General features: G+C 68.2%; 56 protein-coding genes and 1 pseudogene (1 of these 57 only partly in view). 22 read left to right on the top strand and 35 right to left on the bottom strand.

Annotation, left to right across the window (positions count from 1 at the left end; genetic code table 11):
- Positions 1-645 carry the 5' portion of an RluA family pseudouridine synthase gene (locus tag LJE69_RS02365; protein WP_296921108.1) on the bottom strand. 351 nt of this gene lie to the left of the window's left edge, so only the first 645 of its 996 coding nucleotides appear in the window; the start codon lies at positions 643-645; the stop codon falls past the left edge of the window.
- A 728-nt stretch (positions 646-1373) separates the two neighbouring features.
- Here LJE69_RS02365 and rne point away from each other — a divergent pair.
- From rne to LJE69_RS02345, 4 genes are all read left to right on the top strand, one after another.
- Entirely contained in the window at positions 1374-4505 is a 3132-nt protein-coding gene (gene rne / locus LJE69_RS02360) for a ribonuclease E (protein WP_367114616.1), read from the top strand.
- A gap of 309 nt (positions 4506-4814) precedes the next feature.
- Entirely contained in the window at positions 4815-6092 is a 1278-nt protein-coding gene (locus tag LJE69_RS02355) for a sulfotransferase (protein ID WP_296921104.1), read from the top strand.
- Positions 6086-7267: a glycosyltransferase gene (locus LJE69_RS02350; protein WP_296921102.1), complete on the top strand. Its 1182-nt coding sequence runs from the start codon at positions 6086-6088 to the stop codon at positions 7265-7267. Before LJE69_RS02355 ends, LJE69_RS02350 begins: the two co-directional genes overlap by 7 nt.
- The gene (locus tag LJE69_RS02345) at positions 7236-8048 is read left to right on the top strand and encodes a polysaccharide deacetylase family protein (RefSeq protein ID WP_296921092.1); all 813 of its coding nucleotides are present in this window, start codon (positions 7236-7238) and stop codon (positions 8046-8048) included. The genes LJE69_RS02350 and LJE69_RS02345 overlap by 32 nt, the downstream gene beginning before the upstream one ends.
- 126 nt (positions 8049-8174) lie before the next feature.
- On the opposite strand, the gene LJE69_RS02340 is transcribed toward LJE69_RS02345, so the two are convergent.
- From LJE69_RS02340 to LJE69_RS02330, 3 genes are all read right to left on the bottom strand, one after another.
- Positions 8175-8669 carry a low molecular weight protein-tyrosine-phosphatase gene (locus LJE69_RS02340; RefSeq protein WP_296921089.1) on the bottom strand — a complete coding sequence of 165 codons (495 nt, stop codon included), beginning with the start codon at positions 8667-8669 and terminating at the stop codon, positions 8175-8177.
- Positions 8670-8744: 75 nt separating this feature from the next.
- Entirely contained in the window at positions 8745-9200 is a 456-nt protein-coding gene (locus tag LJE69_RS02335) for a hypothetical protein (protein ID WP_296921087.1), read from the bottom strand.
- 342 nt (positions 9201-9542) lie between these two features.
- Entirely contained in the window at positions 9543-9947 is a 405-nt protein-coding gene (locus LJE69_RS02330; RefSeq protein WP_296921084.1) for an OsmC family protein, read from the bottom strand.
- Between the two features lie 180 nt (positions 9948-10127).
- On the opposite strand from LJE69_RS02330, the gene LJE69_RS02325 reads away from it, so the two are divergent.
- The gene (locus tag LJE69_RS02325) at positions 10128-10427 is read left to right on the top strand and encodes a hypothetical protein (protein WP_296921081.1); all 300 of its coding nucleotides are present in this window, start codon (positions 10128-10130) and stop codon (positions 10425-10427) included.
- A gap of 152 nt (positions 10428-10579) precedes the next feature.
- Here the strand turns inward: LJE69_RS02325 and kdsB are convergent, their stop codons facing one another.
- The 6 genes from kdsB to LJE69_RS02295 all read right to left on the bottom strand — a co-directional run bounded on the left by kdsB (position 10580) and on the right by LJE69_RS02295 (position 17920).
- Positions 10580-11359: a 3-deoxy-manno-octulosonate cytidylyltransferase gene (kdsB, locus tag LJE69_RS02320; protein ID WP_296921077.1), complete on the bottom strand. Its 780-nt coding sequence runs from the start codon at positions 11357-11359 to the stop codon at positions 10580-10582.
- 73 nt (positions 11360-11432) lie between these two features.
- Positions 11433-12473: a tetraacyldisaccharide 4'-kinase gene (lpxK, locus tag LJE69_RS02315; protein WP_296921074.1), complete on the bottom strand. Its 1041-nt coding sequence runs from the start codon at positions 12471-12473 to the stop codon at positions 11433-11435.
- Positions 12474-12579: 106 nt separating this feature from the next.
- Positions 12580-14376, bottom strand: a complete 1797-nt coding sequence (gene msbA / locus LJE69_RS02310; protein ID WP_296921072.1) for a lipid A export permease/ATP-binding protein MsbA — start codon at positions 14374-14376, stop codon at positions 12580-12582.
- Positions 14373-14801 (bottom strand): biopolymer transporter ExbD, encoded by a 429-nt coding sequence (locus tag LJE69_RS02305; protein ID WP_296921069.1) that lies wholly within the window; start codon positions 14799-14801, stop codon positions 14373-14375. Before LJE69_RS02305 ends, msbA begins: the two co-directional genes overlap by 4 nt.
- Positions 14798-15427, bottom strand: coding sequence for a MotA/TolQ/ExbB proton channel family protein (locus LJE69_RS02300; protein ID WP_296921068.1), 630 nt, complete (start codon positions 15425-15427; stop codon positions 14798-14800). Before LJE69_RS02300 ends, LJE69_RS02305 begins: the two co-directional genes overlap by 4 nt.
- Positions 15428-15556: 129 nt before the next feature.
- Complete coding sequence (locus LJE69_RS02295) at positions 15557-17920, bottom strand: DNA internalization-related competence protein ComEC/Rec2 (protein WP_296921065.1); 2364 nt, start codon at positions 17918-17920, stop codon at positions 15557-15559.
- A gap of 186 nt (positions 17921-18106) precedes the next feature.
- On the opposite strand from LJE69_RS02295, the gene LJE69_RS02290 reads away from it, so the two are divergent.
- Positions 18107-18652 carry a DUF2062 domain-containing protein gene (locus LJE69_RS02290; RefSeq protein ID WP_296921064.1) on the top strand — a complete coding sequence of 182 codons (546 nt, stop codon included), beginning with the start codon at positions 18107-18109 and terminating at the stop codon, positions 18650-18652.
- On the opposite strand, the gene lolD is transcribed toward LJE69_RS02290, so the two are convergent.
- From lolD to fur, 10 genes are all read right to left on the bottom strand, one after another.
- The gene (gene lolD, locus LJE69_RS02285) at positions 18604-19311 is read right to left on the bottom strand and encodes a lipoprotein-releasing ABC transporter ATP-binding protein LolD (protein ID WP_296921159.1); all 708 of its coding nucleotides are present in this window, start codon (positions 19309-19311) and stop codon (positions 18604-18606) included. The genes LJE69_RS02290 and lolD overlap by 49 nt on opposite strands.
- Positions 19312-19354: 43 nt before the next feature.
- Positions 19355-20635: a lipoprotein-releasing ABC transporter permease subunit gene (locus LJE69_RS02280; RefSeq protein WP_296921061.1), complete on the bottom strand. Its 1281-nt coding sequence runs from the start codon at positions 20633-20635 to the stop codon at positions 19355-19357.
- 262 nt (positions 20636-20897) lie between these two features.
- Entirely contained in the window at positions 20898-21716 is an 819-nt protein-coding gene (locus LJE69_RS02275; RefSeq protein WP_296921058.1) for a hypothetical protein, read from the bottom strand.
- A gap of 96 nt (positions 21717-21812) precedes the next feature.
- Positions 21813-22553 (bottom strand): S-methyl-5'-thioinosine phosphorylase, encoded by a 741-nt coding sequence (locus LJE69_RS02270; protein WP_296921054.1) that lies wholly within the window; start codon positions 22551-22553, stop codon positions 21813-21815.
- Between the two features lie 305 nt (positions 22554-22858).
- Positions 22859-23323: a hemerythrin domain-containing protein gene (locus LJE69_RS02265; protein ID WP_296921051.1), complete on the bottom strand. Its 465-nt coding sequence runs from the start codon at positions 23321-23323 to the stop codon at positions 22859-22861.
- 256 nt (positions 23324-23579) lie between these two features.
- Positions 23580-24140, bottom strand: coding sequence for a hypoxanthine-guanine phosphoribosyltransferase (locus LJE69_RS02260; protein WP_296921048.1), 561 nt, complete (start codon positions 24138-24140; stop codon positions 23580-23582).
- Between the two features lie 81 nt (positions 24141-24221).
- Positions 24222-24974, bottom strand: a complete 753-nt coding sequence (locus LJE69_RS02255; protein ID WP_296921157.1) for an ABC transporter permease — start codon at positions 24972-24974, stop codon at positions 24222-24224.
- 73 nt (positions 24975-25047) lie between these two features.
- Positions 25048-25968, bottom strand: coding sequence for a nickel ABC transporter permease (gene nikB / locus LJE69_RS02250; protein ID WP_296921045.1), 921 nt, complete (start codon positions 25966-25968; stop codon positions 25048-25050).
- 5 nt (positions 25969-25973) lie between these two features.
- The gene (locus LJE69_RS02245) at positions 25974-26462 is read right to left on the bottom strand and encodes a L,D-transpeptidase (RefSeq protein WP_296921042.1); all 489 of its coding nucleotides are present in this window, start codon (positions 26460-26462) and stop codon (positions 25974-25976) included.
- A gap of 55 nt (positions 26463-26517) precedes the next feature.
- The gene (gene fur / locus LJE69_RS02240) at positions 26518-26934 is read right to left on the bottom strand and encodes a ferric iron uptake transcriptional regulator (RefSeq protein WP_296921155.1); all 417 of its coding nucleotides are present in this window, start codon (positions 26932-26934) and stop codon (positions 26518-26520) included.
- A gap of 313 nt (positions 26935-27247) precedes the next feature.
- Between fur and LJE69_RS02235 the strand changes: the two genes are divergently transcribed.
- Positions 27248-27610 (top strand): outer membrane protein assembly factor BamE, encoded by a 363-nt coding sequence (locus tag LJE69_RS02235; protein ID WP_296921039.1) that lies wholly within the window; start codon positions 27248-27250, stop codon positions 27608-27610.
- Between the two features lie 176 nt (positions 27611-27786).
- On the opposite strand, the gene LJE69_RS02230 is transcribed toward LJE69_RS02235, so the two are convergent.
- The 10 genes from LJE69_RS02230 to LJE69_RS02185 all read right to left on the bottom strand — a co-directional run bounded on the left by LJE69_RS02230 (position 27787) and on the right by LJE69_RS02185 (position 37932).
- On the bottom strand, positions 27787-28122 hold the full coding sequence (locus tag LJE69_RS02230) for an RnfH family protein (RefSeq protein WP_296921035.1): 336 nt from the start codon (positions 28120-28122) through the stop codon (positions 27787-27789).
- A complete protein-coding gene (locus LJE69_RS02225; protein ID WP_296921032.1) occupies positions 28112-28546 on the bottom strand; it encodes a type II toxin-antitoxin system RatA family toxin in 435 nt (144 codons plus the stop codon). The genes LJE69_RS02230 and LJE69_RS02225 overlap by 11 nt, the downstream gene beginning before the upstream one ends.
- 1 nt (position 28547) lies before the next feature.
- Entirely contained in the window at positions 28548-29918 is a 1371-nt protein-coding gene (locus LJE69_RS02220) for a sodium-dependent transporter (protein WP_296921030.1), read from the bottom strand.
- Between the two features lie 306 nt (positions 29919-30224).
- Positions 30225-31565, bottom strand: coding sequence for a phosphoglucosamine mutase (glmM, locus tag LJE69_RS02215; protein ID WP_296921027.1), 1341 nt, complete (start codon positions 31563-31565; stop codon positions 30225-30227).
- Positions 31562-32386, bottom strand: coding sequence for a dihydropteroate synthase (folP, locus tag LJE69_RS02210; RefSeq protein ID WP_296921153.1), 825 nt, complete (start codon positions 32384-32386; stop codon positions 31562-31564). Before folP ends, glmM begins: the two co-directional genes overlap by 4 nt.
- A 149-nt stretch (positions 32387-32535) precedes the next feature.
- Complete coding sequence (gene ftsH, locus LJE69_RS02205; RefSeq protein ID WP_296921150.1) at positions 32536-34473, bottom strand: ATP-dependent zinc metalloprotease FtsH; 1938 nt, start codon at positions 34471-34473, stop codon at positions 32536-32538.
- A gap of 110 nt (positions 34474-34583) precedes the next feature.
- On the bottom strand, positions 34584-35207 hold the full coding sequence (rlmE, locus tag LJE69_RS02200) for a 23S rRNA (uridine(2552)-2'-O)-methyltransferase RlmE (RefSeq protein WP_296921024.1): 624 nt from the start codon (positions 35205-35207) through the stop codon (positions 34584-34586).
- A gap of 122 nt (positions 35208-35329) precedes the next feature.
- Positions 35330-36097 (bottom strand): hypothetical protein, encoded by a 768-nt coding sequence (locus LJE69_RS02195; RefSeq protein WP_296921022.1) that lies wholly within the window; start codon positions 36095-36097, stop codon positions 35330-35332.
- Between the two features lie 466 nt (positions 36098-36563).
- Positions 36564-36923, bottom strand: a complete 360-nt coding sequence (locus LJE69_RS02190) for a high-potential iron-sulfur protein (protein ID WP_296921019.1) — start codon at positions 36921-36923, stop codon at positions 36564-36566.
- A gap of 502 nt (positions 36924-37425) precedes the next feature.
- Positions 37426-37932, bottom strand: coding sequence for a C40 family peptidase (locus LJE69_RS02185; protein WP_296921018.1), 507 nt, complete (start codon positions 37930-37932; stop codon positions 37426-37428).
- A gap of 557 nt (positions 37933-38489) precedes the next feature.
- On the opposite strand from LJE69_RS02185, the gene LJE69_RS02180 reads away from it, so the two are divergent.
- From LJE69_RS02180 to LJE69_RS02140, 9 genes are all read left to right on the top strand, one after another.
- Positions 38490-38921 (top strand): hypothetical protein, encoded by a 432-nt coding sequence (locus LJE69_RS02180; RefSeq protein WP_296921015.1) that lies wholly within the window; start codon positions 38490-38492, stop codon positions 38919-38921.
- 145 nt (positions 38922-39066) lie between these two features.
- Positions 39067-40392 carry a sodium:proton antiporter gene (locus LJE69_RS02175; protein WP_296921012.1) on the top strand — a complete coding sequence of 442 codons (1326 nt, stop codon included), beginning with the start codon at positions 39067-39069 and terminating at the stop codon, positions 40390-40392.
- Complete coding sequence (locus tag LJE69_RS02170; protein WP_296921009.1) at positions 40389-42218, top strand: glycerophosphodiester phosphodiesterase family protein; 1830 nt, start codon at positions 40389-40391, stop codon at positions 42216-42218. The genes LJE69_RS02175 and LJE69_RS02170 overlap by 4 nt, the downstream gene beginning before the upstream one ends.
- A gap of 24 nt (positions 42219-42242) precedes the next feature.
- Positions 42243-43253, top strand: coding sequence for a serine/threonine protein kinase (locus LJE69_RS02165; protein ID WP_296921005.1), 1011 nt, complete (start codon positions 42243-42245; stop codon positions 43251-43253).
- 59 nt (positions 43254-43312) lie between these two features.
- Positions 43313-43771: a YchJ family metal-binding protein gene (locus LJE69_RS02160; RefSeq protein WP_296921001.1), complete on the top strand. Its 459-nt coding sequence runs from the start codon at positions 43313-43315 to the stop codon at positions 43769-43771.
- A gap of 49 nt (positions 43772-43820) precedes the next feature.
- Positions 43821-44654: an alpha/beta hydrolase gene (locus LJE69_RS02155; protein WP_296920998.1), complete on the top strand. Its 834-nt coding sequence runs from the start codon at positions 43821-43823 to the stop codon at positions 44652-44654.
- Positions 44651-45721: an alpha/beta fold hydrolase gene (locus tag LJE69_RS02150; protein WP_296920995.1), complete on the top strand. Its 1071-nt coding sequence runs from the start codon at positions 44651-44653 to the stop codon at positions 45719-45721. The genes LJE69_RS02155 and LJE69_RS02150 overlap by 4 nt, the downstream gene beginning before the upstream one ends.
- A gap of 163 nt (positions 45722-45884) precedes the next feature.
- On the top strand, positions 45885-46220 hold the full coding sequence (locus tag LJE69_RS02145; protein WP_296920992.1) for a DUF4342 domain-containing protein: 336 nt from the start codon (positions 45885-45887) through the stop codon (positions 46218-46220).
- Positions 46221-46340: 120 nt separating this feature from the next.
- Complete coding sequence (locus LJE69_RS02140) at positions 46341-46553, top strand: hypothetical protein (protein WP_296920989.1); 213 nt, start codon at positions 46341-46343, stop codon at positions 46551-46553.
- Between the two features lie 84 nt (positions 46554-46637).
- Here the strand turns inward: LJE69_RS02140 and LJE69_RS02135 are convergent, their stop codons facing one another.
- Entirely contained in the window at positions 46638-47123 is a 486-nt protein-coding gene (locus LJE69_RS02135) for a cyclic nucleotide-binding domain-containing protein (RefSeq protein ID WP_296920985.1), read from the bottom strand.
- 154 nt (positions 47124-47277) lie between these two features.
- Positions 47278-47976, bottom strand: a complete 699-nt coding sequence (locus LJE69_RS02130) for a pirin family protein (RefSeq protein ID WP_296920982.1) — start codon at positions 47974-47976, stop codon at positions 47278-47280.
- A 263-nt stretch (positions 47977-48239) separates the two neighbouring features.
- Here LJE69_RS02130 and LJE69_RS02125 point away from each other — a divergent pair, with 263 nt between their 5' ends.
- Positions 48240-49778 carry a YdiU family protein gene (locus LJE69_RS02125; RefSeq protein ID WP_296920979.1) on the top strand — a complete coding sequence of 513 codons (1539 nt, stop codon included), beginning with the start codon at positions 48240-48242 and terminating at the stop codon, positions 49776-49778.
- Positions 49779-49981: 203 nt separating this feature from the next.
- On the opposite strand, the pseudogene LJE69_RS02120 reads toward LJE69_RS02125, so the two are convergent.
- A pseudogene (locus LJE69_RS02120) lies at positions 49982-50524 on the bottom strand (hypothetical protein); the annotation flags it as partial.
- Between the two features lie 116 nt (positions 50525-50640).
- On the opposite strand from LJE69_RS02120, the gene LJE69_RS20930 reads away from it, so the two are divergent.
- The 3 genes from LJE69_RS20930 to LJE69_RS20925 are packed head-to-tail and all read left to right on the top strand — an operon-like array spanning position 50641 to position 51530.
- On the top strand, positions 50641-50772 hold the full coding sequence (locus LJE69_RS20930; RefSeq protein WP_367114614.1) for a hypothetical protein: 132 nt from the start codon (positions 50641-50643) through the stop codon (positions 50770-50772).
- Positions 50727-51335: a hypothetical protein gene (locus LJE69_RS02115; protein ID WP_367114613.1), complete on the top strand. Its 609-nt coding sequence runs from the start codon at positions 50727-50729 to the stop codon at positions 51333-51335. The genes LJE69_RS20930 and LJE69_RS02115 overlap by 46 nt, the downstream gene beginning before the upstream one ends.
- A 51-nt stretch (positions 51336-51386) precedes the next feature.
- Entirely contained in the window at positions 51387-51530 is a 144-nt protein-coding gene (locus LJE69_RS20925; protein WP_367114612.1) for a hypothetical protein, read from the top strand.
- Between the two features lie 435 nt (positions 51531-51965).
- Here LJE69_RS20925 and LJE69_RS02110 read toward each other — a convergent pair whose 3' ends face one another.
- On the bottom strand, positions 51966-52685 hold the full coding sequence (locus LJE69_RS02110) for a hypothetical protein (RefSeq protein WP_296920975.1): 720 nt from the start codon (positions 52683-52685) through the stop codon (positions 51966-51968).
- A gap of 256 nt (positions 52686-52941) precedes the next feature.
- A complete protein-coding gene (locus LJE69_RS02105) occupies positions 52942-53907 on the bottom strand; it encodes an AraC family transcriptional regulator (RefSeq protein WP_296920972.1) in 966 nt (321 codons plus the stop codon).
- 332 nt (positions 53908-54239) lie between these two features.
- Here LJE69_RS02105 and LJE69_RS02100 point away from each other — a divergent pair, with 332 nt between their 5' ends.
- Both LJE69_RS02100 and LJE69_RS02095 read left to right on the top strand, forming a co-directional pair.
- Positions 54240-55052 carry a hypothetical protein gene (locus tag LJE69_RS02100; protein WP_296920969.1) on the top strand — a complete coding sequence of 271 codons (813 nt, stop codon included), beginning with the start codon at positions 54240-54242 and terminating at the stop codon, positions 55050-55052.
- A 297-nt stretch (positions 55053-55349) separates the two neighbouring features.
- The coding region (locus tag LJE69_RS02095) for a DUF1254 domain-containing protein (protein ID WP_296920966.1) at positions 55350-56097 on the top strand (748 nt) is incomplete at its 3' end.

The following is a 56097-nucleotide window of genomic DNA, read 5'->3' as shown; positions in this document are numbered from 1 at the left end:
GCGCTCGCCACCCTGGAGCAGATTCTTGCGCAGGGGCAGCTCCACCCGTTGCACGCGCGCGGCGAGCGGCCCAAGCAGCAACGCCTGGTAGCGCTTGTACACCGCGTCGCCGCGCAGCTGCGCGTGCAGAAACCGCAGCGCACTGCGCCGCTTGGCGATGATCAGGCAGCCGGAGGTGTCGCGGTCGAGCCGATGGACTAGCTCCAACTCGGCGCCGGGGCGCGCCGCGCGCAGCGCCTCGATGACACCGTGCGTGATGCCACTGCCACCGTGCACCGCCACACCCGCCGGCTTGTCGAGCACCAGCACCCGGTCGTCTTCGTACAGGATGCTCTCCGCGAGCCGCGCGGTCAGTCCACGTGGTGGCGTTACCGCAGCCGTGGGGGCAGCCGTCCGCACCGGCGGTATACGCACCTCGTCGCCCGTTTCGAGCCGCTGGTGCGGCTTGGCGCGGCCCTTGTTGACGCGTACTTCGCCACGGCGCAGCAGCCGGTACACGAGGCTCCGCGGCACGCCCCTGAGCTGCGCCAACAGGAAATTGTCCACGCGCTGACCGGCCACCTCCGCGCTGATGCGCAGATGGCGCACGCCGAAACCGCCGCCGGCACCCGTCGAGCCGGCCGGCCCTCCGCTCGTATCGGTCAATTGCTGACCCCCGAAAACACTGCTAGCCTTAGCGACTTATGTAACAGGCGCGCGGTTGTGGCAGCTTCGGCGCCGATCCCCGCCGCATGGGGGCATATTCGAGGCTGCCATGGGTGGCGATGCCGCCGCGCTTCGGCGGGGTCAGCATCGACCGGCCCCCACCAATCCTTAGGGGTGAGACCTAAGGAATTGACCCCGTAACGAGAGCAAGACTCCCGTATGGAGAAGCGGGTAGCCAAAGCCCTTCATGGTACACCGGCCAGGGCTTCTACAACATGCCGGCGGCAGGCACAACCTTGACCCATGCATGCCGCCCGAATCGTGTGCCCATTGTGTACCCCTTTGTGTACGGGGCCACGACCGACACCAGTTTGACGGACGCCGCAAGGGTCGACGTCCGAACCAGCGCCCAGGCCCAACCTAGGTTCACCCCGAGGGCCGGGCGCAAAGTGAACACAGGCGCGTGCTCGACGCCTGCCAGGCCGCCGCGGGCCGACGCCCAGTTCGACAGTGGGTCGACAGTGGCTCGACACCGGTTCAACTCCGGTTCGACACTGACTCGACACCGGATCGACACTGGGCGCGTCCCGGCAGCCGCAGACCTCGAGCCCGTCGGCATGGGGAGCCGACTGCGAGCGGGAGACCACCGGGAACGGCCGAGCCGGCCGCACCGGGCCACGGCATCAGGTCGCGCGCCACGGTAAGAGTAACCAGACAACATGAAAAGAATGCTGATCAACGCAACGCAGCCGGAAGAGCTGCGCGTTGCAATCGTTGATGGACAGAAACTATTCAACCTCGACATCGAGAGCCCCGGACGGGAGCAGAAGAAGGCCAACATCTACAAGGGCACCATTACCCGCGTCGAGCCGAGCCTGGAGGCGGCCTTCGTCGACTATGGCTCCGAGCGCCACGGCTTCCTGCCGCTGAAGGAGATCTCCCGCTCGTATTTCAGCCAGGAGCTCAAGCCCGGCACCAAGGCCAACATCAAGGAGCTGATCAAGGAAGGCCGCGAGGTCGTCGTCCAGATCGACAAGGAAGAACGCGGCAACAAGGGCGCGGCGCTCACCACGTTCGTCTCGCTGGCGGGCCGCTACCTGGTGCTGATGCCGAACAACCCGCGCGCCGGCGGCGTGTCGCGGCGCATCGACGGCACCGACCGCTCCGAGCTGCGCGAGGCGCTGAGCCAGCTCCAGATCCCTGAGGACATGGGCCTGATCGTGCGCACGGCGGGCGTCGGCAAGAGCCCCGAGGAGCTCCAGTGGGACCTCGACTATCTGCTGCAGCTCTGGGACGCCATCAAGACCTCCGGCGACAGCCGCAAGGCGCCCTTCCTGATCTATCAGGAAAGCGACATCATCATCCGCTCCATCCGCGATCACCTGCGCTCCGACATCGGCGAGATCGTCATCGACAGCCAGGAGATGTACCGCCGCGCGGAAGAGTTCATGCAGCAGGTGATGCCGCACAACCTGAAAAAGCTCAGGCTGTACCGGGACGAGGTGCCGCTGTTCACGCGCTACCAGATCGAGAGCCAGATCGAGTCCGCCTTCCAGCGCGAGGTACGCCTGCCCTCCGGCGGCGCGCTGGTCATCGACCACACCGAGGCGCTCACCTCCATCGACATCAACTCCGCGCGCGCCACCAAGGGCGCCGACATCGAGGAAACGGCCCTCAACACCAACCTCGAGGCCGCGGACGAAATCGCCCGCCAGCTCAGGCTGCGCGACTTGGGCGGACTCTTCGTCATCGACTTCATCGACATGACGCCCGCCAAGCACCAGCGCGATGTGGAAAACCGCCTGCGCGAGGCGCTGAAGCAGGACCGCGCCCGGGTGCAGGTGGCGCGCATCTCGCGCTTCGGCCTGCTGGAGATGTCCCGCCAGCGGCTGCGGCCGTCGCTGGGCGAGTCGAGCCAGCACGTCTGCCCGCGCTGCAAGGGTCAGGGCACCATCCGCGGGGTAGAGTCGCTGGCGCTGTCGGTGCTGCGCATCATCGAAGAGGAGGCGATGAAAGACAGCACCGCGCGCATCCTCGCCCAACTGCCGGTGGACGTCGCCGCCTTCCTGCTCAACGAGAAGCGGCGCAAGATCCTGGAGATCGAGCAGCGTCAGCAGGTGGCCGTGGTGCTGATCCCGAACAAGCACATGGAGACGCCCGACTACTCCATCGAGCGCATCCGCGTCCAGGACGCGGACCGCCGCAGCGAGGACGAGCCCAGCTACACACTGGCCAATATCCCGGAGCCGGCATTGCCCGCCTTTGCCGGCAACAAGCCGGAGGCCAGGCCCGAGGAGCCGGCGGTCAAAGGCGTCAAGCCCGCCAATCCGGCGCCGTACCGGCCATCCCCCGTGCCGCAGCGGTTGCCGGGTGCCGGCGATGATACCGATGTGGGCGATGTGGGCGATGTCGGCAATCTCCATCCGGAGAGCATGCTCAAGAAGCTGTGGGGCATGCTTTTCGCCCCGCCAGGTGAAGAGGCTGTTACGGATCAATCGGGCGCGCAGCCGACGCCGCAAGCACCCTCCCCCGCACCGCAGCGCCAAGGCGCCACCCGCGAGGACGGCCGGCAACGCAAACCGGGCGTGGCTCGACAAGACGGTACGTCGGGCGCAGCCGACGGCAAGCGACGCGAGAGCGACGCAGCCAGCGGCGCCGACGCCGGCGGCGAGGGTCGCACTCGGCCTCGCCGCGGACAGGCATCCTCCCGCGGCAGCGAAGACGGCGAGCGCCAGCGCAACGCCCGCCGCGGCAACCGCGGCGGGCGCTCCCGACGCGGCGGCCAACGCGAGCAGACCGAAGCCGGTGGCGATCGACAGGGCGAAGGCACACCTCCGCAAATGCAGCAGCAGCACGCGCGGCGCACGGGCGCCGACGACGAAAGCAAGCAGCTGATGCCCCGCAAAGACAGCCTGCCGATGGCCCTCGACGGGGACAAGGGCACACAGACGACAGCACCGCCAATCGCCAACGACGACACCGACACACCCAAGGCAGCCGCCGCCACGGAGGCAGCCGCGGGAGAGAGCGCGGATGCCGCGAACGGCGGCAACGGCGAGCAGGGTGGCGGCCGCAGTCGCTCCAGTCGCCGGCGTCGCGGCGGCCGGCGCCGGCGCAGCGGCAACCGCGACACGGCGGGCACGGCGGCGGGTGATGCCAGTTCTGAAGCGGGAGACAACACCGACGCCGAAAGCGCCGGGTTGTCCACCGGCAACGCCGACACCGCCCCAAATCAGCGGCCCCCGAGAGAGCGACCACCGGCCGGTGCCGAAAACGCCAGCCCGGCGACCCGGGCCACCGCGGCGGACAATGGCGACGCGGCACCTTCAGCGCCGGCCGCGAACACGGACGCCCCACGCCGCGCGCCGTCCACGGACGTGGGCGCGAGCACCGCAGCGGCAGGATCTGCGCCAACGCCAACATCGGCGCCAACCTCGGCGCCAGCGTCAACCCCGACGCCGGCATCGAGCCCCGCTTCGGAACAGCCGCCCCCTGCACCCGCAAGAACCACTGGCGGCGACGCCGCAAGCGCACCGTCCGGCACCGACACCGTCCGCCACGGCGGCCCGAGCACCCCCGCCGAGACGGCGCAACCCCGTTCCGACTCCACGCAGCCACAGCCGCCTGCACCGCAGCCGAAGCCCACTGTGCCACAAGCGCCGCCGGCCATGACCCACGATGCCGCCGCAGCGCCCACGGGCGATGCCCCCCAGCCGAAACGCAATGGCGGAGCGACAGCGGCGCAATCCCAAGCCGCTGCGGACAGCCCGGCACCAACCGCCGAGCGCATCCCCGGCGGTGAGCAGGCCACGAGCGCTCCCGAGTCGGCCGCCGCGGGCGAGCGGCCAGGTCCGGCCTGATGTCCGGCCTGCTGCCCAGCCAGATGTGCAGCCAGGTGCCCAGGTCCGCTCGCGCAATGTCACCGTCAACCGGCCAGAGCATCGTCTGACACGCGCGTAAGGCGTCCCCAGGGCATCTATCGGGCGTTCCTAGAGCGTCTGTCGGCCAGCGGACGGCCGATGGACAAGCGGGCCGCCCGGCCACGTTCAGGCCGCGGCCATTTCGGTTTCTGCGGCGGCTGCGGTAGTATGGCGGGCCGATACGCAGGCCGCGTAGACGCCGATGGGGCGGCGGCCACCCACCACCGGCTCCGGCCCACGCGCAAGCGGATGCTCCAGCTCTTCATCACCAGCACCACGCGTTTCCTCGGCATCGCACTCGGTGCACTGCTCCGCTCGCCGGACGGTGTCAGCCCCATCAGCGCGCGCCGCGTGCTCGTGATGTTCGGCTTCCTGCCGGTGTTCGCGCTCGCCCAGGGCCTGCACTGGCTCGGCTTCCTGCTGGACGAAATCTTCTTTCGCGGCTATCGCCGGGTGCAGATTCGCGGGCCGCTGTTTGTGCTCGGCGTGCCGCGCAGCGGCACCACCAACCTGCACGCCGTTCTGGCCCGGGACCCGCAGTTCACCACCTTCTCCACCTGGGAGTGCCTGTTCGCGCCATCCGTGTCGCAACGGCTGTTCTGGCGCGCACTGGGCCGGTTGGACGCGCGCATCGGCGCGCCGTTGCGCCGCCTGCTCCGGCTCGCCGAGAGGCGCGTGTTCGGCGCCCTGGATGATGTGCACGCCATGAGCCTGGACACCCCGGAAGAAGACTACTTCGCACTGATGCCGGTGCTGAGCTGCTTTATCCTGGTGCTGGCGTTCCCGCGCTCGTCCCACCTGTGGCGCATGGGTAACTTCGACCGCGACATGCCGGCCACCGAGCGCAAGCGCCTGCTTGCCTTCTACGCCAACGCATTGCGCCGCCACCTGTACGTGCACGGGCCGGACAAGCGCTTGTTGTCCAAGAACGCCGCCTTCGCCTCTCTGGCCAATGGGCTCGCCGATACCTTCCCGGATGCCCGCTTCCTCGTCTGTCTGCGCGACCCCGCGGAGACCGTGCCCTCGCAGCTCAGCTCCATCCGCGCCGGACTCGCCTTCTTCGGCGTGCCGCCGGACAGCGCGCCGATCCGCGAGCGCTTCGTCGGGCAACTGGCCTTCTACTACGATAACCTGCGGCAGCTCGCCGAGGTCCACGCCCCCGCGCGCACCGTCACCAAAACCCTGCCGCAACTGAAGGCGGACCTGGCGGGTGCCGTGCGCGACGCCTACCAGCGGCTCGGCCTGCCGCTGGCGCCGAGCTTCGCCGCGACCTTGACGCAGGCGGCGGCGCCGGCGCGTGCCTACCGCAGCGGCCACCGCTACGACCTGGCGCAGTTCGGTCTCGACCCGGCTGCCATTCGGCGCCGCTTCGCCGGCGCCTACGCCCATCCGGCCCTGGCGCCGGGCGCCGACGCATCCGGCACCGACGATGGGCAAAGCGAGTGCCCACCGCCCGCGCCGGCACGCCACCGGACCAAGGCCGCCACGGCCGTGTCCCTGAGCGTCGAGGGCATGCCGAGATGCTGAGCACGTCGCAGAACGACAGCGCCCTCGACGCCACGCAGGCGGCCCAAGCAGGCATGCTCGACGGCACTGGTCTGCGCATCGCCATCGTCTCGGACGCGGCGCCCGAGCGCAACGGCGTCGGCGCCTACTACCGCGACCTCGCCGAGCACCTGAAGGCCGTGGGCGCGCGCGTCGATCTCATCTCACCGCGCTTCCGCGCCGGCCAATGGTACGGCGGCCTGGCGCTACCGCTCCCGGGCGATCCGACCCAGCGCTTCGTGCTGCCGTCGCTGCCGCTGGTGATGCGGCGCCTGGGCCGGCTACAGCCGGACGTGGTCATCGTGCCCACGCCAGGCCCCTTCGGCATGGTGGGCATGATGCTCGCGAAGCGTCGGCACGCACGGATCGTGGTGGGCTTCCACACCCATTTCGAGCGCCTGGCCGAGCTCAATGACGATTGGCTCGCGCGCGGTCGGATCGCGCAGGCCTACCTCAACACCTGCAACCGCGCCCTGTTCCGCAAGGGCGCGCTGGTGCTGGCCAATTCCGAGGAGATGCTCGACATCGCCCGCGGCATCGGCGCCAAGCGTGTGGGTCTGATGGGCACCCCCATCCCCAAGGCCTTCCTGGACGCCCCGCCGAAGCCTCTGAGCGCCAACGTGCGGCGCGTGCTGTTCGCCGGCCGGCTGGCACCGGAGAAGAACCTGGGCGCCGTGGTGGAGGCGGCCGCCGCGCTGCCGGACATGCAGTTCCAAGTGGCCGGCGACGGTCCCCTGCGCCAGTGGTTGCTGGACGAGGCCGAGCGCCTGCCCAACCTGCACTATGTCGGCTGGGTCAAGCGCCAGCAGATCATGCCCCTCATCGACAGCGCGGACGTGCTGGTGCTGCCGTCCACCGTGGAGTCCTTCGGCACTATTGCACTGGAGGCCATGGCACGCTCACGGCTGGTAGTGGTGTCCTCCGAATGCGGCATCCTGAGCTGGGAGACGCTCCAGCGCGGGCTGTTCCAGATCCACGGCAACGAGACTCTGGGCGACACCCTGGCCCGGGTGCGGGCACTGGACCATGCCATTCTGGAGCGCAAAGCCGGCATCGCCCGGGAAGGCGCACGGGAGCTCAACGAGCGCAATCTGCGCCACTGGCTGCGCGTACTGCGCGACACGGATGCCGGCGGTGCGGACGTTGTCTCCATCTGACCATCCTCCGGCCGCGGCGCTCCCGACACCACCACGGGCGCTGGTCTCCGTGCACGACCTGATGCCCGCAACCATGCCGGCGGTGCGCCGCACCCTGGCGCTGCTGGAGCACCATGCCGTGCACCCTGTCACGCTGCTGGTGGTGCCCGGCACGGGCTGGGACGCCCGCGGCATCGAGGAGCTGCGGGCGCTGGAGCGTGCCGGCTACCGCCTCGCCGGGCACGGCTGGGAGCATCGCACCGCGCGCATCCACGGCCTGCGCCACCGCCTGCACAGCCTGTTTCTGTCCCGCAACGTCGCCGAACATCTGGCCTTGGACCGCGACGGCGTCCTGGCGCTGATGCGCCGCTGCCGGGACTGGTTCGAGGCTCAGGGCCTGGCGCCACCGGGGCTGTATGTACCGCCGGCCTGGGCGCTCGGCGCGGTGAGTGCCGACGATCTCCGCGCTGCCGGCCTGTTCCGACAGGTGGAGCTGTTCTCCGGTGTGCTGGACGTCGCCAGCGGGCGCGTCGCGCCCTCGCCCGTGCTCGGCTACGAGGCGGACGCGGCCATCCGCGGACCCGTGTTGAAGTTGTGGAATGCGTGGGGCCGGTGGCGAGCGAGCGCATTGGGCCGGGTGCGCATCGGCATCCACCCGCGGGACCTGGACCTGCCGCTGCGCGCGGCGCTGGAGGCCGACCTCGAGCGCTTTTACCACTACACCGACTACGCGGCGGCAACGGATGGTGCCGATCACGGTGCCGGCGGCGGCTCACACAGATTGGGCGAGAATCTTCGGTAGATCGGGCTGAGCCAAGAAACCCGCCATGGCCCGTGCCGTGATCGCCCGAGCATCGGGCCTCCTGCGTCGGCACGACCGACACGCGCAGCGCCGGCGCCCGGCGTCCGCGTTAGGCCGGCGAGATCGTCACAGGTGCCGCTGGCGGATATCCTCCAGCAGGCCCGCCGCGGCCTCCTCCACCATGTCGAACACGGCCTCGAAGCCGCCGGAGGCCCCGTAGTAAGGGTCCGGAACCTCACGCATGCGCGCCTGTGGGGCATGGTCCATCAGCAGCGTCACCCGCCGCTCCAGCCCGCGCCCGGGCGGGCACAGGTCGGACAGGGCGTGGTAGTTGTCCTGGTCCATGACCAGTACGTAGTGATAGTGCTCCAGGTCCGCCGCCGTGACTCGTCGCGCGCGCAGGTCGGAGAGATCGATGCCCCGGCGCCGCGCCGTCTCCTGCGCCCGAGGGTCGGGTGGCTCGCCCACGTGGTAGGCATGGGTGCCGGCCGAGTCGATCTCGATGACCTCCGCCAGACCGGCTTCCTGCACCAGCTTGCGGAACACACCCTGCGCCGTCGGCGAGCGGCAGATGTTGCCCATGCAGACGAACAGGACCTTGACCGTTGCGCGCTCCGTCATGCCTCTCTCTTCGCATCGTCGATGGATTGCTCGATAGCGCCGATTCTAGCATTCGCGGCACATCGGTCTTCGCGATCACGGCCACTTGCGCTGGAGCGGCGAGCTCCAGCGCGACCGCTTCCCGAACGGCAGGCGATACTGCTGCATCTGGCGATCCAACCGCTGCGCCTCCTGGGCCCGGTGCTGTCCGGCACGCCAGCGGGGCGGCGGCATCTCGGGTGGCGGCGTCACGCCCGGCGCCTGACTATAGCGCTGCCCATATACCTGCTCCCGGCTCCAGCGCTGGCGCTGCTCAAGGGCCGCAAAGTCGTTGCGCTGCGTCCGCTGGATGCTGGACAGCGCGCGCCGCTCGCGCAGATCCAGCGGTGCCACCCGCTCGCGGTAGGCACGCTGGTCTTGCTCCAGTTGGAGCCAGCCCGCCGCCGACGCGTGCGGACCGGCGTGCAGCGGCGTCCACGCGCCGCCGGCCAGCATCGCCAGGACCAGCCCCAGCGGCAGCGCACGCACCCATACCGCACCTTTTCGGTGCAATATGACGAGCGGGTGGACAGCATTGGACCATCCGCGTACTCGACGCCGCCGGTTGAGCCGCGCTTCTTCAGGGCAACCGGCCTGCGGCAAACGCCGCCAGGGCGTTCGCAGTAACTTGGCACTGAACATGCTTAGTCTCCAGTGCGAGGCGGAAATCCCTCTCTGCCGTTTCCGTCCTCTGACCTCCTCAGTGGTGAATTGGCCCCGCGTCTCCGCGGGGCTTTTTTTTTGGGGCAAATTTCAGGCAAGGCCGACGCATCCGCTGCCGTCCGAGGCTTCGCCATGATGGCCAGCGACTCAGCGGTCCCACTTGGTCTAGCGGCCCGATCCCTGCCCCCAGCTTCAATCGGTCTCTGCCACGACCACCTCGAACTGCGGCGCCGCGCCGAGCTGACGCTTGACGGCACAAAGCTCCATGGCCCGCACGATGCCGCCCCGGTACTGGGCCGGGAAGCCGTCCGGCAGGCGCAGGTGCAGCCGGGCGACCGAGCGCTCCGGGTGCTTGGCGTCGCCTTCCCACTCCATGGCCAGGTCGAGGCCCGCCGTGTCGATGTTCCTCGTTTGACAGAAGTTCAGCGCGAAGATGCCGCTGCATGTCGCCAGCGACGCGAGGAACAGCGTGAACGGCGCCGGCGCCGAACCGGCGCCGCCATGCTTCTCCGCCTGGTCGGTGGCGATGTGGAAGCCGTCGACGCTGACGTCGACGCGCTTACCACCGGGGAAGGAAACCTGTAGCCTTTCTGACATGCAAAAAACCCTATGATGAAAATTGATACTCGCAATAGAGCCGGAAAGAAGCGCACAATTAGCGGGCCGTTGCGGGCGGTCCCAAGGGCCGCCCCGCCCAAGTTTCATAAGCCCCAGCTTCGTAAGCCCCCAGCTTTCTAAGCCCAGCTTCGCAAGCCATAAGCACGATCAGGAGCCGCCATGCAAGCCACCGAAGAGCTGATGTCACGACTGCGCACCCATCTCGGGCGGCGCCTGCAACTGGCGGGACGCCCGTGGCGCCTGGTCGAGGTACTGGCCGCAGACGGCAGGCTGGTGCTGGAGAGCCAGGAGGCCGAGCCGCCGATCCAGCCCGATCAGTACGGCAACGCCGTCTATCGCGCCCCCGAGCATTTGGAGGTGGCGCTGCTCACCGCAAAGGGCGAGCCCAGCCCCAACCTCATGCGGCTATTGCAGACCCTAGAGGAGCAGGCCACCCGTACATCCGCGCTGTACGGCTGATCCCCACGCACCTCGACCCGGCGTGGCGCCGCCATCGCCGCCAGCCGGGCGCTGGTGCACTGGCGCGAACATGCCGACCCCGCCCGCAGCGGCGGCCGGCGTGTCGCCCTCCGGGCGACAAGGGCAAGGAACGCAAGCGCCACCACGACGGCCTACCGCTCGCCTTCCTTTGCCCGCAGCCACGCCAGCACCGCGCGCACGTCGTCCTCGGTATCGACCCCGGGGCCGGGCGGCGCCTGCGCAATTTCCACGCTGATGCGCTCGCCATGCCAGAGCACCCGGAGTTGCTCCAGCGACTCCGCCGTCTCCAGCGGTGCCGGCGGCCAGGCGACGAAGCGCTCCAGGAAGCCCACGCGGTAGGCATAGAGCCCGATATGCCGCAAGAAGGTCGTGCCCTTCGGCAGCTTCGCACGATCGCCCAGAAACTCGTCGCGATGCCAGGGCACCGGCGCGCGGGAAAAATACAGCGCCGCACCGTCGGCGGCGGTGACCACCTTGACCACGTGGGGGTCGAACAGGGTCTTGGCCTCGGTGATGGGCGTCGCGACCGTGGCCATCTGCAAGGCGCTGTCGCGCAGCAGCGCATCGGCCAGTTGGTCGATCAGCGATGGGGGCATGCAGGGCTCGTCGCCCTGGAGGTTGACGATGACACTCTCCGGTGCCCAGCCGCGGACCGCCGCCACCTCGGCGATGCGGTCCGTGCCGCTCTGGTGCCGCGCCGCCGTGAGTACGGCATCGGCGCCGATCTCGCGGCAGTGGGCGAGCACCCGCTCGTCATCGGTGGCGACGACGACCTCGCCGGCGGCACTGGCCTGCGCCTGCTCCCAGACGCGGGCGATGAGCGTCTTACCGGCGATGTCCAGCAGCGGTTTGCCGGGCAGCCGGCTGGCGCCGTGGCGTGCGGGGATGACGATGCGGAAGCTGTTCTGCATGGGTGTTCGGTTCCTGCGCTGGTGCTGACAATTTCAGGCGATGGCGCACGCAACGGGTGTTCTTCACACCCGCTCAGCCGCCCGCCCCGGCGGGTTGTGTCGGCAGGATGCCGCGCCGAGCCAACAGCCGGTCCAGATCGGCAACAAAGCCGGGCGCCGGCACGGCCATCACCGGGACGTACCACAGATCCGGCCGAAGCCGGCCCGCCGGCGGCAACCGGCGCACCTTGACGGCATCCTTCTCGGTCATCAGCACCGGACCCTCGCCCCAGGCGGCGATGTCAGCGCCAGCGAAGCGGTGATGGTCCGGATAGAGCCGGGCATCGACGCCGATGCCGTGCGCCGCGAGCATACGAAAAAACCGCCCCGGATTGCCGATGCCGGCCACCGCCGTGATCCGCCGGCCGGCGAAGGCGCGGAGCGGGCGGCTGTCGCCGGGGTCGGACAGGCTGACCGCCGCGCGGGGCTCGAGCGTCATCGCCGGCAGGCCGGGCTGGCCGCCGCCGGTGGCAATGACGAGATCCACGCGGTCGGCGCGGCCGACGGGCTCGCGCAGCGGCCCCGCCGGCAGGCAGCGGCCATTGCCGTGGCCGCGCTCGCCGTCCACCACCAGGATCTCGCACTGACGGCGCAGCCGATAGTGTTGCAGGCCATCGTCCGTGATCACGGCGTTGCAGCCGCGCCCGTGCACCAGCGCGCGGGCCGCGGCCACCCGGTCGCGCCCGACGGCAACCGGTGCGGCGCCGTCCGCGGCGAGCAGCACCGGCTCGTCGCCATAGGCCGCCGGATCGGCATCCACGGGCACCACGCGGACATCCGAGGCGACGTTATCGGCCGCCGCGTAGCCGCGGCTCGCGATGCCCGGCCGCAGGCCCAAGTCCGCGAGATGCCCGGCCAGCCAGCGCACCAGCGGCGTCTTGCCGGTGCCGCCGACGCTCAGGTTGCCGACGACGAGCACCGGCGCGCCGGCGTCGAAGCTCGCGAGCCAGCCACGCCTGTAGGCGGCGGCCCGCGCCGCCGCCACGCCGCAGTAGAGCCAGCCCAGGGGTGCCAGGACCGCCGCCAGCGCACGGGCCGCCGGCGCGGAGCCGTACCAGAGGTCCGTTGGCGTCATGCGCCCGGCACCGCCCGCAGCGGCGCCCGTGGACTCCGGACCGGACCCAAAGCTGAACCCAGTGCTGGCCCCAATGGCGGGCTCGATGTTGGCCTCGGGGGCGGGCTCAATCCGCGAGGGCCTCCGCGGCGGCCGGCGCGGGCACGTGCAGCTGCGCACGTTGCAGGCGGGCGTAGTAGCCGCCGGCGGCCAGCAGTTCCCGGTGGCTGCCTTGCTCCACGATGCGCCCCTGCTCCAGCACCACCACCCGATCCACGTGCTCGATGGTGGACAGCCGATGCGCGATCACCAGTGTCGTGCGGTGGGCCATCAGCGCCGCCAGCGCCTGCTGGATGTGGCGCTCGGCCTCGGTGTCGAGCGCCGAGGTGGCCTCGTCCAGGATCAGGATGGGGGCGTCCTTGAGCATGGCGCGGGCAATGGCGAGCCGCTGTCGCTGGCCGCCCGAAAGCAATATGCCGCGGTCGCCCACCAGGGTGTCGAAGCCCTGCGGCAGGGCGCGGATGAACTCCAGCGCGTGCGCGGCCTCGGCAACGCGCTTGATCTCGGCCCTTGACGCCCCCGCCGCCGCACCGTAGGCGATGTTGTCCGCCACGCTGGCGTTGAACAGTACGATGTCCTGGGTGACCAGCGAGATCTGCGCGCGCAGGCTCGCCAGGGTCACGGCGCGGTGGTCGATGCCGTCAACCAGAATCTGCCCCGCGCTCGGGTCGTAGAAGCGCGGAATCAGGCTCACCAGCGTGGTCTTGCCACTGCCGGAGCGCCCCACCAGCGCCACGCTCTCGCCGGCGGCGATGGAGAGGCTCAGCCCGTGCAGCACCGGCCCCTTGCCGGCATCGTAGACATGGGTCACGTCGCGGAAGGCGATCTCGCCGCGCACCCGCTCCAGCACCTGCCTGCCGGTATCCTGCTCGACCTCGCTGTCGAGCAACTCGAACAGGCTGTCGGCGGCGACGATGCCGCGCTGGAGCTGCGAGTTCACGGCCGTGAGCCGCTTCACCGGCGGCAGCATCAGGCCCATGGCCACCACGAACGACATGAAGGTGCCGACGGTGATGTCCTCGCGCAGCCCCTGCAGCGTGGACAGGTACACGATGATGCCGATGGCCACGGCGGAGAGGAGCTGCACCACCGGGACGCTGATGGACTCCACCGCGATCACCTTCATTTGCAGCGACCGCGTCTTCTCGTTGATGGCCGAGAAGGTCGCGGACTCCGCCCGCTCGCCGCCGAAGGCCTTCACCACGCGGTGCCCGTCGATCACCTCCTGCGCCACGTGGGTCAGGGAGCCGATACGGTCCTGGATGCGCGCCCCGTAGCGGCGGAAGCGCCGCGTGGCGTACTTGACGGAGAATGCCATCACCGGCCCGATGAGCAGGAAGATGGCCGACAGCGCCGCGTCCAGGTAGAGCATGTAGGCCAGCAGCGCCACGGCCGTAAAGCCGTCGCGCACCACGGTGGTGATGGCGGAGGTGGCGGCGTTGGCGACGTTCTCGACGTTGTAGGTGAGCTTGGCCAGCAACTGACCCGTGCCGTTGGCGTCGTAGTAGCGCGTCGGCGCACGCAGCAGGTGGTCGAACATCGCCTGGCGCAGGTCCGCCACCACGCGCCGGCCAACCCAGTTGAGGCAGTAGTTGTTCACGAAGCCGGCGACGCCGCGCACGACGAACACCGCCACCAGCGCGATGGGCATCAGCCGCACGATCTTCGGGTCGCGCTCGACGAAGCTGCCGTCCAAGAGCGGCTTGATCATGGCCGCGAACACGGGCTCGGTGGCCGCGAACACCAGCATGCCGGCGATGGACAGCGTGAAGATGCGCCAGTACGGCCGCACATAGCCGAGCAGGCGTGCGTAGACCGAGCGCCCGGCGCCGCTGCCCGCGGCCAGCGACATTGGCTCGCTCATTGGGTCCCTTCGCTGTGACTGGCGGCGAAGGCGACGTGGCTGATGCCCAACTGGCCCAGGGCGTCCAGCGCCGTCATCACCGCCTGGTGGGGAGTCTTCGCGTCCGCCTTGATGAGCACCGGCAGGTCGCGCTTGTCGCCTTTTACCACCTCGGCCAGCGCCCGGCGCAGGGTGCCGGCATCGGTACCGAGCACCTGCTGGCCGTCCACGTAGTAGCGTCCGGCGACGTCCACCACCAGTTCGACGAGCTGCGTCTCGCCCGCCTTGGCAGGCTCGCCGTGCGCCCGTGGAAGCTCCAACCGCAGCCTGGCGTCGTCGTTGAAGGTGGTGGACACCATGAAGAAGATAAGCAGCAGAAAGACGACGTCGATGAGCGGCGTCAGGTTGATGTCCGGCTCGTCGCGCCGGCTGGGGCGGAGGTTCATCGCGATTCGGCCTCGCCCGCCTCGCGCTCGCCCTGCATCACCTCGATGAGCCGCAGCGCCTGCTCCTCCATGGCGATGACGATCTTGTCCACCCGGTTATTGAAGTAGCGGTGGAACATCAGCGCCGGAATGGCCACCGACAGGCCCGCCGCCGTGGTGATCAGCGCCTGCGAAATGCCGCCCGCGAGCACGCCAGGGTTGCCGACGCCAGCCTCCATGATGACGCCGAAAACCTTGATCATGCCGAGCACGGTGCCGAGCAGACCCAGCAGCGGCGTCACCGCGGCGATGGTGCCGAGGGTGTTGAGATAGCGCTCCAGGTCCGCCACCACCTGGCGGCCGGTGTCCTGGATGGCCTCCTTCATGACCTCGCGGGAGTGAAACCGGTTCACCAGCCCGGCCGCCAACATGCGCCCGAGGGCGGAGCCCTCGCGGATCTCGGCGATGCGATCGTCGTTGAGCAGATGCCTGCGGTGCATCTGCCAGATGCGCGTCACCAGGTCGTCCGGCATGATCACGGCCCGGCGCAGGGCCCAAAAACGCTCGATGACGATGGCCATCGCGGCGATGGAACAGAGCAGAATCGGCCCCATGAGCCAACCGCCCGCCCGCAACAACTCGAACACCTGATCAATTACTCCCGCAGCATCGGACCGGCGCTTTGTCCGGTTCCAAATCGCGGAATCATAACAGTTCAGGCGCCACGTCACCGCCGCCAGGCCGTTGTCGTCATTGGACGCCTCACGGCCGACACCTCACGGCAGGTGCCGCCAGAGTCGCGGCGCCGCAGCGCGCTCGCGCCTGGGCGCCAAGGCGCCCTGCACCCGCGGCAGCGTCAGGCGAACCGCGCCGTCCGTGGCCGTGTTGGCGGTGGCGCTGCCGATGTCCCGCGCCCGCGCAACCACCGGGGCGTTGGGAAAGCCGAACCGATTCCCAAAACCCGCGGAGAACCAGATCCAGTCCGGCGCCACGGCGCGCAGCAAGGTCCAGGTGCTGGAGCTGTCGCTGCCGTGATGCGGCGCAACCAGCACGTCGGCACGCAATTTGTCGCCGTAGCGGGCCACCAGGCCGGTCTCGGCGCCCGCCTCGATGTCGCCGGTGAGCAGCACGCTGCCACCTGGCGTGGAGACGCGCAAGACGCAGGAGGCGTCGTTGCCGGTCTCGGCGGTGTCATCCGGATGCAGCACCGCGAACCGGACGCCGTCCCAGCGCCAGGCGTCGCCGGCGCGACAAGGCTCGGCCCCGACGGCGTCGATCTCATCCGGCTCGCCGCTGATGATGCGCCGCACCGGCAGGTGGTCCATGAGCCCCCGCAGACCGCCGGCGTGGTCCTGATCAGCGTGCGAGGCCACGGCGAGGTCCACCGCCGCCACACCTTGATAGCGCAGGTAGGGCGCCACCACCGCCGCACCGGTGTTGAAGCCGCTCGGCCAGCGCGGCCCCATGTCGTACACGAGCGTGTGCCCCGCGGTGCGCACCACCACGGCGAGCCCCTGCCCCACGTCCAGCATGGTCACGGTCGCCTCACCGTCGCGCGGCGCCGGCGGGCGTGCCGTCGCCAGCGGCAACAGCAGCACCAGGCCGAGCCAGCGCCCCGGAATACCACGCGGCGCCAGCAGCAGCAGCGCGCCGGCGCCCGCCGCCAGCCAGACCCAGGTGGACCGGCCACCCAGCGCGACCCCGGCCGGGTCCCAGGCTGCGATCTGCTGCAGCGCGGCAAAGCCCAGATTCAACAGCGCCGCGACAGGCCACAGCGCCCCGCTCCAGTCGCCCGCCAGCGCGACACCGGCCGAGAGCAGCACCAGGGGCAGCAGCAGCCCGAACAACGGCACCAGTAACAGGTTGACCGCCGGCGCCACCAGCGACGCGCGGCCGAAGAACAGCAGCAGCAGCGGCAGCAGACCGATGGCGACCGCCCACTGCGCCCGCCCCCAGCGGACCAGTGCAAACGGCGGCGCCAGGCGCAGCCCCAGCGCATAGAGCAGCATGGCCACGGCGCCAAAGGACAGCCAGAAGCCATAAGACAGCACACTGGACGGGTCGAGCAGCAGCACCACCAGCAGCGCCAGACTCAGGCCCGAGAGGGGGCGCAGCGTGCGCCCCAGCATGGTGGCGAGCAGCAACACCGCGAGCATCGCCAGCGCCCGCCGGGTGGAGATGGAGAAGCCGGCGAGCCCCGCGTAGGCCGTCGCGGCCGCCAACGCGGCAACGGCCGCCGCACGTGGCGCCGCGACACGCCGCGCGAGCCCCGGGAGCCAGGCCCAGGCGCGGCGCACAAGCAGCAACACCACGCCGGCCACCAGCCCAACGTGCAGGCCGGAGATGGCGATGAGATGGCTGGCGCCGGTGCGCGCCAGCACATCCCATGCGTCCGGCGTCAGCCCGCCGCGATCACCCAGCACCAGAGCCGGCACCAATGCCGCCGCCGGCCCCGCCGGCAGCAGCGCGTGGAGTCGATCACGCAGTTGCTGCCGCCAGCGATCGAGCCAATGGGTGCCGGGGTCCGCATCCAGCAATTTGGCGTCCGCGGCGTCCGTCACATGGCCGGTGGCGGCGATGCCGCGCTGGAACAGCCACCGCTCGTAGTCGAAACCACCTGGGTTGACGAAGCCATGCGGCGGCTTGAGGCGCACATGCAGGCGCCAACGCTCGCCGACGCGCAGGACCGGCGCATTGCGGTACCAGGACAGCCGGACCAGGCCATGAAAGCCACGCGGCCCACCGTCGGCACGCAGCGCGTCGACTTGGAACAGAAAGCGATGCGCGTATCCCCGCGCCTCCGGCAGTGACGCGATGCGCCCCTCGGCCACCAGGGTGCGATTGATGAGGTTCTCCGGGAAGGGCCGGCACAACACACGGCAGGCATCGGCATCGGCCCAGAGTGCGCCGCATGCCGCGACACACAGACCCAGCGCGGCCGGCAACAGGGCCCGCCACCGGCGCCTGGGCCACAGCCATGCCAGCAGCACCAGTGCCAAGGCGCCCAGCACGACCGCCAACAGCGACCAGACGCTCGGCAACCGCGGCAGGGCGAAAAAGCCGCCGACTCCGGCGGTGAAGGCGATGGCGGCCGGCGCCGGAGACCAGCGCGGGGAATGGGGCTCGCCTCGGCGATCCATGGGTTCGACGACGGACGAATCAGCGCCTACACGCCGACGCTGCATGACGCCTGCCCGGCAACGGCGGACGCGCGGTGCAGGCATGGAGCCGGCCGCGCGCTTGCCCACACCGCGCGGCATTCGCGGCAGCCAAGCCTGGCGTATACTCGATCACGCTCCGCCCACTGAGAGTCCCGGCCCGACAACGTGAGACGCTGGCTCAAGGGCATCCTGCCCGACCCACATGTGATCCTGCAGAGCCGCTGGATTCGCGTCTTCGGGACCCTGTTGCAGGACCCGAACCTCTGGCACCTGAACCGCCGCTCCGCATCGGGCGGCGTCGCCGTCGGCCTGTTCATGATGTACATGCCACCGTTCGGCCAGGTGTTCATGGCCACGGCGGCGGCCATCAAGCTGCGCGTCAATCTGCCCATCGCGGCGTCGCTGGTGTGGCTCACCAACCCGGTGACCATACCGCCCATGTACTATGGCGCGTATGCGGTGGGCGCCTGGCTGATGGGCCAGCACATTCGCACCTTCGAACCGCAGTTCTGGTTCGATTGGCACAACTGGCTCGGCGTGCTGGGGCCCATGCTGCTCGGCTGCTTCATCTTTGCCAGCCTGGCGGCCACCATCGGCTATTTCACCGTGCAGTGGCTGTGGCGCCGGAGCCTGTTGCGGGAGATCGAGCGCCGACGGCGCCGCTATGCCGCCGCTCGCGTCAACACGCCGTCATCCAACCGCCAGATCTGATCCGTCCGCGCCGCGAGGTCGGGGTCGTGGGTGACGATGACGAAGCTGGTGCCCTGCTCGGCGTTCAGCTCCAGCATCAGCTCGTAGACACCGCCCGCGGTGTGCCGGTCGAGATTGCCGGTGGGCTCGTCCGCCAGCACGCAGTCCGGCCGCATCACCAGGGCGCGGGCGATGGCCGCCCGCTGACGCTCGCCGCCGGATAGCTCCGAGGGCTTGTGCGTGAGCCGATGATCCAGACCCACCCGCGCCAGCAGCGCTGTGGCCCGCTCGCGCGCCTCGGCCGGACTGGCGTCGCCGATGAGGAGCGGCATGGCGACGTTCTCCAGCGCCGTGAACTCCGGCAGCAAGTGATGGAACTGGTAGACGAAGCCGAGCCGGCGGTTGCGCAGCAATCCGCGGGCACGCTCGGACAGACGCATGGGGTCTTGCCCGCCCCAGAGCACCTGGCCGGCCGTGGACCGCTCCAGGCCACCCAGGCAGTGCAGCAGCGTGCTCTTGCCGGAGCCTGAGGCGCCGACGATGGCGATACGCTCGCCGCGACGCACCGCGAGGTCCACGGCGCGCAGCACTTCCACCTGCTGCGGCCCCTGGCGAAAGATCTTGCCCAAGCCGCGGGCCTCCAACACCGGTGCCTGCTCGCCATCCGCCGTCTCACCCATCGGCGCACCGGCCACGCTTGGGCGCTGCCCGCCCGGCCCGAGGTCATTCATAGCGCAGCGCCTCCGCCGGATCGGTGCGCGACGCCCGCCACGCCGGATACAGCGTTGCCAGCACTGACATCACGAAGGCGCCGCCACCGATGTGCACCACGTCGCTCAGACGCACCTCCGACGGCAATTCGCTGATGTAGTAGATGGTGGGGTCCAGGAAGTGCACACCGAAAAGGCGCTCGATGGCGCCGACGATGGGCTCGACGTTCCAGCCCAGCAGCACGCCACCGATGACGCCGAGCACCGTACCGGCGACGCCGATGGCGGTGCCCTGCACCATGAAAATGGACATGATCCGCCCCGGCGAGGCACCCAGGGTGCGCAGCACGGCGATGTCGGCACGCTTGTCCGTCACCACCATCACCAGCGTCGAGACGATGTTGAACGCCGCCACCGCGACGATCAGGAACAGGATAATGGTCATCATGCGCTTTTCGGTGCGCAGCGCCGCGAAGAAGTTGCGGTGCACCTGCGTCCAGTCCGTGACGCGGTAGCCCATCACGGCCGCGGGGCCGTCCGCCGGGGCGTCGGCATTCAGCGCATAGGCGATCTCGCGCGACACCAAGGGCGCGTCGAACATGTCCTTGAGCTTGAGCCGCACCCCTTCGGCGGCGTCGCCGAGACGCATCAGCAAGGCCGCGTCGGCCATGGACATGAAGCCGGCGCCGCGGTCGTAGTCGGACATGCCGACCTCGAACAGCCCGACCACATTGAAGGCCTTGAGCCGCGGCATGACGCCGACCGGCGTCGCGTTCAGCTGCGGTGTCACCACGGTCACCTTGTCGCCCACACCGACGCCTAGCAAGGCGGCCAGCTCGGTGCCGAGGACGATATTGAAGCTGCCGGGGGTCAGGTCATCGACGCTGCCCACCACCATGTCGGCGCGCAGGTCCGACACCGCGTCCTCGCGGTCCGGCACGATGCCGCGCAACAGCGCCGCCTGGGTCCGCCCCGCGTTCATCAGCATCGACTCCAGTTCCACGAAGGGGGCCGCGCCCTCCACCTGCGGATAGCGCTGCGCCTCCTCCACCAGGGTCTGCCAATCGCGGATGCCGCCCTCGGGCAGACTGATGGTGGCGTGGGCGGCCATGCCCAGGATGCGGTCCTGGATCTCCTTGTGGAAGCCGTTCATCACCGACAGCACGACGATGAGCGCGACGATGCCGAGGGTGATGCCCAGCATCGAGACCAGCGAGATGAACGAAATGAAGTGGTTGCGTCGCTTCGCCCGCGTGTAGCGGAGACCGACGAACAACGGCAGGGGTCGGAACATGGGCGGCGATTAGAGCATGTTCCGAGCGCACGGAACAGTGACGGCGCGGCGGCTGCGCCTGAATGACCCGCCATGAGAGCGCTAAGCGTGTTGCGCCACGCCGGGCACCCATCCAGCCGCGAGCGTCCACCGCGCGGGTGCGGCTGAAGGAAACCGGGATGCACCGAGACCGCCTCCGCACGAGCGGTGGCGGTCCTGTTCGCGGGCACCCTGGCCGTACAGCCGGCCAGGTCGCCCGATCAGTGCCCAAGGCCCGGCGGCGTTACTGGCTGGATTCACTCGCCGGCGCCGCCGGCGCGGGAGGCGCTCCGTAGCGGGGATACATTGGCATCGGCGGCATGCCAGGTTGCATCGCCGGCGCGCGGTTACCGTAGTACTGCTGCCACCGCTTCTGCGCCTCTTCCATGGCCTGCCGGCGCATGGCCTCGTACTGTTTCATCAGCTCAGCCCGCTGCGACTGGGCGTCCTGGGCCGAGGGCGCCGGGGGACGGCTCAGCATCGCCGGCGGCTGGGGACGTGCGGGTGCCGCGCCCGCAGCTGCTGGCTGCGCGGGCGCCGGCGTTGGCACCGCAGACGGCGCGCTCGTCGTCTGCTGCCGGACCGGCGCTTGGGCCGGCGCTTGTGCCGGTGCTTGGGCGGGGGCCTGAGCTTCGGCCGGCGCTGGTTGAGCTTGGGCCGGGGCCGGAGTCGGGGCCGCGGACTCAGCGGCTGCCTGCGCAGGCTTGGCAGGCTCCTCGGGCTGCGAAGGCTCCTTGCGCATCACGGCCTGCGCGAACGCTTGGGCCTCGGCCTTGCTCACCTTGTCCTCGCGGCCGGCGGGCTGCGCTGCCGGTGCTGCGGCAGGCTCTGCCGACTCGGATGCCTGCGCAGAGTCAGCGTCGGCCGCAGCCTCCGTCGCGGGAGCGCTGCCCTCTTCGGTGGCGGGCGCCTTGCTGGCAGCGACGGGGGCGGTTACTGCCTGCTCGCTGCGCTGCACGGCACCGAGATACAGGTAACCGAACAGCAGCACAAGGCTCCAGAGCAAGACCTTGGGCAGAAATTTAAGCCGGCTGTTGGAAGCTTGATCACCGGAATCGGCCATGGTGTTCACCTCGTTCTGCGAAATTCAAGACGCGCATAATAACCCTTGTCGAAGCATGGCGCCCGTACGACTCGGCGAACGAGCACGTGCGGGGCATCAAGCGGCGGCCACGAACGCCAGCAGGAGTCGGCGGACGCTGTCCTGGCAGCGCACCAGATTGGCGCGGATCTCGCCCATGCCCACCTCACCTTCGCGCTTGCCGGCAGCCCAGTTGACGACGAAGGCGAGCAGCGCGTAGTCGAGCGCGCGCTCGCGGGCCAGCACCGCCTCCGGCATCGCGGTCATGCCGACGAGGTCGCAGCCGTCGCGCTCGAGCCGGCGGATCTCGCCCGCCGTCTCCAGCCGCGGTCCCTGGGTGACGGCATAGGTGCCCCCGTCGCGCGGATCAAGGCCAAGCCCCTGAGCCGACGCGAGCAGCCGCTCCCGCAGTACCTGCGCGAAGGGCGCGGAAAAGTCCACATGCACCACGTCCCCACCGGCGCCGTCGAAGTAGGTGGACGGACGGCCCCAGGTGTAGTCGATGAGTTGGTCTGGCACGCACAGCCGCAGCGGCCCGCAATCGTCTGCAATGCCGCCGACGGCGCCGAGCGCGACGATCTGCGTGACGCCGCTGTCGCAGAGCGCCTGAATATTGGCACGGTAATTGATTGCATGAGGCGGAATGCCGTGGTCCGCGCCGTGCCGTGGCAGAAAGCGGAATTCCTGCCCGTCGTGTCTTAGCGTCAGAAGCTCCGCCGACGGCGCGCCATAGGGCGTTTCGACCCGCTGACGGTCGACGATTTCCGTCTCCGGCAGGGCCGTGAAGCCGGAACCCCCGATGATGCCGAGAAGGCCCATGAAACATGCTCCTTGATCGGCCCGGGGCAGCGCCACCATGGCGCCCCCGCGGCGCGGCGGCGATGAACGCCGGGGAGTCTACGCGCCGCGCACTGTGCCGGCAAACGCCAGGGAAGGTGCGCGGGGAAGGTGCGCGGGTGCGGGGGTCGGTAACGAAGGCCGGTGCTGCATGGCACCGGCTTCGGGCGAAGGACTATGGCGGCACGACGCCGCCCGCGGCGATGCACTCGGGCTGGCGGGGCTCGGGCTCGCTGGTGATGCGGCGCGCGGCCAGGTGCCGGAACAGGTGCATGTCAGGTGCCCGGTTAGGCCCCTGATCTGGCGCGTTGCGCCGCGTAGCCCGAGAACATCCCGATCTCCACGAGCTTGGGGAACAGCACCTGTTCTTCACGATCGATGCGGTAGCTCAGCATGTCGAAGATCTCGCGCGACTCCTCCAGAAACTCCTCCGTAAAGTTGAAGTCGCAGTCCTTCAGCCATTTCTTGTAGTACTCGTCGAAGGTGCGTCGCAGCGGCTTCTCGCCGCTGATGAACCCCCAGGCGATGGATTTGACCTTCGGGTCCTCATGGATCAACAGGTTCGGGTAGAGCTGCCGGTCCTCTTCGGCAAGGTGGGCCTTCACCTTCTTGGCGAGGTCGCACATGAGCTCGTAGGCGGTCTTGGCGTTCGGCCGGATTTTTAGATGCTCGGCGGTCATGATCGAGCGCAGGTCGTCGATCATCTGGCGCAGTTCGGCGTGGCTATTGCGATAGCCATCGAGTGATTGCATGACCCATCCTCCTCGTTTGTTTGCGGGAGCCGCCGGCTGAATCGCGGCGTTGCGGCGCAGGCACGGGCAAGGCGGCTCCGGGTCCCGCGCCGACCCCCACCCGTCGGTAGGATTTCGCGCAGGCCACGTTACTTTATCCGGTTTAACCCATAGCCGCAGTAATGTCAATAAGGCACTAATTATATTAGCGTTTCACAGAACTGGCAGAGCTCGCGCAGGATTCCGATCGCGGCTCTCGAGCGTACTGCCGACGGGGTCAGGTATCCTCGTCCGCGGCGGCGTAGATGCCGCGCAGATTGCGGAAATAGCGCTTGTAGTCGAGCCCGTAACCCATGACGTAGCGGTCAGGGATGGTCAGGCCGACCACATCGGGCCGGTAATCGGTCTGCGCCGCTCCCTCCTTCAGCGCCAGCACCGCGGCGGTGACGCTGGCGGCGCCATCCTCGCGGCAGGCCGCGACGATGGCCTCCATGGTGTGTCCCTGGTCGAAGATGTCGTCCACCACCAGCACGTGCTCGCCGCGCATGGCCTCCGCCGGGCGGTGCTGCCAGTGCAGGTCGGCACCGCTGAGCGCGCCGCGGTAGCGGGTGGCGTGCACGTAATCCAGCCGCAGCGGGAAATCCAGGCGCGGTAGCAACAGCCCGGTGACGACGATGCCGCCGGTCACCACGGACAACACCAGCGGGTCCTTGTCGCCGAGTCTCGCCCTGATACCGGCCGCCATGCCATCCAGGGCGGCATCGACCGCGGCCCGATCCGCCAGGCACTCGGCGCGCGACAGCACGGCGGCGTAATGATCCGCGGGCATCTTGTCCATGGTTGTGGTCCCCCGGGGTTGGAAGGGTTGGAACTGTCATGGAAGCGGGGCCGGCCGCGCGCGCGGGCGGCAAAGGCAGGCTCAACGGGCGGCAGTACGCACATCCAGGCGGTCGCGCAAGCGGTCTCCCAGCAGGTTTACCGCCAACACCACCAGCATGAGCGCGGCACCGGGTGCGGCCACCAGGTGCGGGGCCGTCAGCATCTGCGAGACGCCGTCGCGGATCATGGTGCCCCAGGACGCCGCCGGCGGCTGTACGCCGAGCCCGAGGAAGGATAAACCAGCCTCCGCGACCACCGCACCGGCGACGCCGAAGGTGGCCTCGACGATCAGGGGGGCGGCGGCCAGCGGCAACAAGTGGCGCAGCAGAATCCGCACTGGCCCCGCGCCGAGGGCACGGGCGGCGAGCACGTGATCGCGGCCGCGCAGCGAGAGCACCTGCGCCCGCAGCAGCCGCGCATAGCCCACCCAGCTCACCACCGCCAGCGCGATGACGACGTTGCCGAGGCCGGGGCCGAGGATGCCCGCCAGCGCAATGGCCAACAGGATGCCCGGAAAGGCCAGAAAGACGTCGATGATCCTGACAATCACCAGATCCACCCAGCCGCCCGCGAAGCCGGCAATGCCGCCGAGCAACGCCCCGATGGCCGCGGACACCAGCACCACGCCGAAGCCTACCGCCAGCGACGTCCCCGCGCCGGCTGCCAGCCGCGCCAGCACCGGGCGGCCCAGGTCGTCCGCGCCGAGCGGCAACGTGGCGGAGGGCGGCGCCAGGATGCGCGGCAGGTCCACCTGGTTCGCGCGCCCGGCCAGCAGCGGCCCCAGCAGCGCCATGCCGAGCCACGCGGCCAGCACCAGCCACGGGAAGAGTCTCGCCAGCCGGCGCGGCGTCACTGCCCCGCCGGCCTCAGCGGGCGCCGATGCGTGGATCGATCCACACATAGGCCAGGTCCGTCAGGGCGTTCACCAGCACGTAGCACAGGCTGATCAAGAGCACGCAGCCCTGCACCACGGGGAAGTCACGCGCCTTGATGGCGTCCACCAGCAGGCTGCCGATGCCGGGCCACGCGAACACCGTCTCGGTAATGACGGCGCCCGCCAGCAGACCGCCGAGTTGGAGGCCGATGACGGTGAGCACCGGCAGCCACGCGTTGCGCAGGGCATGGCGCCAGAGCACCGCGGCCTCGCCGAGCCCCTTGGCGCGGGCGGTGCGGATATAGTCCTCGCCGAGCACCTCCAGCATGCTTGCACGCACCATGCGCGCCAGGATTGCCGCCAGCGCCGTGCCCAGGGTGATGGCGGGCAGGACGATGGACGCGGGCGCCTCATCGCCGCTGACCGGCGTCCAGCCGAGCCAGAGCGAGAACACCAGGATCAGCAGCGGCCCAAGCCAGAAATTGGGTATCGAGATGCCCGCCAGCGACAAGGTCATGGCCGCGGAGTCCAGCGCGGTCCCGCGAAAGCGCGCCGCCAGCATGCCGAGCGGAAGCGCGACCACCAGCGCGATGCCGAGCCCGGCCAGCGCCAGCCTGAGCGTCGCCGGCAGCCGCTCGGCGAGGATCGCCGCCACCGGCCGCTGGTCCAGGAAGGACTGCCCCAGGTTCAGGTGCAGCAAGCCGGTGATGTAGCGCCGGTATTGCTCCCATAGCGGCAGGTCGAGTCCGAGCGCCGCGCGCAACGCCAACCGGTCGGATGCCTGCGCCCGCTCGCCCAGCATCGCCTCCACTGGATCGCCGGGTACCAAGTGGATCAGCAGGAACACCAGAGTACAGACGCCCACCACCACCACCAGCGCGGCGCCCAGTCGGGTCAGGATCGCGGCAGGCACGTTGTTCAGCAGATGTCCACGCGGGTGCCCGCGGACACGGCGTCGAACAGTTCCAGCAGGTCCGCGTCCCGCATGCGGATGCAGCCGTGGGAGCGTGGCATGCCCATGGGCTCGGTGGGCGCACAGCCGTGGATGTAGATGAACCGGCGCAGGCTGTCCACGGCACCACCGCGGTTGCGGCCGCGCTCGGTGCCGGTGAGCCAGAGGATGCGGGTGAGTATCCAGTCCCGCCCCGGGTGTTCCGCCGCAAGCGCGGGGCTGTAGATCTCGCCGGTCCAGCGCCGCCCACGGAACACCGCACCCGCCGGGCAGCCCGCACCGATCTTGAGCCGGATGCGATGGCGTCCACGCGGTGTACAGCCGCTGCCCAGCAGCTCGCCGGCGCCATTGGCGGCGGTGGAAATCATGTAAGTGCGCTCGCTGTCGCCATCGCGCAGGGTCAGCGTCTGGCGCGCCAGATCGATGTGGATGTCGGAGCGGGCGTTTTGCGGCATGGCCTCGGCAGGGTAGTACGGCCGGATCGGCGCACGGGCAGCCGGCCGGGCCTCCTCAGGAGGATCCGCGACACTTGTTGCATACGCCGTAGATGATCAGCGAATGATCCTCGATCTCGAAGCCGTGCTCCGCGGCGATGGCGCGTTGGCGCTCTTCGATGACCTCGGACAGGAACTCCACGACGCTGCCGCACTTGACGCAGACCAGGTGATCGTGATGGCCGCCGCGGTTCAGCTCGAACACCGACTGACCGCCCTCGAAGTGATGCCGACAGACGAGCCCGGCGCTTTCGAACTGCGTCAGCACGCGATAGATGGTCGCAAGCCCGATCTCCTCGCCGGCGGCGAGGAGCTCCTTGTAGACGTCCTCCGCGCTCAGATGCCTGAGCGTGCTGGTTTCCAGCACGCTCAGAATCTTGACCCGCGGTAGCGTAACCTTGAGGCCGGCCTGCTTGATCTGTTGATTTTCCATCATTGCGTCATGTCCCCGCAGCGCCCGCGGGCAAGTGAAGTGTCCGCACAGCCTGCGATAGACTTGTCGGGCTCAACCTGCTGTCCACAACGACATGTTCAAAACGAGCGGCGCACACCGTTCACTGACCAACGCCTCCCCCACTGCCCTGTCGAGCCGACTCGGCAGCAGTCACGAAGTCTTGGGACCAATGCGAAAGATTGTCATTCTCCTAATCAGCCTCGCTATTGCCGCACAAATCGGATGCGCGCGCAACACGAAGAACGACGTGTACCGGGAGCCGGCCCTGGCCGATCTCCCCTTCGTGTACAAGATGCCCGTTCAGCAAGGCAACATCGTCAGCAAGGACATGCTGGATCAGCTGCGGCTCGGCATGACCAAGGACCAGGTCCGCTACGTGCTCGGCACGCCGATGCTCATGGACATGTTCCACACCGACCGCTGGGACTACACCTACACCCTGCAGCGCGGGCGCGGCCCGATGGAGGAAAAACCACTGACGCTGTTCTTCGAAGACGATGCCCTGGTGCGCATCCAGGGCTTCGTGCCGCCGGACCGGCATGAGGGCATCCCCGGCGAGACCGAGCACGAGGTCGTCGTGAAGGTGCCCGACTGGGAGGAGAAGAAGGGGCTTTTCGGCCGGGCCCTGGACGCGGCAGGGGGCGGAAAGGACTAGCGCAGCAGGGCGCAAGTCCCGAGACCGTCTCAGAGGTCGATTGCGCCACGCTCCTCCACCCTACAGCCAACCGAGCAGCGACACGACGCGGCACGACGCCAAGTTGTCGGCAGAGCGAGAGCGGCCCTGGCCGGCCGCGCACTCAGTTGCGCGCTGCCGGCCGCGCCGCGCCGCGCTCAGGCGTCCGGCTTTTCTGACGCGGCGGCAGCGCGGGGCTTGTCGCCCGTATTGGCTGCTCGCACCTTGCGCGCCTGCTTCGGGTCGGCAATCAGCGGCGGATAGATCTCCACCCGATCACCATCGGCGAGGGTCGCCTCGAGCGTGGTGACCTTGCCGAACACGCCCACCTTGTTGACCGCGAGGTCGATGTCCGGGAAGCGTTGCAGCACGCCGGAGCGCTCGATGGCCTCGCGGATCGTGAGCCCCGGCTCGCCCTGCACCTGCAGCAGCGCCTGCTGCTTCTCGCGGGCGTAGGCCACCTCCACGCGAATCTTGCTTTCGTCAGTCACCATACACCTCGTCCGCTCGCTTGCAGAACGCATCCACGAGCGAGTTTGCAATCTGTCCGAACACGCCACCGAAGGCCTTGTCGATGAGCCTGCCGGAAAACTCGAAGTCCAGTTCCAACTCCACCTTGCAGGCATCCTCACGCAGCGCCTTGAAGGTCCAGGCCCCTGTCAGCTTGCGAAAGGGACCGTCCATGAGATCGATCTGCATCCGATGCGGCGGGTCGATGCGGTTACAGGTGGAGAACTTCTGCCGCACACCCAACCGGGCCACCTCGATGCGTCCGCAGATCTGCTCGTCGGTGGACGAGAGCAGTTCCGTGGACTGACACCAGGGTAGAAACTCCGGATATTGCTTGACATCGGCGACGAGCCCGAACATCTGCTCCGCCGAATGCCGCACCAATGCGCTCTTCTTGATAACCGGCACGTCAGATCAACCCGATCGCATTTAGGAAAACGATAATGACGCACGCCGGCGCCACGAACCGCACGAGCAGCAGCCAGAGACGGTACACGAAGGAGCGCTCCGTGAACCCCAACTCGTCCGCGCTCGAGGCGCGCCGCATAATCCACCCGGCGAAGATGGCGATCAAGACACCACCTAAGGGCAACAGGACATTGGCCGTCAGATAGTCGAACAGATCGAGGAAGCCCTTGCCGAACACCTTGACGTCGGACCAGACATTGAGCGACAGGAGGCAAGCAATCCCCAGCAGCCACACCAGACTGCCGCCCAGGGCCGCGGCGCGCGGACGGCTGAAGCCGCGATTCTCCACTAGCCAGGCGGTGATGGGCTCCAACAACGAAATTGCCGAGGTCCATGCCGCAAATACCAGCAGAATGAAGAACACGGCGCCGAACAACGCACCGCCGGGCATCTGACCGAAGGCAATGGGCAGGGTCTGGAAGATCAGCCCGGGGCCGCTGCCCGGCTCGAGGCCGTTGGCGAGCACGATAGGGAAGATCGCCAGTCCGGCCAGGAGCGCCACCAGCGTGTCCATGCCGGCGATGATAATGACGTTCTGCGCGATGGATGCACGGCTGTTGAGATAGGAACCGTAGATCATGATGGCGCCCATGCCGAGGCTGAGGCTGAAGAACGCCTGGCCCATCGCGCTCAGCAACGCCTCGCCGAAGCGCGAGCCGAGCTTGCCGAAATCCGGCGAAAACATGTACGCAAAGCCGCTACCGAAGTCGCCGGCCTCAGCGGCATAGAACACCATCACCACCAGCAGCAGGAACAGCGCCGGCATCAGCCAGCGCACCGCGCTCTCCAGTCCGCTCGCCACGCCGCGCGCCACCACCAGGGTGGTCATCACCATGAATATGGTGTGCCACGCGAGGAGCCGCTCCGGGTCCGACACCAGCCCCTCGAACATGGCCTGCGCCACGGCCGCGTCCGCGCCGGCGAACAGCCCACTACCCGCCCGGAACACGTAGGCCAGCGTCCAGCCGGCGATGACGCTGTAAAACGACAGGATGAGGAATCCCGCGACAATCCCCATCCAACCCAGCAGTTGCCATGCCGGGCTGCTGCCCTCCTCCCGCGCCAGGCTCTTCATGGTGTTGATGGGGCTCTGCCGGCCGCGCCGGCCGAGCATGATTTCCGCCATCATGATGGGGATGCCGATGCCCGCCACGCAGAGCAGGTAGACGAGCACGAAGGCGCCGCCGCCGTACTCGCCCGCGGTATACGGGAAGCGCCAGACGTTGCCAAGACCCACGGCGGAGCCCGTCGCGGCGAGGATGAACGCCAGCCGCGAGGACCACATGCCATGGATGGAGGTCGTCGATGACATCAAAAGCTCCTGTTGGGAATCTTTCGCCCGCGCCGCGTGCAAGCCTGCGCCAGCCGCATGGCGATGCGCCGCGGCGTGGATAAGGTCTGCCCGGGTTGGCGAGACTGGGGGCGGCGACTGGGAACGCGACTCGTGCAACAGCGCGCGAGCCCCGAGACCGCCTCTGGTCGTTGTCGTGATCTCAAGCGTGCGGATATTCGATAACGACTCCGATTACGACAACGACAACGAGGGAGCCCGGTCTCGGAACTTCCGTAGCGAGGCACTGGGATGCTTGTCTGGGATGCGTGACCGGGATGGGCGGCGTCAGGCGCCGATCTCGCTGCGTACCGTGTCGGCCAGTTGCTCGGCAAGCGCCTCCACCTGGCCGGCGTTCATGCCTTCCACCATCACTCGCACAACGGGCTCGGTGCCGGAGGGCCGCAGCAGCACGCGCCCGTGACCCGCAAGCTCGGCCTCGACCGCGGCGACCGCGCTCTGGATCGCCGGCAGCTTGGTGGGGTCCATGCGGCGCTCGAGGCGCACATTCACCAGCACCTGCGGATAGTGATCGACCTCGGTGGCGGCTTCGGTCAGCGTGCAGCCCCGCTCCGCCAGCGCCGCGAGCACCTGCAGCGCGGCAACGATACCATCGCCGGTGGAGGTGCGATCGCGGCATATGATGTGCCCGGAGGGCTCGCCGCCGAGGATACCGCCGGACTCCTTGAGTCGTTCCATGATGTAGCGGTCGCCCACCTGCGTGCGCTCGAAGGCGACGTCGATGCGGCGCAAGGCCAGTTCGAGACCCAGGTTGCTCATCAGTGTCCCCACCACCGGCCCGGCGAGGCAATTAGACCCGAGTCTCGACCTGGCAATGATATAGATCAACGCGTCGCCATCGACGATGGTCCCGGCCGCATCCGCCATCATCAGGCGGTCACCGTCGCCATCGAAGGCGATGCCGAGGTCCGCCCGCTCCTCCAACACCCGGCGCGCGAGAGCCTCTGGCTTGGTGGAGCCGACGTCACGGTTGATGTTGAGCCCGTCCGGCGCGGCGCCGATGGTGACGACCTGCGCACCGAGTTCCTCGAACACGTAGGGCGCGATGTTGTAGGTGGCACCGTGGGCGCAATCGAGCACGATCTTCATGCCACGCAACGACCGGTCCTGCGGGAAGGAGCCCTTGCAGAACTCGATGTAGCGGCCGGCCGCATCATCGACCCGCTTGATCCTGCCAAGCTCGGCAGCAGGCACCGTCGTAAGCGGGAGATCGATCTCGGCCTCGATGGCGAGCTCGACATCGTCCGGCAGCTTATCCCCCTCGCCGGAGAAGAACTTGATGCCGTTGTCGTCGTACGGATTGTGCGACGCGGTGATGACGATGCCGGCAGCGGCGCGGAAGGTGCGCGTCAGATAGGCGACGCCCGGCGTGGGCATCGGACCGAGCAGGCGAATGTCCATGCCCGCGGCCACCAGACCCGCCTCCAGCGCGGACTCGAACATGTAGCCGGAAATGCGGGTGTCCTTGCCGATGAGGACGGTGCTGTGCGCCGCGCCGCCAAGCACCTTGCCGGCAGCCCAACCGAGCTTGACGACGAAGTCCGGACTGATGGTCGGGTCGCCGACACGCCCGCGAATACCGTCGGTGCCGAAGTATTTTCGCTTCAATGGGAATCCCCCCAAGCGACGGAAACAGCGGCTGCCGCGCCCGACTCCACCGCCTCGACGGCGGCGACCACCTTGAGCGCGTCCACGGTTGCAGCGACATCGTGCACCCGCAGGATGCGCGCACCGCCGCGGGCGGCGATTACGGCAGCGGCCAGCCCGGCAGCCAGACGCTCATCCACAGGGCGGCCCGTCAGTGCGCCGAGCATGGACTTGCGCGACAAACCAACCAACAACGGCTGGCCGAGCGCCTTGAGCTCGGCCAGCCGCGCCAAAAGGCCGAGATTATGCGCCAAGCGCTTGCCAAAGCCAAAACCCGGATCGACCAACAGACGCTCGCGTGTAAGTCCTACGCCGACACAGGCCGCGATACGCTCGGCAAGGAAGCCGCGCACCTCGGCCACGACGTCTGCATAGGCCGGGTCCGTCTGCATGGTACGGGGATCGCCCTGCATGTGCATCAGACAAACCGGGAGGTCTAGCGCAGCGGCGGCGGCAAGGGCACCCGGCACCCGCAGCGCGCGGACGTCGTTAATAAGCGCCGCACCAGCGTCCGCGGCGGCGCGCATCACCTCGGGCTTCGACGTATCGACGGAGATCGGCACCGGCAGCCGCCGCGCCAGCACCTCGATCACGGGCACCACCCGCCCGAGTTCGTCGGCGACATCCACCGCTGCGGCACCGGGGCGCGTTGACTCGCCACCGACATCGATAATGTCGGCCCCGTCGGCCACCATCTGCTCCGCCCGACGCAGCGCCGCGTCGGGCGCAAAAAAATCACCCCCGTCCGAAAAGGAGTCGGGGGTGATATTGAGCACACCCATCACCAGGGGCGTGCCGAGGTCGAGCCGATGGTCGCCGCAGGCGAGTATGAGCCGGTTCGGCGGGGATTTCGGCGAAGATTCCGGCGCGGATTCGAGCGCGGAACGGGGCGCGGCGGCCGGTGCGGTCGCACCGGCCATCCGGGCCTCGGTCAATGCTCGCCGGCCGGCCCGCCGATGGGGCCGCCGGATGGCCGCCGGCCGGGCTGAGAACCGGCTTCGGGTCTGTTGGCCGGCGCCTCGGCGCTGCCACTCGGCGGCTGCGAGGCGTCGTCCGACCACTGCTTGGGCGGTCGCGGCTCGCGCCCTTCCATGATGTCGGTGATCTGTCGGGCGTCGATTGTCTCGTACTTGATCAACGCCTGCGCCATGGCATGGAGCTTGTCCATGTTCTCCACCAGGATGTTCTTGGCGCGGTCGTAGTTGCGGTCGATGACGCTGCGGATCTCCTTGTCGATCAGGTGCGAGGTCTCGTCGGAGACGTTCTTGTGCTGGGTCACCGAGTGACCGAGGAAGACCTCCTGCTCGTCCTCGCTGTAGGTGAGCGGCCCCAGCTTGTCCGACAGACCCCACTTGGTGACCATGTTCCGCGCCAGCTCGGTGGCGCGCTGGATGTCGTTCGAGGCACCCGTGGTCACCATGTCGGTGCCGAAGATGAGCTCTTCGGCCAGCCGGCCGCCGAACAGCGAGGAGATCTGGCTCTCCAGGCGCTGCTTGCTGTAGCTGAAGCGATCATCCTCCGGCAGGAACAGGGTCACGCCGAGCGCCCGCCCGCGCGGGATGATGCTGACCTTGTGCACCGGGTCGTGCTGCGGCACTGACCGGCCGACGATGGCGTGACCGGACTCGTGGTAGGCGGTCAGCTTCTTCTCCTCGTCGGACATCACCATGGAGCGCCGCTCGGTGCCCATCATGATCTTGTCCTTGGCCTTCTCCATGTCATCCATGTCCACCAGGCGCTTGTTGGCTCGCGCCGCGAACAGCGCCGCCTCGTTCACCAGGTTGGCCAGATCGGCACCGGAGAAGCCCGGCGTGCCGCGGGCGATGACCGACGGCACCACGTCGTCGGCGGTGGGCACCTTGCGCATGTGCACCTTGAGGATCTGCTCGCGGCCGCGCACGTCCGGCAGCGGCACCACCACCTGGCGGTCGAAGCGGCCCGGGCGCAGCAGCGCCGGGTCGAGCACGTCCGGACGGTTGGTGGCGGCAATGACGATGACGCCCTCGTTGCCCTCGAAGCCGTCCATCTCCACCAGTAGCTGGTTCAGAGTCTGCTCGCGCTCGTCGTGACCGCCGCCGAGGCCGGCACCGCGGTGGCGGCCGACGGCGTCGATCTCGTCGATGAAAATGATGCAGGGGGCGTGCTTCTTGGCCTGGTCGAACATGTCACGCACGCGCGAGGCGCCGACGCCGACGAACATCTCCACGAAGTCCGAGCCGGAGATGGTGAAGAAGGGCACCTTGGCCTCGCCGGCGATGGCGCGCGCGAGCAGCGTCTTACCGGTGCCGGGGGGCCCGACCATCAGCACGCCCTTCGGGATCTTGCCGCCGAGTTTCTGGAACTTGGACGGGTCCTTCAGGAAGTCCACCACCTCGACGACTTCTTCCTTGGCCTCTTCGGCACCGGCCATGTCGGCGAAGGTCACTTTGACCTGATCCTCGCTCAGCATGCGTGCCTTGCTCTTGGCAAAGGACATGGCGCCACGGCCGCCGGCCCCGCCCTGCATCTGGCGCATGAAGAAGATCCACAGGCCGATCAGGATGAACAGCGGGAACCAGTTGATCAGGATCTGCATCAGCACCGACGGCTTGTCGGGCGGCGCGGCCTTGATCTCGACGTTGTTGTTCAGCAGATCGCCCACGAGCCCGTCATCGCCGGGGGTGTAGGTGGTGAAGTGCTGACCGCCCTCGGTGACGCCGTCGATGGTGCTGCCCTTGATGGTGACCTCCTTCACCTGGCCCTGGTGCACCTGATCGATGAAGTCCGAGTAGGCCTCGGTGCGCGGCTGCGATTGCGTCGCGGTGAAATTGTTGAACACGGACATCAGCACAATGGCGATGACCACCCACAGGATTAGATTTTTTGCCATGTCGCTCACGGAGCGTGCCTCTTCAGTCGCCGGCGTCCGGATGCGAGCACCGGCGACGGCTTGTTCACAATTGGCTGGAGTGTTTGGGATTGGGTGCTTGGAGTCGAACCCTAACCGACCCGGAAGCCTTTTGCCACAAAATAGGTTTCGCGGCTCTGGCTGCGGGAGGCCTCGGGCTTGCGGCAGGCAACCTTATCGAAGCGTTCGCGGAACTGGCGCAGCACCGAGTCGAAGCCCTCGCCCTGGAACGCCTTGACGACAAGCGCGCCCCCCGGTAGCAGTGCCCGAGCGGCGAAGTCCAGCGCCAGTTCCACCAGGAGCATCGACCGGGGTTGGTCCACCGCCTTCATTCCCGACACGTTTGGGGCCATGTCGGAAAGGACAAGGTCGGCCGCCCGGCCGCCTAGCCAGTCGAGCGCCCTTGCCAGCACGTCGTCGTCGCCAAAATCCCCGCCGATGACGTCGACGCCTTCGATCGGGGCCATATCGAGCAGGTCCAGCGCCAGCACGCGCCCGCGCCGGCCCACCGCCTGTGCCGCCACCTGAGACCAGCCACCGGGGGCCGCCCCGAGATCAACCACGGTCATGCCGGGGCGCAACAGCCGGTCCTTGCGATCCAGGTCCAGCAGCTTGTATGCCGCCCGGGAGCGGTAGCCCTCAGCCTTGGAACGTAATACATAAGGATCGCTTGCCTGGCGGGCAAGCCAGCGCTGACTGCTCTTGGAGCGCTTCATGGCGAGGCTGTGCGCGATGGATCTGTGGGGACGCCGGATGGCGCAAGGTTGCCGACCAAAGACGCCCCGCGCAAGCGCGACTGCAAGCGGCAGCGGGAAACCGCCGATAAATCGGTGCTTCCCTAGCCGCGGTCCACCCAGTCGAACTCGAACAGTTCCAGCAGCCCCCCGGCAACGGCACCGGCGAACATCGCGGCAATCAGGCCGGCGGGCAACTGCTCGGAGACGTGCAACAGGATCGTCGTGAGTGGACCGGACGATGCCCCTTCGTCGAAGATGCCGGCAAGTCCGGCCAGCCCGTTGGCGGCAATGACGGCGATGACCGCGATCACCAAACCCTCGCTGAGGTCGCAGAAGCGCCCGCGCGTCAGCGCGTGCACGGGCCGCATCACGATTACGCCGACGTAGAGGACGCCGGTAACGGACACTTGGAAGGCCAGGACCGCCGGCATTGGCAGTTGGACGCCGACGAGCCGCTCGCCGGCGAGCAGCAATGCGCCGGCCAGCGTCCCCATCCCAAAGCCCACCAGCACCTTCAGCCCGACATCTTCGGTGCAGCGCCGCGGGAAACGCACCAAGAATCCCACCGCGATGCTTACCAGCACCGCCGCCAGGCTAGGCAGCCAGGGCGCGGTGCCCGCGGCCATCGCCGGCATCGCGCAGCCGGTGCCGATCAGGCTCGCCGTCAGCGCGAGCTGACGCGCACCATAGAAGGCGGCACCGATGCCGCCGGCAATGCCGGCGGCGGCGACGCTGGCAAAGGCGCCGAGCGCGGGCGCCAGCAGTTGGCTCACTACGAGGTATAGCGGGGCATAGATCATGCCGATCAGCGTCCAGACGGCGGCCCTGATCAACACGGGTGACACGCGAAGCGTGACGGCTTGGTCCATGGATTACGGCTCCCCCAACCGAGGCGCTGCAGTTCTCAGCGGCCGAATCGACGTTGCCCGGTGGCGGGCAGCAGCGCAACGCCCATCATCATTCGATAATACTGGCGGCTGCCCTCCGGAAAAACCGTGAGCGCACGAGCGAATGCTGCGCTGCATCAAGGCGTGCGGAATTGAGGCATCTGTCGGGCTGCGCCCACTGCGCAAGCCGTAGCGGAGCTGGCAAGCCGGCCGCGGTAGACGCCGGGAAGGAGTGACATGCGGCAAAGCGCAGGAACCGCTGGAGCGCCGAGACCGGAAGCGTCCGCTGGAGGCAGACGTACTGGGGCAGAGGTACTGGGGCAGAGGTACTGGGGCAGAGGTACTGGGGCAGAGGTACTGGGGCCAATTGCCGGCTTGGCGCCGACCCGGACGGGCCAGCGCCAAGGGCGTGCGCCGGGCAGGTGCTGCCCGGCGACGGCGAACAGTGTCAGCCGGCCCGCATGGTCCAGGAGGTGCACCAGCCGTTGCTAGCAACCTTCTTGCCGGGGAACAGGGTGCAGGACTCATAGCCCTCTTCGGCATAGGGCTGCGAGAAGTTGCAGTTGTGGCAGAACTGCTCGTCCGGCGGCAGGCCCGGGCGCGCGGCGCCGGCGCGGTCGGCGGTGGTGGCGTCGGGGTGGTACTTCAGCGCCTGCGCGGTGGGATCGGTGGCCGGATCGACAGCCGGCACGTCCTGGGCGTAGGCCGCAGCGGTGGCGACCAGGTTCATGACCGGAACGGCAGCCAGGCCACCGAGCACGGTCTTCACAGCGTCACGACGGCTCTTGTTAATCGGCTTATCGGACATTCTGACGTCTCCTTCTGATGTGGAGTGGGAACACTGGCCAACCAGACGACCCGCCATATGGGGGCAGGCCATATGGCAGATGGCCGCACGAGGGGCTGGCCAACCGGGGCAGGCCCCGAACCGCCGCGCATTGTGCAACAACCTTTCCAAAAAGGCGAGTTCGCACATTGCCCGGCAGCGGCCGCCCGCTTGAGTTGGACTGCCGAAGGCAGCGCAGGTTGCAGCCAGACCCACGGCGCTGCAGCCACCGCCGACAAGCGACCACCGGAGCTACGAGACGCACCGGGTTGCTTGAAAGGCCGAAATCTTTGCAGGTGCATCAAGTCTTGCGTGCACCGCAGCACCGATCAGAAAGGGCCAAGGGCTGCAACGGCAGTCGAGCGGAGCTGTGCGGTCGCGTCTTGGGCCTCGGCCCTCGGCCCTCGGCCCTTGTTGGATGCCGCGAGTCGATCGACGCGGCATTCGCCGTCTCATGCCGTTGTCGGTCTGAGGCAGCGCCTCGCTAGAGGTAGGTACCCGCGCCCAGATAACGCGCCTGCCAGTAGGGCCTGGACAGGCTGGACAATCGCACGCGGTGTTTGGACGAGGAGGCGTGCACGAAGCGGTCCCCGTCCACCATCACGCCGACGTGATACTGCGACGGGCCGGTCCTGAAGAAGACCAGGTCGCCCGGGGCAGGGCGGTGCCGGACAGGCCGGGCGGCGGCGCGCTGCTGGGTGGAAATGCGCGGGATGCTGACACCCGCGGCGGCATGGGCAAACTGGGTGAGGCCGCTGCAGTCCAGGCCCTGCCCCGGGTCCGAGCCACCGTACACATAGGGCGTACCCACCTGCGACAGGGCCGCCATCACAACGCTTGCGCGTTGCTCATCGAGGCCCGCAAGGTCAAAAGCTTCCCCGTCGGCGCTCACCGTGCGCGACGGCGAGCCGGCGCAACCTGCCAGAAGCCCCAGAATCGCGGCCGCAAACGAGACCCGAACCGCCCGCGAAGAGCAGTTAGCTGACAACATTGATGTAGATTCCCCAGAAGTTATTCTAAGTTTCTGTACGTCAAAGTAATAGTAGCTCGTTGGCACGCTGTCAAGGGAAAACCCGCAAGCCAGCGAAGGAGGGGGCTAGGGGCTAGTGCTGTAGTGCGCAAGTGCCGAGACCGTCTCGGATCGCTATCGCTATCGCCGTCGTGATCGTCGTCTCAACCGTGCGAATAGCCGATTACGACTCCGACAACGACAACGACAACGACAACGACAACGAAGGCAAAGTAAGGAGAAACGCTGCGCTAGGCGCTAGGCCGGCGCGTGACAACCGACAATGTACGGATTGCAGGCAGAGTCGCGGCGAGGACGCCGCTCCCACATGCACTCCTGCACTCCTGCACTCCTGCACTCCTGCACTCCTGCACTCCTGCACTCTTGCACTCCTGCACTCTTGTGCACTCCTGCACTCTTGCACTCCGCACTCCGCACTCCGCACCCGCCACGACGCCGACACCCGTCGCTGCGTCCGCCTTACGAACCGGCGCGCGGTCGCCTATGTTGAAGGGGCGCCAACCGACGGAGCCCCCAAAATGCCCGTGCCGTTGAAGCCCCGCCGCCTGGGCCTGGGCGGAACGAGCTTCCTGGAGCTCTCGCCTGATCCGGACCTGCCGCGCCGTTATCTGGTGCGCTTTTGCGGCTTCGACCGCGACCGCGGCGCACAAGCCGCCACGGAGCGCGCCCGCGTGCGGCTGCTGCTGGCAAGCCAGCGTGGCCAGGCGCCGCATCCTTATCCGCTGCCGCCGCGGGTGATCATCGGCAGCATCGACCGCGACGGCTGGCATTGCGGGCGCTCGCCGTACGCGCTGCCACTGGCGGAGCTGCCTGCGGTGCGCGCGCAGATCGAGCAACTCCTGGCAGACCTGACACTGCGGGTTGCGCTGGCAGCGGCGGCCCACGAGAGCCGGCGCCAAATTCCTGCCGGCAGCAGCCCCCCAGACGGCCACGGGCGGAAGCCGGCATAATAGGTGCCGGCCCGGGTACCGCCGTTGACTGCGTAACACGGCCGCCCGCGAATCCGCACAGCCGACGCCGCGCGTGTTTCACCCGCGCCGATGTCCGTGCCGTACCCCGAACACAGGCACCGCCCAGCCGAGCCAGCGACCGCCCATGGGACTGTTCGACATCATTGCCATCCTGATCACACTGTCCGCGCTGTTCAGTTGGATCAACTACCGCTTCCTGAAAATGCCCACCGCCATCGGCCTGATGCTGATCGCGCTGTTGGTATCGCTGGCACTGCTGATGCCGATACCAGGCAGCGACGGCCTGGAGAACGACGCTCGAGCGATGCTCGACAGCATCGATTTCGACGCGACGCTGATGCACGGCATGCTGAGCTTTCTTTTGTTCGCCGGTGCGCTGCACGTCAACCTGTTCGAGCTGGCCAAGCAGAAGTGGGTGATCGGGACGCTTGCCACTGCCAGCGTGATTGGTGCCACCCTACTGGTAGGCACGAGCGTCTGCGTGGTGTTCTGGCTGCTCGGCCTGGACGTGCCCTACATTTACTGCCTGTTGTTCGGCGCCCTCATCGCCCCGACAGACCCCATCGCCGTGCTCGGCATCCTGAAGAGTGCCGGCGCACCGAAGAGCCTCGAGGTCAAGATCACCGGTGAATCGCTGTTCAACGACGGTGTCGCGGTGGTCGTCTTCGTGGTGGTGAGCGAGGTCGCCTTCGGCGATCACATGACCCTGCCGCAGGTGGCGCACTTGTTCATGCACGAGGCCGGGGGCGGGCTGCTGTTCGGCCTGGTCACCGGCGGCATCGCCTACATGATGCTGCGCCGCGTGGACAACTATCAGGTGGAGGTTCTGATCACGCTGGCACTCGCCAGCGGCAGCTATGCCGCGGCCGAGCACCTGCACATCTCCGCGCCCATCACCGTCGTGGTCGCCGGCCTGCTGATCGGCAACCAGGGCCGCGACGGCGCCATGTCGCAGCTCACCCAGCAGCACCTGGACAACTTCTGGGAGCTTGTGGATGAGGTGCTGAACGCCGTGCTGTTCGTCTTGATCGGCCTGGAGGTGCTGGTGCTCACGTTGAGCCCGAAATACCTCATCGCCGGCGTGCTCGCCATCCCGCTGGTGTTGATCGCACGCGCCATCAGCGCCGGGTTCCCCATTGCCCTCATTCGCCGCTTCCGCAGCCTCTCGCCGGGGGTGGTGACCATCCTCACCTGGGGCGGCCTGCGCGGTGGCATCTCGGTGGCGCTGGCGCTCTCGCTGCCGACCGGCGAGAACCGCGACCTGCTGGTGACCGTCACCTATTGCGTGGTGGTGTTCTCGATCCTGGTGCAGGGGCTGACGCTCGGGCCGGTGGTGCGCGCCGTGGCCAAGCGGGCGGACATCGAGATGGAGCGTACGGAGCTGCTGCCGAGCGACGGCGCGAAGTCGGCATCCGATGCCGGTCCAGAGGCTGACCGCGCCGCGCCATGAGCCGTGTCATCGACACCTGGTACGACGTCTACGCCCACGCACTGTTCGGGCGCACGGTGCGCAGCGGCCTTGCCTACGACCTCATCTACAAGGCCATCGGCGTCACGCTGTTGGCACCGCTCGGCGCCTGGGTGCTACAGCGGCTGATCGACACCAGCGGTGCCGTAAGTGTCACCAACGAGGCCATCGCCGACTTTCTGGTCTCCCTGCCCGGCCTGGCCTTCGTGCTCCTGGCCGCCGCACTCACGCTCACCAGCGTCTATGCGGAGCTGGCGGGCCTCATGCACATTGCCGCCGGCGCCGGGCGCGGCCGGCCGGTGAGCTGGCGCGACGCGTTGGCGACGGCCCTTTACGCCCTGCCCCGCCTACTGCATCTCGCGCTGTGGCAGGTGGGCATCCTGCTGGCGTGGCTGTTGCCGCTGGCGGCAGTGGCTGCGCTCGTCTACAAGACGCTGCTGGGCGCGCACGACATCAACTGGTACCTCACCGAGCGGCCGCCGGTCTTTCTCGCCGCACTCGGCATCGGCGCCACACTGGCACTGGCGGCGCTAGCCATCCTGCTGCGCTATCTGATCGACTGGGCGCTTACCGTGCCGCTGTGCCTGTACGAGGGCAGCCGCGGCCGGCAGGCGTTGCGGCGCAGCGCGGAGCTGCTGCGCGGACAGCGCTTACGGACCTTCCGCATCGTGGTGCTGAACCTGCTGCTGGCCGTGGCCGTGTCGGCGCTGGCGCTATGGCTAGCGGATGCGGCCTTGGGCGCACTGCTGCGGCTCGTCGACGGGATGCGCCCGCTGGTGCTCGCGACGGCCCTTGCGGTGGTGCTGCTGGCCGCGCTGGCGATCATGGCGTCGTTTTTCGTGATGGCGGTACTGGCCGTCTCCATCATGCACCTGTACCTGTCCTTGATGGGCGTGGACGGCCTGCCGGATGGCCGCTGGAACACGGCCGCACGGAGAGCAGGTACGTCGCGCTGGATCATCGCCGGCGGGCCGCTGCTGGCGCTACTCGCCGCCGGCGGCCTAGCGGCGCATACGCTATCGGACCTCAAGCTCGGCCGCAAGACACTGGTGACCGCGCATCGCGGCAGTTCCGCGCAAGCACCCGAGAACACGCTCGCGGCACTGTATCAGGCCATCTCCGACGGCGCAGACTTCGCCGAAATCGATGTGCAGGAGACCGCCGACGGCGCGCTGGTGCTGCTGCACGACAAGGACCTGATGCGCGTCGCCGGCATCCCCACCAACATCTGGGATGCAAAGCTTGCGGACCTGCGCATGGTGGATGTGGGCAACCGCTTCGGCCCCGCGTTCGCCGGCGAGGAGATTCCGACTCTGGAGGAGGCCCTGACGGCCGCGGGCCGCCGCCTGGCGCTGAACATCGAGCTCAAGTACAACGGCCACGATCAGCAGCTCGCCGAGCGGGTAGTCGAGGCGGTGCGCGCCGCCGGCTGCGCCCAGCGCTGCATCATCACTTCGCTGAACCGTAACGGGCTCGCGCGGGTGCGCGAGCTGGCACCAGAGATCCGCATCGGCCAAATCGTCACCGCCGCCCTCGGCAACCCCCGCGGCCTGGACGTAGACCTGCTCAGCATGAGCCAGGCGCAAGTCACACCGGCCGTCGTGCGAACCAACCGCCGCGCCTGGCTGGAGACCCACGTCTGGACGGTGGACAGTGAAGCGGACATGGCCCGCATGCTCGACTACGGCGTCGACAACATCATCACCAATCGCCCGGCCGTGCTGCGGGACATGATCAACGCCCGCGCCGAGCTCTCCGACGGCGAGCTGCTGCTGCTGGCGCTGGGCCGCAAGCTCAAGGGGCAATAGCGCCATCGCCGCACGAACGCCAGCATGACCAACCACGCTGCCGCCACCGACCCGACCCCTTATGCCCGCCTCACCCCGGAGCGGGTGCTCGACGCCGTCGAATCCCTGGGCCTGGCCGTGGACGGCCGGCTGCTCGCGCTGAACAGCTACGAGAACCGTGTCTACCAGGTGGGCCTGGAAGACGCCGACCCCGTCGTCGCCAAGTTCTACCGGGCCGGACGCTGGACGGACGCGCAAATCCTGGAGGAGCACGCGTTCGCGCAGGCACTCGCGGACGCCGACATCCCGCTGGTGCCACCGCTCGTATATGCCGGCCGCACGCTGCACCGCTACGAGGACCTGCGCTTCTCGATGACACCCCGCCGCGGCGGCCGCGCGCCGGAGCTGGACAATGCCGAGGTGCTGCGCCGGCTCGGGCGGCTACTGGGCCGGCTGCACAACGTCGGCGCCGCGGCGCCGTTCCGACACCGGCCGGCGCTGACCATCCGGCACTTCGGCGAGGAGGCGGGCGCCTACCTGCTGGACGCGGGCTGGATACCCCCGGAGCTGGAACCCGCCTATCGCAGCGTGCTGGAACAGGCCCTGGTGGAGGTCCACGCCTGCTTCGAGCGCGCCGGCGCCGTCGCGCAGCTACGCCTGCACGGCGACTGCCACGCCGGCAACATCCTCTGGACGGACGCCGGCGCCCACTTCGTCGACCTCGACGACGCCCGCACCGGGGCGGCGATCCAGGACTTGTGGATGCTGCTCGCCGGCAGCCGCGAGGAGATGACCGCCCAGCTCGGCGCCGTGCTGGCAGGCTACCGGGAGTTCCGCGAGTTCGACCCCCGCGAGCTGCACCTGCTGGAGGCGCTGCGCACCCTGCGCCAGATCCACTACGCCGCGTGGCTCGCCCGCCGCTGGCAGGACCCGGCCTTTCCGGCGGCCTTCCCTTGGTTCGACGAGCCCCGCTTCTGGCAAGATCAAGTGCTGGCGCTGCGCGAGCAGATCGCCGCCATGCAAGAGGGGCCGCTGCCGATGCCGCCGGCGTACTGACGCCCACGCCGGCCCATCCGCCTCGTCCGTTTCGTCCGTTCCGTCCGACATCAGGCAACGTGCTGAAGCCCACTCCCAGCGACCCCTGCCCCTGCGGCAGCAACCGGCCCTTCGGCGCCTGCTGCGGCCCCATCCTTGCCGGCAGCCCGCCCGCCACCGCGGAGGCGCTGATGCGCTCGCGCTACACGGCCTACGTGCTGCTGGATGCAGGCTACCTGACGCGGACTCAGTGCCCGGCGTCCGCGCCGCTGCCAAACGTGGCCGCGGAGTCGGATGCCGACACCGGGCTCGACCCCGACCTGCACTGGCTGGACCTGCGCATCCTGCGTACCGAGCGCGGTGGCCCCGGCGACCGCGACGGCACCGTCGAGTTCATCGCCCGCTACAAGCGCCACGGCCGCGCCGGACGGCTGCACGAGGCGAGCCGCTTCATCCGCGTCGGTGACGGCTGGTGCTACCTCGACGGCGAGCAGCGCAGCGAGACGCCCAAGGCAACCAGACAGCGACGGCGGCGCTGATGGCAGCTTACGGCCGGACGATGGCCGGCCCCGCGGTGGGTCAGAGCGGATGAAGGAGGCGACCCTGGCCATGCTGCTCGGCGGCGTTCTCACGCTCCTGCTCGCGGGCATCCTTGTCTGGCTGCTGCAGCCGAAGCTCCTGTTCCGCCCCTACCACGAAATCGTGGGCACACCCTCGCAGTGGGGGCTCGCCTTCAACGACGTCTGGCTCACCACCAGCGACGGCGTGCGCCTGCACGGCTGGTACCTCCCCGCCTCGCGGCGCCGGCACAGCCCGCACACGTTGCTCTTCCTGCATGGCAACGCCGGGAACATCTCGCACCGTTCGGCGTCCATTGGAATCTTCAGCGCGCTCAAGGTCGATCAGCTCATCATCGACTACCGCGGCTATGGCCAGAGCGACGGCACGCCCGGCGAGACCGGCCTGTATCGGGACGCCGACGCCGCCTGGCGCTGGCTCACCGGGGTACGCGGCATCGCGCCGGCGGACGTCGTCGTCTTCGGCCGCTCCCTGGGGGGTGCCGTCGCCACCGAGCTCGCGGCGCGCGTACAGCCGGGGGCACTGATCGTGGAATCCAGCTTCACCGATATCGAATCCATGGCGCGGCTGCACCACCCGTGGCTGGCCCGGCTCATGCCGCTGCGCTATCGGTTTCCATCCGCCGAGCACCTGGCGCGGGTGCACTGCCCGGTGCTGGTGCTGCACAGCCCGGACGACGGCGTCGTGCCCTTCGCGCACGGGCGGGCGCTCTACGCTGCGGCCCCCGGGCCAAAGCGCTTCATGGCGCTGGCGGGGGGGCACAACGAGGGCTTTCTGGACAGCCAGCCGCACTATCAGCAAGCCCTCGCGGACTTTCTCGACTGGCGGGCGGCAGCACCATGAGCGACATCGACACCCAGCGGGCACCATGCATCACCGCACGCCGGAGCTGGACGTCGCTCGCCCTCGGGCTCGGCGTCGTGGCCGGTACGCTGGTCGTTCCGCTGCTGGCCGGCTGTGCCACGCCACGGCCGGTGCCCAGTGCGGCGCCGGTGCTGGAACCCGAGCTGGCCGCGGAGTACGCGCGCATGCCGGACGGCTTTCGGCTGCCGCTGCGGACCTGGGGGCCACGGGGGTCCGACACCCTGGTGCTTGGCCTGCATGGCTTCAACGATTACGGCAAGGCCTTCGCCCCGCTGGCGGAGCGCCTCGCCGCGGACGGTGTTCGCGTGTACGCGGTGGACCAGCGGGGCTTCGGCGCCGGGTTGCTCGCCGGACGCTGGCACGGCAGCGAGCAATTGGCCACGGACCTGCGCGACCTCGCCGCGGTGCTGCATCAACGCCACCCGGGTTCCCGGTTGTTCGTCATCGGCGAGAGCATGGGCGCCGCCGTGGTGCTGGCGGCACTCGCAGAGGGGCCGCTGCCGGTGGATGGCGTCGTGCTCATCGCCCCGGCCGTCTGGAACCGGGGCAGCATGCCCTGGTACCAGCGCGCGGCGCTGGACACCCTGGCACGCGTCGCACCGCGGACGCTGCTCACCGGCCAGGGCGTCCCCATCCATCCCACCGACAACATGCCCATGCTGCGGGCCATGGGCGCCGACCCGCTGGTGCTCAAAGGCGCCCACGTGGATACGCTCTGGGGCGTCACCAACCTCATGGACCGCGCCGCCGACGGCGTGCGACAACTACGCGGACCGCCGACCCTGGTGCTCTACGGCGAGCGCGACTACATCATCCCGCGCAGCGCCTACTGCCGCATGGTGCAAGACCTGCCGCAAGATGCACCGCAACTGCGTCTGGTGCTGTACCGGCACGGCTGGCACATGCTGCCACGGGACCGCCAAGGCGCTTTGGTGCGCAATGACATCGCCGACTGGATTCGCGACCCGGCCGAGCCGCTGCCATCGGGCGAGGAAGTGACGCCGGACGGCGCCCGACTGACGCGCTTCTGTCACCCGGGTGGCTGATACCGGGGTCGCTGATACCGGGACGGCTGAGACTGGGGCCGTCGATGCGGCGCACCAGGCATCCGCAAATCAGCACCGTCGACATAGTCGCCGCGACGGTACCCCGTCGGGTATAGTGGTGCGTTTCCCGCAAGCTGGGGGCAGCACCCCGCGGTGCAGTACCATGAACAAAGGCAAGCGCACCATCACCGAGCGTGTCTCCGTCGCCGGCAACGAGCTGGTGGACTTCGTCAAGAAGCTGATCGCCGACGGCAACGTGCGCCGGCTCATCATCCGCCGACCGAGCGGTGAGGCGCTGATCGAGATCCCGCTCACGGCCGGCGTGGCCGTCGGCGGCGCGCTGACCCTGTTGGCGCCCGTGATCGCGGCCGTCGGCGCCATCGCCGCGCTGCTGGCCAAGTTCCATGTGGACGTCGAGCGCATCGACGGCCCACCCCGCTACCTCGACGAAGGCGAAGACCGCCGCTGGGATCGACTCGACGACGACACGCGCCGCTAACGCCCGCGGTCACGCAAAACCCGCCACCGGGTCGCCGACACCCGTTACCTGCGGTGGCCGGTTTGCAGCCGGACCCCCGTGCATCAACAGCAACCCTGAACCGAACGAGACCGACAACCGATGGAGCAAGTGAAGAAGACCGACACCCACCGCATCTACAAGAAGCGCTCCGGGCGCCATGCGGTGCAGGACATGAAGACCAAGAAGTGGGTCAACGGCGACGACAAGGCGGCCATTCTGCTGGCCGAGGGCCTGATCGAGGCGCCCAAGACCAAGGCGCCGGAGCCGGAAGCCACTGAAGCCTCTGCCGGCGACGCTGAAGCCGAGGGCTAGAGAGGCGCCGACCTGTTCGGCGTTTCCCACCGGGCAGGATGCCCGGCGGTGCCCAGTGCCGCCAAGGCACTGAGCTGCGAAGCACTAGAACACCGCGTGCGTGCGGTAGACGTACTTGGTCAGCTCCACGTACTGGGCGTTCATGCGCCGCAGGATGTCCTGGCTCACGTGCACGATGTTCTGCATCACCCGGTACACCAGCCACGGGTCCTGTTCCACCAGCCCCTCGAAGGCCTCGCGCTCGACGCTGCACACCTGGGTTCGGCCCAGGGAGCGCAGGGTGGCGGTATGCGGCCGCCCGCTGATGAAGCCCATCTCGCCCGCCAGGTCGCCGGTGCGCAGCACGTGGATGGTGGTGTACTCGCCCTTGCCCATGTCGCGGGTCACCGCGATGCCGCCCTCGGCCAGAATGTGCAAGCTGTTGTCGATCTTGCCCTCGTCGATGAGCACCTCGCCGTCCTCCAGGCGGCGGCAGTAGGCGATGCCGGCCAGGGCGCGCACTTGGTCGTCGGTCAACCCCGTGGTCAGCGGCGAGCTGCGAAGATACGGAAAGTCGGTCTCGGCGTTCATCGGCAGTTCATCTGAGTGGCGAAGCGAAACCAGGACACTACAACCATTCCCCTGCCCCGTGCAATGGAGTTGGCTCAAGGCCCCAGCACGCCCAGCGCCGACGGAAACGCCCACCACCGGTCCACGCTGCCGGCCGGTCGGAGGCCGACGAGCGTCAAGGCAGATCGAACAACAGCACCTCGCCCGCATCCACGCCCGCGATGGTCACCTGCTCACCGGCCGCGAGCCGCGCCCCGTCGCCGGCGCCGAGCGCGCTGCCGTTGACACGTGCCCGACCACGGGCCACATGCATGTAGCCCCGCCGATCCGGCGCAAGCTGATACTCCACGGCCGTCTCATCGTCCGGCAGCGTCGCAAACAGCAGCGCGTCCTGGTGGGTGGCGATGGAGCCATCGCGCCCATCCGGCGACACCAACAGCGCAAGCCGGTTGCGCTTGGCCTCGGCCGGAAAGGTCTGCTGCGCATAGCGCGGCTCGACGCCCTTCGCGTTGGGCAGCAGCCAGATCTGGAGCAAATGCACCGGCGCGGTCCGCGACGCGTTGAACTCGCTGTGGCGCACGCCGGTGCCGGCGGCCATGTACTGCACCTCGCCGGCGCGGATCACCGAGCCGTTGCCCATGCTGTCCTTGTGCTCGAGGGCGCCGTCGAGCACGTAGGTGACGATCTCCATGTCCTCGTGTCCGTGGGTCGGAAAGCCGCCGCCGGGCGCGATGCGATCGTCATTGATGACGCGCAGATTCGAGACGCCCATGTGTGCCGGGTCGTAATAGCTGGAGAACGAGAACGTGTGCCAGGTGTCGAGCCAGCCGTGGTGAGCATGGCCACGATCCTCGGCATGGCGGATGGTGAGCATGCGAGCCTCCGTCAAGTGTTGTTGCGGACGGCCCATAACCTGGTGCCGAAGTCGGCTTTACACCAGTCGCGCAGCTCCCGCTGAGCCGCGTAGTTCGGGCTGAACGACGGCGAAGCCGGACACGGACGCCCCCCGCACGCAGCAGGCCTGCGCCCACCAGTTGCGCAGCCCCAGCGCCGCCCGTACCTTCTCGCTCATAACCGAGTAATTTGGTCGGCAACCAGGCCGAACCGCCACCCGCGACCATCGCCACAGGACACGCCATGCCCGCCACGAAGCCCGCGGCCTCCCCCACCACCGACTCCATCCCGCCCTTCGAGCACAGCTACGCCGCGCTGCCCGAGCACTTCTACGCCCCCATCGATCCGGCGCCAGTGCGCAAGCCGCTGCTGCTGCGACTGAACCAGGCGCTGGTGGAAGAGCTCGGGCTGGACGCGGACTGGCTCGCGGGACCGGACGGCGTCGCAATGCTCGCTGGCAACCGCCTGCCCGCGACCGCCCGGCCCATCGCCATGGCCTACGCCGGGCACCAGTTCGGGCAATTCGTGCCGAGTCTGGGCGACGGCCGCGCCATCTTGCTCGGCGAGGTCATCGACCGCGCCGGCCGCCGCCGGGACGTGCAGCTCAAGGGTGCCGGGCGCACGCCCTTCTCGCGCTCCGGCGACGGCCGCGCCGTGCTCGGCCCCGTGCTGCGGGAATACATCCTCGGCGAGGCCATGCAGGGCTTGGGCATCCCCACCACCCGCGCGCTGGCCATCGTCGCCACCGGCGAGCCCGTGTTCCGTGAGCGCCCTGAGCCCGGCGCCATCCTCACCCGCGTCGCCGCGAGCCACATCCGCGTCGGCACCTTCGAGTACTTCGCCCGCCGCGGCGACATCGAAGCCGTCCGCACCCTGGCGGACCACCTGATCCGGCGCCACTATCAGACGCTGCGTGAGCCGGACCTCGCCGGCGGCGAACCCTATGCCCACCTGCTCGCCGCCATCGCTACCCGCCAGGGCGAGCTCATCGCCCGCTGGCTCCTCGTGGGCTTCATCCACGGCGTCATGAACACCGACAACATGGCCCTCTCCGGTGAGACCATCGACTACGGCCCCTGCGCCTTCATGGACGAATACGACCCCAACCAGGTCTATAGCTCCATCGACCACTTCGGCCGCTACGCCTACGGCCAGCAGCCGAGCATTGGGCTGTGGAATCTCACCCAGCTCGCCAACTGCCTATTGCCGCTGCTGGACGACGACATCGAAGAAGCGAAAACGAAGGCCCACAGCGCGCTGGACGCCTACGGCAAGGCCTTTGCCCCCGCCTATTATGGCGGCCTGCGCGCCAAGATCGGCCTCATCGACCAACCCGGCTCAGACCAATCCGCAGATGACGACCTGGTGCAGGACCTCCTCGGGCGCATGGCCGCCCACCGCGCCGACTTCACCAACACCTTCCGACTCCTGAGCGACGTCACCCTCGAAGACCCGACCGACCTGGAGCCCGTCCGTCACGGCTTCACCGACCCCACGGCCTTCGATGCATGGGCCAAGCAATGGCGCAACCGCCTCGCGCAACAGCACGAGACCGACACCGAGCGCCAAACCCGCATGCGCGCCCTCAATCCCGCCTTCATCCCCCGCAACCACCGCGTGCAGGAAGTCATCGACGCCGCCACCGAACGCGGCGACCTGGAGCCGTTGGAACAGTTGCTCGCAGTCGTGTCGCGGCCGTACGACGAGCACCCGAGTCTTGCAGCGTATCGAAACCCGCCCGAGCCGCACGAGGTCGTGCAGCAGACGTTCTGCGGAACCTGACGACCCCGCTAAGAAAACTGGGGAATTGAGGGACAGACCCTGTGGTGTCCCCAAAACACCTATCGCCTCAACAAGAGCTTACATGCGTGTCGACGCCCTGACGCCGCGCGCCCGGCATCGAGCCGGGCACGCCGCGAGCCGGCTGAAAGCCGGCGCTCCCAGCGGGCCGCGCAGGTGGGGTGATTGCAGGACCTGCGCCATCGCCGTGGGTACGCCGGCTGGCCGCCGCGCAGACCCACCGCCAGGCCGCGGATCTGATCGGGCTGGGTGAGGAAGGTGCCGGCCTGCACCAGCGCCTCGGTGTTGTCGGCCACCACGCCGATGTCGTCGCGGATGCTGTTGCCGGTCTGCAAGCTGCGGCGCAGGTCGCCAAGGTCGATGCCGTGCGCGGCCAGCGCCTGCGGGTCGAGCACCACGCGCACCACCTGCTCGAACGCGCCGACGGTGTAGATGTGCTTGACGCCCTTGATCTCGGAAGGCACCTGCTCGGCCGGGCCGGCAATCAGGTACTCCACCTCGCTCGCCGACGCACCCGGAAACGGGATGAACACTTCAGCGAAGATGACGTTGATCTGCGGCTCTTCCTCGCGCGGCGTCACCATTATCGCGAACAGTCCGAGCAGCAGGCCCACTAGGGCCAAGAGCGGGGTGATCTCGGTGGCCTGGAAACGGGCGGCGATGCGGCCGGACAGGCCGAGGCGGCGACCGCCGGAGTCCGCGCAAGCGTAGCAGCAAGAACCAGGCACAGGTATTCTGCCGCTCCAGGACAGGCTGCTTCGCAGTAGGTACCTTGGAGACGCAAACGGCGGTGCTGGCCCCAATAGCGACTCGGTGGAAGCGGTCCCACGACAACCAGGCTTTGATGAGCCACGACCAGAACTTCAAGAACCTGATTGTCGACCAGCCGCACCAAGCGGTGCGGTTCTTCGCCGCCGACGAAGCGCCAATGTGGACCACCGTGTCCGCATCATTCCGATCCGCGAAGAGCGACTGAAGGAACGGCTCGGCGACCGGTTTCGAGAACTGGACGTGCCGCTGCTGGTGGAGCGGCCCAACCACCGCCGCGAAGCCGTGCTGTTTGTACTGGAGGAGGAAACAGACAAGTCCAAGTTCTCAATCCACCGCCTGGCTCACTACTGTTTGGACCTCTCGGAGCTGTTCAAGACGGAGCAGGTCGTATCCGTCACCATCTTGCTCCCCCAAGGCCAGCGACCCGAGGAACTGATCCTAGGCTGCGACCGGCACCGCTACCTGGCGTTCCGCTACCTCTCCTGCGCCCTACCCGACTTGCCCTGGCAGGACTGGCGCGACAGCGACAACATCGTCGCCCGCCTCAACCCGCCCAACATGCACTACGCTCCGAGCGGGCGCGTCCTTGTCTACGCGCCGGCGCTGCGCGGCCTGATGCAGTTAGTGCCTGCCCCGGAAAAACGGCTGATATATGTCGACTTCGTCGATATCTACGCCAACCTGACCGACGCAGAACGCGAACAATACGCACGCGAGTATCCCGAGGAGACCAAGACTATGCAGTCGTTTTCCGCCCGTATGCGCTAAGAAGGCGAGCGGATCGGCGAACAGCGCGGCATCCAGCTCGGCGAGGCGAACATGCTCTCGTTCCAGCTTGAGCAGAAATTCGGCACCATTCCGGACCCTGTGCGCCACCGCATCCAGAATGCCGATTCCAACACCCTGCTGCGCTGGTCCGGGCGGGTCCTCACCGAAGACAGCATAGAAGACGTGCTCCGGTAATCGCCACCGCCCGCGGAGCCGCCGTTGCCAGTTCCGACCCTAACCATCGCCTGCCAAGCGCGCGGACGACCGCGGTAGACGGCTGCGCTACGTCTGCCTCTTCACCGGCCTCACCTGCGCCGACTACCGCTACCTGTTCGCCGAAATCCAAGACCGCGGCGAGCCGTATCTCCTCGCCTAAGAATATCGGTCCGACCATAAACCTTGCTTAATGCCAGCCCGCCACTACCGCAGCACCTTGCCGGTGTTGTCCCTGACGCTGATTAACAAACCACCGGCCGGATTGGCCGGGGTTCTGCCACCGGTGATTCGATCGGGCGGTAGCGCAGTTCGGTGCGGAAACGGTGAACCTAAAAAGAGCAGTTAAACCCCTCGGCCGGCGAATTTCGCGAGCCGATGCTGTGCACAGGATGTGAGCGAGCGGACGCTGCTGGCTCAGGCGGGCGCCGGCAGCGGGTCGGGCGGCTGGAGCTGGCGGCCGTGGGGGTACCTGCGCATCGCCCGCTTGAGGATGCGGTACCAGCGCTGGGTCGGGGTCAACTGCTCCGCAGTCAGCCGCAGGCCATGGAGGAAGGCCGCGAGGTTACGACAGGCGCGCTCGACCCATCCGGCCTCGGCATGGTGGTGGCTGATGACGAGGCGGCGCTGGCGGGCGTGGTCAATGCAGCGCGCCGGGGCATTGAGCAGCAGCGGCCGGGAGGTGATCGACTCGCTGTGCTTGTCGGGCTCGGCCCGATCCCGAAACGGGCGCGCGAAGATGCTCCACCAGTCGTAGACCAACGCGGTCATGCGCGCCATGATCCGACAGCACTTGAGGTCGGTGGTGGTGAACCCGCCCCAGCCCCAATGGTTCTTGAGCTCGTCGAAGTTGTTCTCGCAGTCGGCGCGGTCGCGGTAGAGTGCGGCGATGGTGAGGATCTCGGCGTCGAGCGAGGTGACGAGCACGCCGTACTCGTACAGGCGCACGTCGTCCTGGACCTCGGTGAAGCTCAGGCGCGGCTGGCCGGACTCGCCACGGTCCTCGATGGCGAGGTCGCGGGCCAGGCGCCGGCGCAGCACGACGACGCGGCGCGCGCGGCTCCAGCCCGACAGGCGCAGGCTGGCCTCCGCGCCCCGCCAGCCCTGGCCGGCATCGGTCCATTCGGCGTCGCGCAACAAGCGCTCAACGAGTTGCTTGGTGCGCTTTCAGGAACTCGGTGAAGAACGGGAGCTGACCCAACGGCCTGACCGCCGCCGAGGGGCCCCATTCGACATGCACGCGGCCACCAAATGTGTCCACGGCCACCGGCCCCTCGGCCGGCACCAGCGCTCGGCAGCTTGAGCCCAACGACGTCTCCGTCGGGCTGCGTCGCAAGCAGGTCCGTGTCCACGATTAAGACTCGGCGCTCGCTCTCCCACCTGCTCTCCATCGTCAACTACAGACCAGACCGCCGCGATATTCGCGAGGTGTCATGCCCGTCAGCCGCTTGAACGCTCTGGAAAAATGCGGCGCGTTCCCGTAGCCGGCGGCAAACGCAATGTCGGCGATGTTCAGGTCGGAATCAGCCATCAGGTCGGACGCGATCGAGAAACGCGCATCTTGGACGATGTCGGAATAGGTCGAGCCGCTTTTTGCTAGCCGACGCTGCAAGGTGCGTTCGCTCATACCGACGATCTCGGCCACTAGAGACAGGTGCGGATGACCCTGCGCGAGATAGGGCCGGATGAGCGCACGCAGGGCGCTCACGAAGTCCCAGGCATCGCCCAGGCCGGATGGCGTTTGCGGAGGCATCAGCGGATCGTTGACGGTATCGGAGGTTGACCGCCGGTCGATGCAGGGCCGCGCGAGATCTGCCGCCGCGACGAGTACCGAACCGCACGGCTGGCCGGTCCGGATGCGGGTGTTGCCGTAGGCCTCCAGAGTGGCGTCCGAGGGCCGCCCCCGCGAGATGAAGGTGATCTCGGACGGGCGCCAATCAGATCCAGCGGCACTGCGCACGATATCGATGATCCCCGCGATCACCTTCCACTCGGCGAATCCTACAAAAGGACTGTTCTGAAAGCCCAGTACTTCGCAAATCACGCGTCTATCGGCGCCTTCACGGCGGATGTCGATCCTTACGGCGCTGTTTTCCCGGTGCACATGGTTGGACAGGGCCTCGATGCGGGAAAGTCCGGTGGGAGCCCGGATCACCGCGCGGTGTAAATCGGGATGCAGCGTACTGAGCGAAGCCGCGCGGCCCGCGAGGAAGCCGATCTCCATGATCCCTACCTCGCGTCTCGAGCGCCAAACCCAGTCGAGGGCGCGACGCAAACTGACGTAAGCATCGGGTGTTTGTTCAATAAAAACAGGGAGCCGCGAGCACTCCAACGCTCGCTGCACCGGCACGCCAGCCACTCGGAGGACACCGATATAGTCGATCAGATGCTGGGCCCGGACGACGGGAATAATCAGGTGTCTGTCTCCGTGATGGGCTCGGACGGGGGGCTCCAGCGGATTGGCGTGACATGGTCAGACCGAGGTGATAGAGCCTGGCATCATTCCGTCGATATATGGCGACCACAGCTGCGATTCCAACGAGTCCTTGGACGCTGCGGCCAACATCCCAGAAGAAACTGACCCTGAGGAAACCTACGATGACCATCGCGAACTCCTTTCAGAACCGACGTACGACCATGCGTCATAGACAACGGAAATAGGTCATGTCGATACCTGTCCCGGTCCATCGTATGCTCGCCGCGCTGGCGGTCCTCGGCCTATCGGCGTCTCCCGCCATCGCACCCGCGGCTGATAAGGCCGATCCCTACGAAGGTGGCTGGCACTTCTCGCTGACGCCCTATATCTGGCTGCCCAACATCAACGGCACGATCGACGGGCACCTGCTGGGGTCCGACCGCGGCGATTTCAGCGCCGGTACCGAGATCGGCCCGAACGACTATCTGCAAAACCTCAAGTTCGGCGCCATGGCCACCGGCGAGGTACGCAGGGGCGATTGGTCGGTATTCACCGATATCATCTACATCGATTTCGGCGATCAGCGCTCGCACGTGCGTAACATCAACGGCCTCGATGGGCGCCCGCTGAGCAGCATCGACCGCAGCGCCTCGACCAGCCTCTCGGCAACCGTCTGGACGCTGGCGGGTGCCCGTACGCTGGTGCAAAACCCCAAAGTCAACCTCGATCTGTTGGCTGGGTTTCGCTACGCGGGAATCGACTCCGAACTCAACTTGGACATCATTGGATCCGACGGCGTTGTCGACACCCGCTCGCGAAGCTCCCGCAACCTGACCGAGTGGGACGGCATCCTCGGGATCAAGGGCCAGGTCCGGCTCGGTGAAGGCCGCTGGTTCATGCCCTACTACCTGGATGTCGGTACCGGATCATCGAACCGGACCTGGCAGGCGCTGCTCGGCGTGGGATACGCCTTCGACTGGGGCGAGGTTAACCTCGCCATCCGCAACCTCTCCTACGACTTTAAAAACAAGAATGATGCCGATCTACGCATGACCGGCCCGACCCTGGGGGCGAGCTTCCGCTGGTAAGTGCACGACTTCGCCCCCGATCCCAACGCGTTCCCGAAGAGGCCATGCTCCGGGTGCATGGCCTCCCCGCCTTAGACTCGAGACTGCCTCAGTCTCACCCCGAGATGGCTAACCTAACGAGACCCTGGTCGAATGAATCAAAGAACATTTTTCCCATCCCACAGGGCTACTCCGAGTCTGCGGTCAAGCGGCTCCGCCCTCGCGCTGGCCCTCTCGTTGGTCACTTTTGGCGCTCTGGCCGCAGACCAGGGTTCCCGTCAACATGCCCCGACACCAAAGGAGGCCAGGGCGATCGCCATGGATGCCTACATCTATGGCTACTCGCTGATCACCACCGATGTCACCCGGGTGCAGATGAGCAACGTGCCAAAGGTGGAGGGTTTGCACGCGCCCGCGGGGCAATTCATCAACGTCCCGCGTTATCCACCGGCGGACTATCGCGGCGTCTCGGCACCGAATGCCGACACGCTCTATTCGCTGGCATGGCTCGATCTCGGCAAGGAACCGATGGTCTTCTCGCATCCCGACATGGGCAAGCGCTACTTCCTGTTCCCGATGTATAGCCTGTGGATGCCGGTGATCGAATCGGCGGGCAGCCGCACCACCGGCGAGCAGGCGCAGACCTTCCTGATCAGCGGACCGGGCTGGAGCGGCGAGGTACCCGCGGGGATGACCCATGTCAAGGCCCCGACGCGCTACGTGGTCATCCTCGGCCGCACCTACGCGGACGGGACCGAGGCCGATTACAAGGCGGTCAACGCGCTGCAGGCGCAGTACGATCTCAGACCCCTATCCGCGGTAGGCAGGGCGAACTATGTCTACGAGGCACCACCGATGGACCCGAACCCGGGCTTCTCGATGACCGACAAGCCGCAGCAGGTGATCCTCGACATGGGCACCAAAAGCTACTTCGACAGGATGACGCGGCTCATGTGCGAGGATGCGCCGCCAGCCCCGGAAGACGCGCCGATGCTGGCAAAGATGGGCAAGATCGGCATCGAGCCCTGCAAGCCCTTCGACATGGACGCGCTCGGCGCGCCGGTGC

Source organism: Thiohalocapsa sp. (assembly GCF_022340605.1).
In the GTDB taxonomy this organism is placed as follows: Bacteria; Pseudomonadota; Gammaproteobacteria; order Chromatiales; family Chromatiaceae; genus Thiohalocapsa.
Note: the sequence above shows the minus strand (reverse complement) of the source record. Positions and strands in the feature narration are given on the sequence as shown.

Coding starts and splice junctions, on each gene's coding strand:
- msbA (WP_296921072.1), bottom strand. CDS start 14,376: ATGAGCGAGCCAATGTCGCTGGCCGCGGGCAGCGGCGCCGGGCGCTCG.
- LJE69_RS02155 (WP_296920998.1), top strand. CDS start 43,821: ATGAAGGAGGCGACCCTGGCCATGCTGCTCGGCGGCGTTCTCACGCTC.
- lpxK (WP_296921074.1), bottom strand. CDS start 12,473: ATGACGCCAACGGACCTCTGGTACGGCTCCGCGCCGGCGGCCCGTGCG.
- LJE69_RS02345 (WP_296921092.1), top strand. CDS start 7,236: ATGCCGGCGGTGCGGACGTTGTCTCCATCTGACCATCCTCCGGCCGCG.
- LJE69_RS02100 (WP_296920969.1), top strand. CDS start 54,240: ATGCTCGCCGCGCTGGCGGTCCTCGGCCTATCGGCGTCTCCCGCCATC.
- LJE69_RS02255 (WP_296921157.1), bottom strand. CDS start 24,974: ATGGCGCTGCTGGGGCCGCTGCTGGCCGGGCGCGCGAACCAGGTGGAC.
- LJE69_RS02135 (WP_296920985.1), bottom strand. CDS start 47,123: ATGAACGCCGAGACCGACTTTCCGTATCTTCGCAGCTCGCCGCTGACC.
- folP (WP_296921153.1), bottom strand. CDS start 32,386: ATGGGTGTGCTCAATATCACCCCCGACTCCTTTTCGGACGGGGGTGAT.
- LJE69_RS02195 (WP_296921022.1), bottom strand. CDS start 36,097: ATGGACCAAGCCGTCACGCTTCGCGTGTCACCCGTGTTGATCAGGGCC.
- LJE69_RS02260 (WP_296921048.1), bottom strand. CDS start 24,140: ATGGACAAGATGCCCGCGGATCATTACGCCGCCGTGCTGTCGCGCGCC.
- LJE69_RS02170 (WP_296921009.1), top strand. CDS start 40,389: ATGAGCCGTGTCATCGACACCTGGTACGACGTCTACGCCCACGCACTG.
- LJE69_RS02355 (WP_296921104.1), top strand. CDS start 4,815: ATGCTCCAGCTCTTCATCACCAGCACCACGCGTTTCCTCGGCATCGCA.
- LJE69_RS02235 (WP_296921039.1), top strand. CDS start 27,248: ATGCCCGTTCAGCAAGGCAACATCGTCAGCAAGGACATGCTGGATCAG.
- LJE69_RS02130 (WP_296920982.1), bottom strand. CDS start 47,976: ATGCTCACCATCCGCCATGCCGAGGATCGTGGCCATGCTCACCACGGC.
- LJE69_RS02350 (WP_296921102.1), top strand. CDS start 6,086: ATGCTGAGCACGTCGCAGAACGACAGCGCCCTCGACGCCACGCAGGCG.
- LJE69_RS02230 (WP_296921035.1), bottom strand. CDS start 28,122: ATGGTGACTGACGAAAGCAAGATTCGCGTGGAGGTGGCCTACGCCCGC.
- rlmE (WP_296921024.1), bottom strand. CDS start 35,207: ATGAAGCGCTCCAAGAGCAGTCAGCGCTGGCTTGCCCGCCAGGCAAGC.
- LJE69_RS02325 (WP_296921081.1), top strand. CDS start 10,128: ATGCAAGCCACCGAAGAGCTGATGTCACGACTGCGCACCCATCTCGGG.
- LJE69_RS02165 (WP_296921005.1), top strand. CDS start 42,243: ATGACCAACCACGCTGCCGCCACCGACCCGACCCCTTATGCCCGCCTC.
- LJE69_RS02330 (WP_296921084.1), bottom strand. CDS start 9,947: ATGTCAGAAAGGCTACAGGTTTCCTTCCCCGGTGGTAAGCGCGTCGAC.
- LJE69_RS02185 (WP_296921018.1), bottom strand. CDS start 37,932: ATGTTGTCAGCTAACTGCTCTTCGCGGGCGGTTCGGGTCTCGTTTGCG.
- LJE69_RS02190 (WP_296921019.1), bottom strand. CDS start 36,923: ATGTCCGATAAGCCGATTAACAAGAGCCGTCGTGACGCTGTGAAGACC.
- LJE69_RS02280 (WP_296921061.1), bottom strand. CDS start 20,635: ATGTTCCGACCCCTGCCGTTGTTCGTCGGTCTCCGCTACACGCGGGCG.
- LJE69_RS02145 (WP_296920992.1), top strand. CDS start 45,885: ATGAACAAAGGCAAGCGCACCATCACCGAGCGTGTCTCCGTCGCCGGC.
- LJE69_RS02275 (WP_296921058.1), bottom strand. CDS start 21,716: ATGGCCGATTCCGGTGATCAAGCTTCCAACAGCCGGCTTAAATTTCTG.
- ftsH (WP_296921150.1), bottom strand. CDS start 34,473: ATGGCAAAAAATCTAATCCTGTGGGTGGTCATCGCCATTGTGCTGATG.
- LJE69_RS02150 (WP_296920995.1), top strand. CDS start 44,651: ATGAGCGACATCGACACCCAGCGGGCACCATGCATCACCGCACGCCGG.
- LJE69_RS02220 (WP_296921030.1), bottom strand. CDS start 29,918: ATGTCATCGACGACCTCCATCCATGGCATGTGGTCCTCGCGGCTGGCG.
- LJE69_RS02140 (WP_296920989.1), top strand. CDS start 46,341: ATGGAGCAAGTGAAGAAGACCGACACCCACCGCATCTACAAGAAGCGC.
- LJE69_RS02340 (WP_296921089.1), bottom strand. CDS start 8,669: ATGACGGAGCGCGCAACGGTCAAGGTCCTGTTCGTCTGCATGGGCAAC.
- lolD (WP_296921159.1), bottom strand. CDS start 19,311: ATGGGTGAGACGGCGGATGGCGAGCAGGCACCGGTGTTGGAGGCCCGC.
- LJE69_RS02125 (WP_296920979.1), top strand. CDS start 48,240: ATGCCCGCCACGAAGCCCGCGGCCTCCCCCACCACCGACTCCATCCCG.
- rne (WP_367114616.1), top strand. CDS start 1,374: ATGCTGATCAACGCAACGCAGCCGGAAGAGCTGCGCGTTGCAATCGTT.
- fur (WP_296921155.1), bottom strand. CDS start 26,934: ATGGAAAATCAACAGATCAAGCAGGCCGGCCTCAAGGTTACGCTACCG.
- LJE69_RS20925 (WP_367114612.1), top strand. CDS start 51,387: ATGCTCTCGTTCCAGCTTGAGCAGAAATTCGGCACCATTCCGGACCCT.
- LJE69_RS02305 (WP_296921069.1), bottom strand. CDS start 14,801: ATGAACCTCCGCCCCAGCCGGCGCGACGAGCCGGACATCAACCTGACG.
- LJE69_RS02175 (WP_296921012.1), top strand. CDS start 39,067: ATGGGACTGTTCGACATCATTGCCATCCTGATCACACTGTCCGCGCTG.
- LJE69_RS02270 (WP_296921054.1), bottom strand. CDS start 22,553: ATGGGCCTTCTCGGCATCATCGGGGGTTCCGGCTTCACGGCCCTGCCG.
- LJE69_RS02265 (WP_296921051.1), bottom strand. CDS start 23,323: ATGCAATCACTCGATGGCTATCGCAATAGCCACGCCGAACTGCGCCAG.
- LJE69_RS02295 (WP_296921065.1), bottom strand. CDS start 17,920: ATGGATCGCCGAGGCGAGCCCCATTCCCCGCGCTGGTCTCCGGCGCCG.
- LJE69_RS02245 (WP_296921042.1), bottom strand. CDS start 26,462: ATGCCGCAAAACGCCCGCTCCGACATCCACATCGATCTGGCGCGCCAG.
- LJE69_RS20930 (WP_367114614.1), top strand. CDS start 50,641: ATGAGCCACGACCAGAACTTCAAGAACCTGATTGTCGACCAGCCGCAC.
- LJE69_RS02180 (WP_296921015.1), top strand. CDS start 38,490: ATGCCCGTGCCGTTGAAGCCCCGCCGCCTGGGCCTGGGCGGAACGAGC.
- kdsB (WP_296921077.1), bottom strand. CDS start 11,359: ATGCAGAACAGCTTCCGCATCGTCATCCCCGCACGCCACGGCGCCAGC.